Consider the following 57,671-nt stretch of genomic DNA (forward strand, 5'->3'; position numbering starts at 1 on the left):
CGCTTTTTGGCACGCCGCCATTCATCTTCAATGCACGGATTGTTGCGACAACAACAACGGCATCAGGGCTCAGTCCGGCTTTGCGGCATTTGATATTGAAAAACTTTTCAGCACCCAAATCAGCACCAAAACCAGCCTCGGTCACCACATAATCACCAAGTGCCAATGCTGTTTTCGTCGCGATAACACTGTTGCAACCATGCGCAATATTGGCAAATGGCCCGCCGTGAATAAGCACGGGATTATTTTCAATTGTCTGCACCAAATTTGGTTGCAATGCATCTTTCAGCAGCGCCGTCATAGCCCCGTCGGCCTTCAAATCTGCGGCCGTAATCGGTTGTTTATCAAGATTATAACCGACAATAATCCGCGCCAGACGTGCTTTCAGATCAGTCAGATCTTCCGCAAGGCAGAGGATCGCCATAACCTCGGAAGCAACCGAAATATCAAATCCGGTTTCGCGCGGATAACCATTGGAAGGGCCGCCGAGTGCAATGGTTATATCCCGCAAAGCGCGGTCATTCATATCAACCACGCGCCGCCAGCTGATACGACGTGTATCAAATCTTAAGCTGTTGCCCCAATGGATATGGTTGTCGATCATTGCGGCGAGCAGATTATTAGCACTGCTGATTGCGTGAAAATCGCCGGTAAAATGAAGATTAATATCTTCCATCGGAATGACTTGTGATTTTCCGCCGCCTGCCGCGCCGCCTTTCATGCCAAAATTTGGCCCGAGGCTTGGCTCACGCAGACAAATGACCGCTTTCTTGCCGATTTTGTTCAGTGCATCGCCCAGCCCCACGGAGGTTGTGGTTTTGCCTTCTCCGGCTGGTGTAGGATTGATCGAAGTGACCAGAATAAGCTTGCCCTTGCGGCCGGATTTAAGCCTGTTCACCACATTATGGGTCAGTTTTGCTTTATCATGGCCATAAGGCAGCAGATCATCAGACCCGAGATTCAGTTTCGTGGCAATTTCAATGATCGGGCGCTTTTGGGCTGCGCGGGCAATCTCAATATCAGAATACATTGAACACTCCGCCGGTAAAATAGCTTTTATTGTTCATAACTGATCCCTGTCTGTTTTTGAAAACCGCGCTCTTCCGCGTTTCTATCGCATCACAGGTTTTATGGATAGTCCCGGTTTTTCTGCAACCTTTCTCAGTTGCTGATCAGAAACAGAAAAACACTCAGCAGATTATGGAAGGGAACAGCAGGGGCGCGCAGCATATTTTTTGAACCGCGTCCCATATCAACAGCTTATGAGCGTTTTCTGCGACGGGCGATCTCCCAGCCGATTGCACCACCAATCGTCAGTATCATCATCGTTAATCCGAGAGCATTCACAGCAGGTGTAAGACCTGCACGAACTTTGGCGGCGATAAAGATGGTGAGGGGCGTTTCAGTACCGCGCACGAACAAAGTCGTGTTGTAATTCTCAAAGGATTGCAGAAACGCGATACATGACGCTGCAAGTAATGACGGGCGCAGATAGGGCAGCAGAATGCGGCGGAACACATAGGCACGGGAAGCACCGAGACTGAGCGCGGCATCTTCCATTGTGCGGTCGAAACGCTGCAACCGTGCGGCAATCATCAGCATCACAAAAGAAATAATGAAACTGGATTGTGCCAGAATGGTCAGGAAAAGACCGCCGCTGATCCCTGTTTTGCGCCAGAACAATAATGTGGCAATACCAATCACGACACCGGGTGTGAGCAGGGGCGAGACCATCAAAGCATAGAGGAAATTACGCGAACGCCCGTGCAGGCTGGTCAGAATAAGAGCGGCGGCAGTGCCGACCGGCAGGGAAATCGCAATCACACCTGCCGCAATCAGCAGGGATTTGCCCAGTGCAGTCCACATTTGCGTATCTTTGAACATGGCATCAACCCATTGAAGGGTGGTGCCAAGCCATGGCGTAATTGTGGGAAAGCTGCTGCTGTTAAATGTAGCCGCCGCAAGAATACCAAGTGGCAACATCAGATAAGTAAAAAACAACAGCATATAGAGCGCAAAACCAATGCGCGGCAACCTGTCGCTGAGGCGTTGCAGCCATGTCGGCTGATAAAAGCGCTGATTGTAACTTGCGGCCTGACCCGAAATAGACTGAACATTACTCATTTAACGGCACTCGCAAGATTGACGCGGAACAGGCGCAGCGTGCCCAGCACCACAAACATACATAAGACCAGCAAAGTGACAGCATAGGCCGCACCGCGGTTCCAGTTACCGCTTTCAAAGAACCAGTCATAGATCAGCTGGGTAAACCAACGACTACCCGGTGCGCCCAGAAGGGCCGGTGCCATATAACTGCCTGCGGAGAGCATGAAGGTGAATACACAACCTGTTGCAATACCAACCTTGGCATGGGGCAGGACAATGCGGCGATGGATGCGCCATGCACTTGCCCCCATATCATGAGCAGCATCAATCTGGGCATGGTCGAGTGTGCTGATCAAATTATACATCGGGAACAGCATAAACAGCAGATAGGCATAGGCCATACCGGCCAGCACGCCGCCGTCACCATACCAACGCACCGGCTCATCAAGCAGACCGAGGCTATGCAGGATCGCGTTCAGCGGGCCTTCAAAGGCCAGAATAATAAACCATGCCAGACCGCGCAGCACTTCATTCATCATATAAGGGATCATGAGAACAACGAGCACAAAGGCGGTTTTGCGCATGCTGGCAACCTGCGCCAGCCAATAGGCCAGCGGATAGCACAGCACAAAAGTGGTCAGGGTCACAAAAGCGCTCGACCAGATCGTCTTCAGGAAGATAGCGCTGTGGCTGCGGTGGTTCCACAAATAGAGAAAATTATCAGCGGAATAGACGTCTTTTTCTCCGCCCAGCTGTGAAGGCGGCAGGTTCGGACGCAGCGCAAAATCCAGCATGGTCAGATTAGGGATTAGCACCAGACACAGCAGCCAGAAGGTAACAATAGCGATGAAAATTGTGCCGAGTATTTTGCCGAAGCGTTGATAAATCTCAGTCATGTGCCAGCACCACTGCGTCTTGTTTGGAGAAGCCGGTTGTAAAACTGCTGCCGATTTCAGGCACCTGATGCAGTTTCTTATGCGGTATCGTGACCTGCATATTCAGAGGTGACTGCTCATGGTGCAGAACCGTGTGGGCAGTGGCAAAAGAACCTTCAAAATCAAAGCGTTTTGAGACAACGGTGAGCTTGTTATCTTCTTCAGCGGCGTCCAAAGTCAGCGCTTCAGGGCGTACATAAAGGCGCGCCTTCTGGTTGCGCTGCAAGACAGCGCCGCGACGGCCGATAAAACGGCCATGGATGCCTTCCAGCACAACAAAATCGTCAAAAGTATCGACAACAGTACCGGAGACAATATTATTCTCGCCCACAAATTCAGCAACGAATGAAGTCGCAGGCTTGGTGTAAAGGTCGATCGGTGCGCCGACCTGCTGCAACCGGCCGGCATTCATCACCGCAATGCGGTCAGACATCGCCAAGGCTTCAGACTGGTCATGGGTGATGTAAATGAAAGTCACGCCGGTACGTTTTTGTAACTCACGAAGCTCGGCACGCATATGCTGGCGCAGTTTCAGATCAAGCGCCGACAATGGCTCATCCAGCAGCAATACCTGCGGCTCAATAGCCAGAGCGCGGGCAATGGCGACACGCTGGCGCTGCCCGCCTGATAATTCATGGGGCATACGATCACCGTAGCCGGGCAGGGCAATGAGTTCCAGCAACCGGTCTGCTTCACGGCGGCGCTGCGCTTTGCTGACACCGCGCACTTCAAGACCAAAGGCGATATTTTCCCAGACCGGCATCAGCGGAAACAGCGCCAAAGACTGAAAAATCATTGCTGTCGGGCGGCGATTGGCCGGAATATGGGTCATATCCTGACCATTAATCAGGATTTTGCCTGAACTCGGCTGTAAAAACCCCGAAACCATACGCAGCAGGGTCGTTTTTCCGCAGCCGGAAGGCCCCAGAATGGAAAAAAACTCGCCGGAGCGAACATCCAGAGACATTGATTTAACAGCGGTCGTGGCTGCAAATCGCATCTCGACATTCTGAAGGCTGACTGCGTCTGTCATAGGGATTCTCATTTTTAAATGACGCCGGTTTGCAGTTTTAAGTGCAAACCGGCGTTTGGCAGAAAGGCGGGGAGGTTTTCACAGATACAAGCAAAACCGTATCTGTTGTCCGGTTTAGGCGCCGAGGAACTGATCCTGATATTCAGAGCGCAGCTCGACAAACCAGCTTTCCTGAATTGGCCACCACCACAGCTTGTCCAGTGCATCTTTAGGATAGGCAGCGGCAAAGAATGCTTTGTCAGCTTCCGGCAGCAGCGCTTCGGCACCCTTAGCAGTGGTGTTAACCTTGGCATGGCTTGCATACATCGCACCGGCTTCCGGTGTGAGCATCCAGTTCATAAAGGCATAGGCCTGATCGATATTCTCGGCGCCGACCGGCAATGAGACACCTTCCATCCATGCCAGTGCGCCTTCTTTCGGCGAGATATAGCTGACCGGCTGTCCCTGTTCTTTCAAACCGGCCGCAGTTGAATCCCATGTCTGACCGATGATGCAACCATTGGTGAGGAAAGCGCCCTGTGCTTCATTCTGGTTCGCCCAGAACTGAGCAATATTACCTTTACGGGCAATCGCTTCTTTGAGGATCACATCATAATTGGCGCGCATCGCTTCTTCGCTGGCAAAGCTTTCCAGCAGCGGGCGTGGCAGTTTGCCTTCAGCTTCCAACCACAGACCGAGACCAACAAGTGCCGAATGGCCGCGAACAGTGGCTTTACCAGCCATTTCCGGCTTCCACAGATCGCTATAAGATGCTTCACCATAAACAAGCGGCGATTTTTCCGTGTTGAAAGCAATTGCTTCCGTGCCCCAGTCTGTCGGCACCTGATAGCGCTTGCCATCAACAACTGCGCCGAGTTTTTCAGAGCTCTTCAAAGCACTGTCGATGCAACGATCCCATTCAACTTTGCTCTCATCAATCGGTGCGATGAGTGAGGCTTCAACATAATTTGGTACGCGGTCAAGCGCCGGCCAGATAACGTCAAAACCCTGACCCTGATTGACTTTCATCAGGTTGAGGATTTCATCATTGGTACCATAAGCGGTGTAGGTAGCTTTGATGCCTGTGGCTTTTTCAAAAGCAGCAAGCATTTTCGGCGAGACATAACCGGCCCAGGCAGCAATACGCAGGTTACCGGAGGAGGACAGAGCGTCACCGGCACGCATAACAAACGGCATGCTCAGGGCAGTGGCGGCTGTACCACGCAGAAATGTGCGGCGGCTGAGCGGGAATGCAGTGCGGGTGGATGTCTTATTATCAAAGGCCATCAGGCGCTCTCCTGTTCAAGATGAATTTCATCTCATCGGGTTATTTGAGCAGGCACCTAACAGCGGCAGATAACAGTTCAGTGACGGTTTCTTGTGATTTTTTTAAAACTATTTGAACATTTTATGATGCTTGGTTCCGGTGATGTTAGTTGTGTTGATTGTTTTATATGCATTAATACGCGCATGTGAACGCTCTTAACATGTGATGTTTTTCGGTAAGCACCGTGCAATTTCGTATTTATTTATATCTTTTCTCTGTTCTTATTATAAATTTTCTCGAAAGTATTTCATAAATATTCGAGTGTTAAGATTTTTTAAAGAATATCTTGGTGTATATTTTCTATCTTGGATGTAAGAGTTTGAAGATTTTCATTGGATTTTTGTTGCCTTAGCAGTTCTTTTTTTGGTTATAAGTATAGATACCCAACTTATTCGTGGCATCAAAAAATGACAGTTGTAGTCGACACTCCTTCAGGATCGGTCTAAGTTTTGGTCTGCCCCCATAGAGTGATCCGAGTTTAATGTTCGTGCATGCTGGGCCTAATCGCTAACGCCGGAGTTGATACAGGTCCGTTTTGAGGTGGCCAGACAGAGGCTTCTGGCGCCGACGATTTGTAGCCCAAGGATGAGTGCGGGCGCACGGCGTTGTAGTGTTTCTGCCCGACCCGTTTGACGTTCGCGATCCGACCCACCTGATGCAGCATCGCCGATCCATATAGGCCATATTGGGGGGGTGTGATGTCGGCGGTCAACGCCGCTTCGTCATCTGGTGTCTTTGCGACCTTACGTTGCGTAGAACGGTGCTGGCCGAGAACCAGGCAGGCCGTCGTTCGGACACGCCCAGTTTTGCGATGACATGATCAACATAAGCACGGCAACGTGCGGGGCTTAGAAGTTTCCCCTAGCGGCCTCCGTTAGGATCATCTTGTCCAACGTCAGATCGGAGACTGTCCGGCGAAGGCGAGTGTTCTCGGTCTCCAATTCTTTCAGGCGCTTCAACTGGTCGCCCTTCAGTCACCATATTCTGCGCGTCAGCGGTAATATGTGACTTCCGTTACGCCTTTCGATCGGATCGCCTCAGCTATCGGTTTTCCCTGCGTATTAAACACGTCAACCTGACAAAGCTTCGTGACGGCCTTTTCAGCCTTGTGTCTTTTCGCTGCCATTTCAATGTCCTTCTTCGGCTAATAAGCCATACTTCATAAAGGGCCACTTTCTAGGAGGTAGACCAGTTTTATAGGCGTGGATATAGACCTCTCATATTTAATCGACCGCCACAGCCGCTCAACGAAGACATTGTCGCGCTAAGCGCCCTATAAAAAGCTCCATGAAGATCACAAACTTGCGTTGTTTTGAGCTGAGTTCAATACCCCGTTCTTTGGGATGCGGATCTTTTATTGAAGTTTGTACGCTTGCAAATTGGCCAAGGAAAATTTCAGATTCTTTGATAGTTTGCACCACTGCCCTCCAGAATGTTCAACATCAGAGTTTCATATATGGCAATGCGTAAGGTTAATCGGGCCATTAAAGATTTGTACGTATTATGAAGAGCATTAAGATTACAGGTAATTAAATCGTATTAATGATGGCCTCAGAAAGAACTCTTCCATTTTTAGTGAGAGTAATTGAGTTTGAATCCATTTCAATCAGTTTTTTCTTTTCAAGATCAGTCAAAATATTTAATATATGACCATTGTCAAAGAAGGACTTTCCGTAAAATTTTTCTTTATGAATTTCATCAATAACAGGATGACAAGTGGAAAGTGCCATTTTAAAAGAAATAATTTCCTGTTTTAATGGAGATATCCCTTTAGTGGATAATATAGGGATTTTGCCATTTATGACTGCATTTTCATAATCAGAAAATTCAGTATAATTTATGGATTCTGATCCACGGCACTTTGAACTTCCTCCTACGCCAATAGCAATTTCTGGAAATTGCTTATCTTGATCTGTGATTATTCCTTTCCATTTTTCTGGCTCATTTCCTTTTTTGTAATAATACATATTTGGATGTTCATTATAATCATTGAGCAACAAATCATCGATAATTTCACGCATTTGATATTGTTCACCAAGGCTTGGAATGTTTAATTTGGAGCTATCGTTTTTTCCTTTATTTTTTTTTGCCAAACTGACGGCCGTTGCATCGACACACCGGTTCTTGTCTTCATAAAATCTTCAAGGTGTAGTTTTGTGCAAACAAGATGCTCTAAATTTAATTCGCGCGCTTTTAATATATCCTGCCGCACCAGATCGACAGTTTGGTTACGTAATCCATAAATCAAATCAACACTAATCCACTCAAAACCAGCGATTCTGGCATTATGAACCGCTTCAAAACAATCCTGACTATTATGCATTCTTCCGGATGAACGGATAACTTCATCCGAAAAAGACTGAGCCCCGAAAGAAATTTTTGTAATCCCTAAATGAGAAGCGGCCGTCAAAAAAGGCAGGGTTAAACTGCCGGGCTCACCTTCTAAACGCAAAGTCGCCTCACTGAAATTGAAATGCGTGCGATAAAAATCCAGCAACCGTTCGAGTTCTTCAACCGGCAACAAAGAGGGCGTACCACCAAACAAATTGAATTCACCAATTGGCACGTCAGCTAAATGTGGAACTGCCTTCAGCCATAATCGGGCTTCTGAAATATTTAAATCAATCACTTTGGTAAACATATCCCGTGATTTGGGATCTTTGGGATTTATAAGCACATTGGAAATTGGCAGAAATGACAGCGATAACGGCAAGTCGGAATATATGCCCACAAATGGATCGGATCATTTTGTTTTAACGCATGATTTAAATCAGCAAAAAAATCAGTCGCGGAATAGTTGTCGATATCTCCGGGAAAAACATGCGCACCAAATGGATCCCGGTACACATATTCCAGGAGATCCCGGTTCTCCTGCTTCATCAGTATATCAGCTACCGCAGGCCGCGGATAATGCGGATCAAGAATATTCAAGGATGCTAATGCTTTTTCAATATTCTTCATAGCGTTACCTATATGGAGCAATCCTTTCAGTTGCTTTAGAAAACACCGCCATTCGCAAAATAATTATGTGCACAGCCGGACTCCCGATCTTCACAAAAATAATAAACAAACTTGTGAAAATCATCAGGATTAAGTCGCAAAACCTCATCAAGACAATCAGGCAGCTCCGGAGGATACCCTATGTCTTGACCAATATATTTACGCATACGAGAGAATATCTCGTCTCTAAATTCAAAATAAAGTCGATAGGAAGGTGTTTTATACAAATGAATTGGTCTGAAGTTTAATATCCCTGACTCAATTTTTATTTCTTCAATTCGATCAATAATCCGGTTTAAAAGATCAAAGCCAAAAAAATCTATAACTTGGGGGTCATTGTAAAGTTTCGGATTTAAAAGTAAGGGGAGTATAATATTCTTTGGGACAAAATCTTTTATAGAATAATCCCATGCCAAGTCCGACTGATCATCGTTCAGGTCACCTTGAAATCCAGTATCAACACCGGTACGCACATCCTTCATGACGATGATGCCGTCCGCACCATAAGCAATTCCGTTTATAACTTCCTTCAGAAGATAGTCTACACGTCTGCTATTAATCTGCACCATAGCATGGTGGGCATAAGTGTTGCTCCCCCCATTCGCAACGATCTTGATGCCAAAATCCCAGTCATCTGATAAATGTTGTACGAAACAGCCATTCTTAATTTGATAGAAGATGTCTATTCCACCAACGGCTTCATATTTTTCCCGTTCAACAGCAAAACCTTTGCATCGGGAAATCCGCCAAAGAGCTGAAATGTGAATGCTCTGCAACGCAGTGTTTTTTCAATTTGTCGCCATAAATGTGGACGGTTGTGGAAATGCTTTTGATCGTAATAATAATTACACGTGCCCAGATCAGCGTCATCTTCTACCATCTTGCGGTAAAGTTTGTAGAGCCACTGTTTATCGACAATGCAATCCGCATCTGCAGAAAAGATATAAAATTTATCATCGACTGATTTACGTTCGTCACGTTCGCGAGAACGTATCGTAACTCAGTCCATTCCTCTTTTGCGTGCGGAAGAGACACCCTGAATGTTTTCTGAAATGCAGTAGAGATTTAAATCCGGGTGACGGGCATGAAAATTCTGAATTTTTACAATTGAGCTATCTGTAGAATTATTATCAACGATCACAATCTCATAGAGATCTCGATCAACCAAAGATATATCATTATATTGATAATACAGGGCTTCAAGAACACGAACAATCATCTCCTGCTCATTAAAAACCGGAACAACGACTGATAATCGTATTTGATCCTTCATCTCGTGCATAACATTGCCAATTATTTAAAAAAATTACAAAATTTATGTAATACTTGGTCAGATAAATACTTTTGGCCTAGTTGATGATTAAATTTTGCGTAGGCTTGCATTTTCTCCGGAGAGTTTAACAACTCGTAGACATCATCTATGAATGTCTCATCAGGCAGGCCATCCTGATATTTGGTTATCTCCATAACCGGCGCCAAATAGCCTTGATCGCCATAAACAGCATCGTAATATTCATAACGTGTGGTTAAATAGCATTTAGCCAGAGATATAGCCTCTCCAATTGGATTGCCATAACTGTCATAATCATAAGACGTCAGGAAAGAGACGGCATCCGAAGCTAAAATAATTGTTTGAACAGACAATTCATGATTATTATGCTTTTCTAAAATAAACGGAAGCCCGCCTAAAAACAATATATTTTTTGTCAGCCCGAGCTGGTCGGCCAATAATTTCAGTGCTGCCGTACAGTGCTTATTTTCATTTGTATCTCCCACAACCAACAAATATGTTTCTCTGCCTTGAGTAGCAAAACGCTGCCGCAGGTGACTGACCAGATGAATATCCCGATCTATCCGTTTTTGCGGGATTATACGCGTGGGTCTGGTAAGAACAACATCCGTACTCTTAATCTTAAGCATCGGCCTGACAAATCCAGAATTTTCGCAATACTTAAAATTATAAGTGTTTGGTAAAACGCTGAGATCAATGTCAGCACCAGCCCATTGTTTCAATTTCCAAGCCGCAGCATCATGCAATGTGACATACTGAATAAACGGAGAGAGAACCGGCTTTACAGCATTGTGATATGGCGCATTACCATATTTTTGCACTGCTGTTTCACTACTCCACATCAAATCATGGTCGCGCCAGATTACAAATTTTCCGAGATTTAACTCTCGGCCATATATATTGATTGCTTTATACAGCGCTTTCGTAAAAATAACATTTTCAGGCAGTGTGCCATTCTCGACGACAATATAAGAAATGTTTTCACGATTCCAGTATTCGCAAATATTACTGGATAGTTCATCTGAGATTTTTTCTATTCTCTTGTACAAATCTGAAAATATCAAATTTATTTTTCCGATACTATTAACTTCACGGAAAACAAAATTCAAAAAATTAATATTATAATCACATAGCGAACGGATATCAGCAGTACGCGCGAGCTCAACCCAATGGGGAAAATAACATCGTAACGCTTCATAAGGTTTGCCCAAATTGCCCTTATCCGTTTTAATGTCATAGCCAAGGTCCAAAAGGATATGAAAACCTTTTTCTTTAAGAACAGCCGCTAATTTAAGTGCTTCGGTGATGATCCCCGAGATAGCGACACCGTCAAAAGAAATTATCCAGATATTTTTCATCATAAATACCCTTAAAATTCACATGGAGCTCATCGCTATATCAAGCAGTCGCTGGATTTTTGCCGCTTGTTCAAATGATGGTTCCTGCGTGTCTCCTTTCATTACCGCATCGACAAAACACTGATAGGTCGTGCGCACGGCCGGAGCCTCTACCTGTTGCCAGTTACCGTCATCAACATCCGCGCCGGTACAAATTGCAAGGCTCGTTCCCTGATGCCAGTGCCGTAATTCCAAGCCACCTTTATCGCCATAAACGCATAGCTTTAATTCGTTGATACGCCCCGTCGCCCAGCGACTGGCATGAACAACTCCCAGTGCGCCGTTGGAAAAGCTGGTTGTCATAACAAAGCTATCATTTGCATCCAGCTCATAGCCTTCAATCCGATTTTCCGATGCTTTATCAAAAGTTTTGAGGCGGCAGGATATAGCGTCAATATCGAGATCCGAGCCGAAAGTGACAAAATCCAGTATATGAATGCCAACATCACCCAGCACACCATTTGAACCGTGTTTGGTCGATAATCTCCACAGCCATGCCGGATCGTTACGCCAATCCCCCCAGTGCTTTGACACTAACCAGCTCTGCAAATAGGAAGCTTCGACATGATGCGGCGTGCCGATTACGCTGGCACGGATCATATCCCGTGCCAGGGACAGTTCAGCTATATTGCGATAACTTAGATTAACCATCCCGATTTTGCCGCTTTGTTGTGCGGCTGTGACCATCGCCAGAGCATCAGTATAATTTGTTGCCAGTGGTTTTTCACAAAACACATGTTTATCTGCATCAAGAGCCTGCAATGTCGTAACACAATGGCTGGCATCGGGCGTGGCGTTTGCCACAGCATCAAACTCACCCCACGCAATTGCTTCCTCCAATGTGTTGAATAAACGCGGGATAGAATGGGTAAGTCCGAAAGCTTGCAGCCGAATAAGATTGGGATCGACGGCTGCAACGATTGTCACCTCTTTTATCGCGCCAAAATGCATTGCATGATTATGTGCCATAGAGCCGGTACCGAGGATTAATAAGCGCATAGCCCTGTCCTGAATGTATTATAATGCAGCAGTGCCAGCGCCGTTATCCTCACTCCGCAAGGCAAGTTGCTCTGGCGCTTCATCTGCCGGTACATTGGGGGCATTGGCAATCGCAGCCACTCTGCTTGGATTATATGCCCAGTGCACAGCATTGCGCAGAGCCTGCCCGACATGAGGATTATAATATGTAGGATAGGTTTCATGACCGGGGCGGAAATAAAATATATGACCAGCACCACGCTTATAGGTCAGGCCTGAACGAAAGACTTCACCGCCCTCAAACCATGAAATAAAAACCGTTTCCAAGGGGTCAGGAATGGTAAAAGGCTCCCCGTACATTTCCTCGCTCTCAAGCTCAAAATATTGAGGCAGTCCTTTGGCAATCGGGTGTGAAGGATTAACGACCCACAGCCGTTCTTTTTCTCCGGCCTCGCGCCATTTCAGCGAGCAAGGCGTTCCCATAAGCCGTTTAAACGGCTTGGAAAAATGCCCGGAATGCAGCACAATCAGCCCCATACCTTGCCAGACACGGTGGATTATTCGTTCCACAACTTCGTCACTGACTTGCTCATGTGCCTGATGACCCCACCAGAGCAGAACATCTGTTGTTTCCAGCCTCTCATCGCTTAAACCGTGTTGATCTTCCCACAATGTCGCAGTTGAAACGGAGAGGTCTTTATCTTCAGTCAGCAGTCTGGCAATCTGACAATGCATCCCATCAGGATAAAGCTGGCCAACTTGCCGGTTAATCTGCTCATGAACATTCTCTCCCCAGACGAGCGTTTGAATAGTCATACAGATTGTCTCCTTATGTCGCGCCGCGCCCCAGGAAATGACCGCTTGCATCGAATTTATAAAGGTATTCGCTATGTTTAACGGCGATATGCGTCGGTTTTTCAGCTTGCTGCATTGCCGGCGTGCCCGTTGCATTGTCCCGCACGATCAGAGGCTCACCCGCGCCAATATCAATATAAAGATAGGCTTCTGCGCCGAGATTTTCTCGCAAAATGACCTTGCCACTCCAGTTCGCAGGCGTGGGAGAAAGTATGAGATGTTCTGGGCGTATCCCAACCGTGTGCGCACCAAACGCGGCAGCAAAACGCCCGTTCAAAATATTCATTTTGGGTGAACCGACAAAGCCCGCAACAAACAATGAGCATGGTGCTTCATAAAGTTCTGACGGTGTGCCGACTTGCTCGACCCTTCCTTCGCGTAAGATACATATGCGGTCGGCAAGAGTCATAGCTTCAACCTGATCATGGGTGACATAGATCATAGTTGTTTGCGGCATTTTTTGTTTGAGCCTTGTTATTTCTATGCGCGTCGCAACACGAAGAGCCGCATCGAGATTGGACAAAGGCTCATCAAACAAAAATACCCGCGGATTACGTACGATAGCGCGGCCGATGGCAACACGCTGGCGCTGTCCGCCGGAAAGCTGGCGTGGCAGGGATTCAAGATAGGGTGTGATTTGTAACATCTCGGCAGCTTCACGCACGCGCCGGTCAATCTCTTTTCGGCTATGCTTGGCCAATTTAAGACCGAAAGCCATATTTCTGTAAGTAGTCATATGCGGATATAGCGCATAGGACTGAAACACCATCGCTATGCCTCGCTGTGAAGGTGCCAGCTGATTAACGACATTGCCGTCGAATAAAAGTGTGCCGTCTGTAATATCCTCAAGTCCGGAAATCATACGTAAAAGTGTCGATTTTCCACTCCCTGAAGGGCCTACGAATACCATGAACTCACCCGATGCAATCTCAAGGTCAACACCTTTGATTACTTGCAATGCGCCATAGGATTTATGAAGATTATCCAGCTGGATATGTGTCATGAGTTCTATCCTTTGACACCACCGGCTGTCAGACCGGAAATGATTTTCCGTTGAAAAATCAAAACAAGAATAATCAATGGCATCGTGACAATCGTGGATGCCGCCATAATATTACCCCACGGCACTTCATGCCCGCTCACGCCGGTTAACAATGCTATTGTCACGGGAATGGTGCGCATTTCAGAGGATGAAGTAAAAGTCAGCGCAAACAAAAATTCATTCCATGCGGCAATGAAGGCCAGTAGGCCGGTTGTCACCATAGCAGGCCACATCAGAGGTAAAAAAATGCGTGTAACTATCGTCCATGACCCGGCACCGTCAATAATCGCGGCCTCTTCAATCTCCAAAGGAAGTTCACGCATAAAAGACGTTAAAATCCAGACCGTAAAAGGGAGCGTAAAAATCATGTAAGAAAAGACGAGACCAGCAATACGGTTATACAGACCCAAAAAACGGATCGTTTCAAACAGGCCAGCGAGCACAGCAATTTGCGGAAACATAGAGATGGAAAGGATCACCATCAGGATCAAATTACGACCGCGAAACCGTATGCGGGATAAAGCGTAAGCCGCCAGCACAGAGAACAGTAGTGATAATAATACTGTTATACTCGCAACCAATATCGAGTTGAAAATATTGCGTGGGAAATTGCTCGTATTGATAACCGCGTAGTAATTCGCCAAAGACAGATTTTCAGGCCAGTAATGCACTTCAAACAGAGCCGTTCCCGTTTGCATGCTGGTCGTAATCGCATAATAAAAAGGGAAAATCGCAAGTATAATAATAATCGCAACCAGCAAGTATAATGCGCAGGTTCGTATAAAAATTGACACCATTACTGCGGCTCCTTCCGGAGGAGCGATTTGCCAAAGCTCAGCACAAAAATAGCCATCAATGCAAGGATCAGGAACAACAGCGTTGATTGCGCTGCGCCATAGGAAAACTTGTCAAAATCAATTAGATTTTCGCGAGCGAGAACAGACATAGTTTTCGTTTGCGAACTGTTGGGTGTCAAAACATAGATCAGATCAAAAATTCGCATGGCATCCAACATGCGGAAAATAATGGCCACGATCAGTGCAGGACGTAGCAATGGCAGGGTTAAGCAAAAGAACTGTTTGACTGGGTGCACACCATCCACCCGCGCCGCCTCATAAATTTCACGCGGGATCATCTGTAAACCGGCTAACAACAACAAAGCCATGAATGGAGTTGTTTTCCAGACATCTACAATGATTACCGCAATCATCGCGGTGTCAGCACTCGCTGTCCAGGCAACAGGATGCGAAATCACACCAATTCGCAAGAAAAGGTCATTTAAAATACCAAACTGATCATTGAGCATCCATCCCCAGAGTCTCGCTGAAACAATAGTAGGAATTGCCCAAGGAATAAGAATAGCAGCGCGCACCAGACCCCGCCCTCTAAATGAGCAATTCAGTACGATTGCGATAATCATGCCAAAAACTGTCTCAAAAAAAATGGAGACGAAACTGAAATAAATGGTGTTCCATACAGCCTGCCACCACACCATATCAATTAACAAGCCGGAATAGATAACCCGCCCACTTTGTAACTCACTCCATGACAGATAATTCTGCAACCCTAGCCAGCGTGCCTCATCAAGGTTGGTCAGTCTGGCATCAGTGAAGGAGAAATAGATTGTGCGAAACAATGGCCAGAACGCAACCACAGCTAAAACCAAGCCGACAGGCATAAGAAACAGTATCGCCATTCGTTGCCGGCTTAATAAAAAATCGAAGCGTTGCAATGGCTCTGCAATATATTTTGAACCGGCTTTATCTATAGTAACCATTTCATGCCTGTCTCCGGTTACCAGGTGTTTCCTTTGAGAATAGTGAGTTTTTCTTCAAGTCGAGCAAGATTGTCGGCCGCAGTGCCGTTTCCTGACAGGGTGTCATGCACAGCGCTCCAAAACAGTGAAGAAACCTCATTATATTTGGTTTTTGTTGGCGCTGACGGGCGCGCAACGGCCGTTTCGAATATCGGTTTCCATTGCGGCAACAATGGTTGCGCATCAATTATCTGTGGGTCGTCGTAGAGTGTTCTGATTGTTGGCAGCAGAGAAAGCGCAATTGCACGCTCTTTCTGCGCTTGTTTTGAAGCAAGGAATTTCGCAAGCTCAATGGCCTGTTGCGTGTGTTGCGAATATCTGGAAACTGCAATATTCCATCCGCCGAGAGCTGCTGCTGATGGTTCATCCGCATGAGCAGACGGTAAAGCTGTTACACCGACTTTGCCACGTATAGGACTGTCTGCATTATCACTCAGCGGATAAACATAAGGCCAGTTCCGCAGGAATACCGCATTACCGGTTTGCCAGACACCACGGCTTTCTTCTTCACCATAGCCTAGCACCCCCTGTGGTGCTATTGAGCCAACCCAATCATGCGCATTCTCAAGCGCTTTAATGGCGTTCTTATTATTGATGCTTATTGAGCCGTCTGCTTCTACGACTTGTCCACCGCCAAAAGATTTTATCCATTCCAGCGCAGTGCAGGTGAGGCCTTCATAGGCATTGGCTTGAAACACATAGCCATTTATACCTTTATTGCCAGACATACGTTCTTTATCTTGAATATATTGCGCTGTTTCAGTGAGCTCGTCGAAAGTTTTCGGAACTGATTTTTGGTATTTTTCCAGCAAATCTTTGCGATAAAACAGCACTGCCGCATCCGCAAACAGCGGAAGCGCAATCAGTTTACCATTCACAGTCTGACTTTGAATGACTGATGGAAAATGCGTTGCTACAATATCTTTGGCTGCACTGCTCAGATCGAGAAACTGATCAGCCAATTGCGGAGCCCAAACAATATCAGTTCGGTAAAGATCAATATCCGTATTGCCAGCTGCCAGCCATAGACGATATTGGGCAAACTGGTCGGAAGAATTGGATGGCATATCGACGATCGCGACTTTATTGCCGGTTATTTTTTCAAAATCATCCAGTTGCTTACGTAATAATGCCTGACCGTTACCAGTATCACCGGAAGCAATGGTCAAATCAGCGGCAAATACGGATTCAGATGAAAAAAATAAAACCAATAAAGCTATTATTTGATAAGAAATTTTTGAACAGCTGATAAACATGTTCATCACCACGTGAAATTATCTTGGTAAATGATAGATCGATAATTTACTCGTGAATATCCCAATTTGATGGGCTTTGGAGGTGTTAGTGCAGGGATGCGATTTCAGCTTTAATGATCGTATAGAGTTGGATGGTATAGGTTGGGTTTTGACTTGCTCCTGAACCTGCTTATGCCAATCAAACACAATTCTGATAATCGCCATAAGATCCACAAGCAAAAATACCGGATCACCAATTGGGCTCAGTATGAGGCGAGTTTACGCCAGCGCGGTAAGAGGTGGTTCGGTTCGTCTGAACAGTTTCGGGCGTTTGGCTAAGTGGATTTCCGCCGCGATTATGTTACATATTTAATCGACCGCCACAGCCACTCAAAGAAGACATTGTCGCGCCAGGCGCCCTTTCTATCCATCGAGATGGTAATTTCGGTCTTCTTCAGCATGGCAGTGAAGTCAATGGACGTGCGTGTAAACCCTGATCTGTGTTGAAGACTTCTGGCTTGCCGTAACGCGCAAGCACCTCTCCTCGACTGCTTCAATGTAGAAGTCCGCCTTCATCGTGCTCGACAACCGCCAGGATAGAACCGGGCGACTGAATCAATCCACGACGGCACACAGATAAATAAACTTACGCAAGCGCATATAGCCGCGTCCACAGTAAAGCTCCGTTCCGTGCAGAACGAATTTTTGCAACGGAGCTTATATTTCTTTGTTATAGAAAAATAATTTAAAATTGGGAGATATTTCATTAGGCGCTCATGATATTCGGATTAATGAGCGGCTATGTCACTCATGATAGACAATGCGCGGCTCGAATATATGGCTACATATACGAGGGGTGGCTCATGTGTTGTCTAAATATTGGTGAGTTTTATTTAAATAAACTTAAAATAAATTTTCATAGAATATTAAAATTTTATTCTAATTCATTGCTTGTGCATTTCTCATATCTGCTTGTTTTAGCAAATTTATTTGTTGTTTTTGAAGTAACTTCTGTCTACTCGCAGTCCATACCGACTATATCATGCACAACAAATGGTTCAATCTTCAATACAGCCTATGGCGGCAATGCGGGACCACCGGTAAGTTCAGGCAGCGATCCAAGATGGGATGTTGCGATCCGTGAAAAACCGTTTTACGGATCACCGTTGCCAAGTGATCTGAAATTTGTGAATGCACAGGTTGTGGATGCTAAGCCCTCTAGTTGGGTTCGCTCCCCTTTTAACAATGCTGGCTGGATTTCTTACACGCCCACTGCTGTGCATTCTCCAGATCGGAAATCTAACTACGATATTTTCTACCGCTATCAGTTTAACCTTGCTTCTGAAGTAGATGTTGCTGCTTTCAGGTTGGCTATGGACTTTTATTCGGACAATTCCGTTTGGGATGTTTGGGTTAATGGTCAGCCACAAGGTGTGCGCTCTAATATTATATATACCAATCCAAGTGATCCTGCACAAAATGAGTATGACAGATACAATTATCAGGGTTTCCGCGCAGGAACTCAGGCATCAGGAGAGTTGAAGGCCAGTTGGCACTCCGGTCTGAATACGATCATTGTTCACATCAAGTCTGCTCCGCCCTCGCAAGGGTTTCTTGGGCAGATGAAAGTTACTACGCTTTGCCCGAAAGTAACGATTGCCAAGACCCTGTCGGGTGAGAGCGGCACATTGGCCGGTCAGGCGGAACCGGGTGAGGAGCTGCGCTATCAGATCACGCTCACCAATCATGGCGGCTCGCCGGTCACAGATTATGCTCTGAGCGACCGCTATGACGCCAATACCGAATTTGTCCTGGCCGATCAGGGCGGTGCCGATGACGGGGCGCAGATCAACTGGAGCGCTCTGACCATTCCGGCACAGGTGGGCGGGACTGCGGGCACACTTGTGCTCAATGCCACGCTGAAGGTCAAAGACCCGCTGCCGGCGGGCACCTCTCAAGTGGCCAATGTCGCCTATCGCAGTGACGAGACCCCACCCGATTGCAGCGCAGCCCATCCGCAATGTGTGACCATCCCGACAGCCGGTGCGGTAACGATTGCCAAGACCCTGTCGGGTGAGAGCGGCACATTGGCCGGTCAGGCGGAACCGGGTGAGGAGCTGCGCTATCAGATCACGCTCACCAATAATGGCGGTTCGCCGGTCACAGACTATGATCTGAGCGACCGCTATGACGCCAATACCGGATTTGTCTTGGCCGATCAGGGCGGTCTTGATGACGGGACGCAGATCAACTGGTCCAATCTGACCATTCCGGCACAGGTGGGCGGGACTGCGGGCACACTTGTGCTCAATACCACGCTCAAGGTCAAAGACCCGCTGCCGGCGGGCACCTCTCAAGTGGCCAATGTCGCCTATCGCAGTGACGAGACCCCACCCGATTGCAGCGCAGCCCATCCGCAATGTGTGGTCACGAAAGTCGCTGAACCCTCTGATATTGTTATTACAAAACAGGCAAGCTTGCGGCAGATCCGACGCGGTGAGAAGGCTCCGTTTACCATCAAGGTGATGAATAAGAGCAATCGTCTGGTCTCTGATCTCAACGTCACGGACAAAATACCAACCGGATTCCGCTACGTGGAGGATTCCGCAGAAATAGACGGTATGGCGACAGTGCCGGTGGTGAATGGTCTGAATATTGTTTTCACTAATCTTTCCGTTGCCGCGAATTCTGAAATCGTGCTCCGCTTGCAAATGCTGGCGCTGAGTTCGGCGGCATCGGGCAGACATAGCAACCACGCTACCGTGACAGATTCTTCAGGCAACACCCTTGCCCCTGTTGCCACGGCGGAAATCGAAATTATGGTTGAGCCGGTTTTTGAATGCGGTGAAATTATTGGCAAAGTATTCGATGACCGCAACAGCAATGGCTATCAGGACGAGGGCGAACCCGGTCTGCCTGCGGTTCGTGTCGCCACGGTTAACGGCCTGCTGATAACAACGGATAAATTTGGCCGCTTTCATGTGGCCTGCGCTGCGCTGCCTGATCCTCGGATTGGCAGCAATTTTATCATGAAGCTCGACCCGCGCACCTTGCCGACAGGTTATCGCCTGACGACCGAGAACCCGCGTGTTGTGCGCCTCACCGCCGGTAAAATGACAAAGATCAATTTTGGTGCTGCGCTCGGACGTTTGGTACGGCTCAGCCTGAAAGATGATGCCTTCGTTGCCAGTGGCCTTGAGTTGAAAAAGCAATGGAATGAGGGGCTGGATCAGCTGATTGCTGTTCTGAGCCGGGAGCGCTCGACCTTGCGCATAACCTATCAGACAAAAAATCAAAAGCTTGCCGGGCAGCGAATGAAGGTGGTGCAGAAGGAGATATCCCGAAGATGGAAGGCCGGTGGAAGCGGGTATCAACTCAACATTGAAACACGCGTGGAGGCAGGCAAATGAAGCGGCAACGATTAAACTCCAGTGCATGCAAAACCGGCTCAGCCTGTTCTAATAGCCTGATGCCCTGTGCTCTCTTGACCGGCTGTGTAACGCTCGCTCTCGGTTTGAGCGCTGCCTCTGCTCAGCAGCCCAGAGAGGGCAGGCTGCCGCAGCGCAATCCGGTGTTGAATGCACAATCAACAGTCAGGGATGTGCCTATAGCGCCTAATGTGGAGCAGGACGGAAGCGCAGAGGGCGGTGATATTCCGTTTTCGATCAGTGTTGATGGCCAACCTCTTGTTGAAAGCAAACAACCGGAAAGCAATACTGGTGCAACGAAACAAACTAACGGGCAAAAACAGTCTGCCGACATGCAGCGTGAAACAGATGTCGGTATGAATGCGGTGGATATTCAGGTTAAGTTTGACGGGCTTGATGTGCAGCCAATGCTGAATATTTCTACAATACCCGTCCGGCGTGCCTATCAAGCGGGAGAGCAGATCGTATTTCACGCTACAGCCAATTATCCGGCCTTTATCGAACACTCGGAAATTCGTATTTTTGCGGAGGACGATGACAAAAAAGAAGAGCTGATTACAACAATTCCGGTGAAGATTAATGGGCAAGCAGGCTGGGTGATGCCCGCTATACAGCCGCTGACAGGCAATACGGAGCCGCGATATACTTATGTTTTGCGCGTATATGACAGTAAAGGCCGCTATGATGAAACATTACCGCGCTCTCTTGTGCGTACAAGCCGTGATCTGAAGCCGGAACAGGATGCGCCGTTTGAAGGCGTAGCGCCGGACATGGGCGATGATTTTACGGCGCTGCGTAATATTCCGGTTTGGGGTGGCGCAGTCACCGTATACGGGCGTAATGTGCCAGACGGTTATCAGGTTCGGGTACTCAACGATACTATTCCCATTGATAAAAACCGTGCATTCGTTATGCAGCGTATTCTGCCTTCAGGTGATCATGATGTTGATGTGGCGGTTATCAACGGGATTAAAGGTAGTGCGCTTGATTTCAAACGGCAGATCAATATTCCGCAGAATGACTGGTTTTATGTAGCGCTGACTGATCTGACGGTTGGTAAGCGCAGTGGCGATAAAAATATCCAGCTTGTACGCTCCGGAGAATATGACGAAGTCTATACTAAAGGGCGGCTGGCCTTTTATCTGAAAGGCAAAATTCAGGGTAAATATCTGCTGACAGCTGCCGGAGATAGCGGCGAAGACAAAATCGGGAATATGTTTCGCGGCATGGACGCCAAAGATCCGCGCCAGCTTCTGCGTCGTCTGGATCCGGATGATTTTTATCCGGTCTATGGCGATGATTCCACTATGATTGATGATGCGCCGACAAATGGCAAACTTTATGTACGGCTTGAGCGCGGCGACAGCCATGTGATGTGGGGAAATTACAAAACAATCATCAAAGGCACAGAATTTATGCGCTCCGAGCGCGCGCTTTATGGTGCAAGTGCTGTCTATCGCTCGGAGGATACAACATCTTTTGGCGAACGACGATCCGAGGTTACGCTTTATGCGGCGCAACCCGATACGCTGCCGCAACGCGACGAGTTTCTGGCCACAGGCGGTTCGGTCTATTTCATGCGCCGGCAGGATATTACCGTGGGGTCGGAAACTGTTACAATCGAGATACGCGATCCGATTACCGGTCAGGTGCAGGAGCGCCGGACACTGCGCATTGGTGACGATTATTCCTTTGATTATCTTCAGGGTTTACTGCTTTTGAAGCGGCCTTTATCCTCTTCAACCGGTACGTCTGATCCGGTGCGTGAAAGCGCATTGGGTGGCAATAAAGTCTATTTGATTGCGCAATATGAATATACGCCGCCGATCAGAGAAATTGATGGCTATGTCTATGGCGGACGCGCCCAACAATGGCTGAATGATAAAATCCGTATCGGTGTCACCGGCATGAGTGAAAATACCGGCCCTGCAAACCAGCAAGCCTATGGCGCTGATATCGCGATAAGACATTCAGAAAAAACATTTATCGAGGGCGAATTTTCCCGTTCAGAGGGACCGGGTTTTGGTATGTCGCGGTCTGCCGATGGCGGCCTGACATTGAGCGATGTTAACACCACCGGCAGGCGTGACCGCGCGGCAATGGCTTGGCGCACGAAAGCACAGCTTGATCTGGAAGATCTGACCGCAATCGGCCTGAAGGGAACAGCCGGCATTTATTATCAGGAAAAACAGGCCGGGTTTTCCACCTTGGCTGAGCAAATTGCTGCCGATCAGCGCAGCTGGGGTGCCTATGCTGATATTAATGTGACAGATAAAGTCAATCTGGATTTGATCTATGATGATTTCGCGGAAGATCAGGCCTATAGCGACATAGATAATCAACGCATCGGAGGACGAACGAAACGCAAAGGCACAGTTGCGATCAGCAAGCAACTCAATGAATACTGGAAAATGTCTTTTGGCGTTTCCTATATGGCACTGCAGAACCCGCTCACAAGCGCCTATAAATCGGGATATAATGGTTCACGTGCTGATGCGGGTGTGCGTCTCGATTATGCACCGGATGCGGATCATCTCTATTATTTGTTCGGGCAGGCGACAGTCACGCGTTCGGGTGATATTCGTCGCGGGGATCGCCTTGGAGCCGGTACAAAATTCAGGCTGACGGACAAGATTGATCTCGAGGGAGAGCTTTCCTACGGTGCTACGGGTTTGGGTGGACTTGCTGCTGTCGCTTATAATCCGACAGCAGAGGACACCTATTATTTTGGCTATCGTCTTGACCCTGATCGTGCCTTTGATGTGAACCGGAGCTATGATTTATCGGGGGCTGATCGCGGTACATTTATTTTAGGTGCGCGCCGGCAGTTTGACGATTACTGGTCAGGTTATGCTGAAAACAACTATGATCTGTTCGGATATCGCCGTTCGCTTACCAAATCCTATGGGGTGGTCTATACGCCGGATAAAGTCTGGAAATTTGATGGTGGTTTTGAAGCGGGAACCGTTGAGGACGATACAATTGATCCGGTGACAGGACACGAACGCTCCGATTTTGACCGCAAGGCTGTGTCACTGTCTGTCGCTTATAAAGATGAGGACTTTATCAGCGGGCGTATTCGCGGCGAGGCACGGTTTGAAAATTCAGATGACGGAACGCGTGATGTCAATACCTATCTTCTGGCGGCCGGTCTTGGCTGGAAAACTAGCAATGACTGGCGTTTGCTGGCGGCGGTTGATGCTGTTTTATCCGACACTACGGGCGAGAGTTCTTTTCGTGGCGGTGATTATGTTGAAACATCTTTGGGCTATGCTTATCGCCCCGTCAGCAATGACCGGCTGAATGCGTTATTCAAATATATCTGGCTCTATGATCAGCCGGGCGGTAATCAGGTCAGCGCCATAACGGGTGACGAATATGGCCCTGCGCAGCGTAGCCATATTCTGTCGGCAGATTTTACTTACGATCTTTTGCCATGGCTGTCGGTGGGTGCTAAGTATGGCTTTCGTTATGGCAAAGTGCGCTATCGCCTTCTGGGTGAGGATCGCAATAAATTCGGCCTCTGGCAAACATCATCGGCGCATCTTGGGGTTATCCGCACGGATCTGCATATTGTGAAAAACTGGGATGCTCTGCTCGAAGGACGCGTGATGGTTATGCCGGAAGCGGGAACGACGGATTATGGCGCATTAACCGCCATTTATCGCCATGTGGGCGATAATTTCAAAGTCGGAGTCGGCTATAATTTCGGCAATTTTTCGGATGATCTGCGCGATCTTTCACTCAATGATCGCGGCGTTTTCCTGAATGTTGTCGGAAAATTTTAACAAGCAATCCGCATGGTTTTAGTGCATGGATCCCAAAACAATAACTCAGGGTAACGATTGGTCGGCCTTTTAGGCAGGGTTACGTCAGCGGGTTCTGTCGCAAAATTTTCATTCCTGCTGAGGAATGCCTCCCTTTGTGTATGTAACTCGGTGAAGAGATAGGGGTTGGTTCCGGCTGGGGGCGAAATAACACTCTAAGCGGTCAATCCCACCCGTACTCCGAATACGGCTGCTGAGCCGTCGTGCATAATATTGCTTGGCGCACGTAGGGGATGGTTTCTGACGGCAGCGCGTTGACTGGCGTCCATTGAAGATCACTGTGTTTGTCGAGTTCACGCAAAGACGGGTTGCCTTCCCAAATTGTGGCCTGAAAGAAGTGTCCTAACCACGTCCGACCTTCGGTTTTGCTATGCAAAGTGTGAACATAGTGCAGGTTCTCCGGAGCGATGTTGACGCCGACTTCTTCGTAGGCTTCGCGGGCTGCGGCAGCGCGAATGGTTTCACCAGCGTCGAGCCCCCCAGCTGGAATACTGAATGAACCGTCCATCCAACCGGTCCCTTTTCGCCTGAGCATACAAATCTCGCCCTCTTTAATGAGCATGACGAAGACAGAGGCAGACAGTTGGTATCGAATTCTTTCACTCATAATGAACTCCACAGATCGACTTATTAGGATTGGTTCAAGGTTATTGACGGCTGGTCCCGGTAACGTTTTGCTATGTCAGCAACGGTATTTTTGCTGATGCCGAGATCGCGCGCGACCCAGCGGTAGCTGCGGCCCTCAGAGATCAGCGTCATGACTTTCGGCGCGAGGCGATCTGACTTTGGACGCTCACCGGTCTGACGACCAAGCATTTTCCCCCGGGCCTTTGCAGCGGCAAGGCCGGATTTGACGCGTTCACTGATGAGGTCACGTTCGAATTCGGCAATACCAGAAAGAAAAGTCGCCAACATACGGCCATGTGGCGACGACAGATCGAACGCCATTCCATTCATGGCGATGACGGAAACCTTCCAACCCTCCAGCTCACGAAGGGTATTGAGCAAGTCGACCGTGGAGCGGCCCCAGCGCGAAAGTTCGGTAACAAGCACCGCGTCAATCTTGCGAGCTTGCGCCAACGCCATAACTTTGCGTCGTTCGGCACGGTCGAGCTTCGTGCCGGAACCGGTCTCCTTGAATATCGCGGCAACCTCATATCCGGCTCGGTCAGCGAAAGCAGTCAGGTCATGCTCCTGCCGCTCGCATGACTGATCGGCGGTTGAAACGCGGCAATAAATAGCGGCGCGCTGTCCCAATTGAACCCCCGTGGATTTTGGTGCCGGAAGGCCTTGATTTGTATGGGGCGATTGTTGTCCAAAACAGACTATACTTCAATAGGGACAATCGGAATGCCGAGACGACATATTCTCACCGAGCGACAGCGCTCAGCACTGTTCGATCTACCAACCGATGAATTGTCGCTGCTTCGGCATTACACACTGGGCGACGACGATCTTGGACACATTCAGGAACGCCGCAGGCCGGAGAACAGACTTGGATTCGCCCTGCAGCTTTGCACGTTGCGATATCCAGGACGCGCGCTGGCTCCGGGCGAAGTGACCCCGAATGAGGTCCTGTCGTTCATCGGGGCTCAGCTTGGTGTCCCGGCCGACGCGCTTCTGACCTATGCCGCACGACGGCAGACGCGTCAGGAGCATATGGAGGCGTTGCGAGACATCTATGGCTACAGGACTTTCTCAGGTCGTGGTGCCCGTGATCTTCGGGACTGGCTTTACAATCAGGCCGAAGAGGCCCGTTCGAACGAGGACCTCGCGCAGCGTCTGGTTGCGCGTTGTCGTGAAACTCAGACGATCTTGCCAGCGGTATCGACAATCGAGCGACTATGTGCGGACGCGCTGGTAGCCGCCGAACGGCGAATCGAGACGAGGATCGCGGAAAAGCTCGACAATAACGCACGCGAACAGCTTGATGGGCTGCTGACCGGACTAGTCGATGCTAATGTCAGTCGGTTCATCTGGCTTCGCCAATTCGAGGTCGGTAGCAATTCCGCAGCGGCGAACCGACTGCTCGACAGGCTGGAGTTGCTGCGTGGCCTCGCTATTGATCCGCAGCTTCTCGCCGGTATCCCGCCGCACCGTGTCACACGCCTACGTAGGCAGGGCGAGCGCTACTTTAAGCAATACGCTGGCGGACGATCCATTGGCTCATGTAGGACAAGGATATCATCGCTTCCGTCGCTACGCGCCGCGCATGTTGCGGTGCCTGAAACTCAAGGCAGCATCGGTAGCCCAGCCCTTGATTGCGGCGGCGAAAGCTATCGGGCAAATGCAAGCGTTGCCATCGGCAGCCGACAGCTTCTTACGTCCGAATTCGAAATGGCACCGGCATCTTCGAGCACAAGACCAGGGCGACAACCGCCTCCGTGAGGTGGCAGTCCTGTTCCATCTCCGGGATGCTTTCCGATCCGGTGACATCTGGCTCGATCATTCGCGCCGCTATGGCGATCTCAAGCAGGTCCTGGTGCCGTTGACCACAGCGCAGACGAACACCAGGCTGGCCGTTCCCTTTGATCCACAGCTTTGGCTGACGGATCGAAAAGCTCGCCTCGCCGATGGCCTGAAGCGACTTGCACGCGCAGCGCGAGACGGAACCATCCTTCATGGCAGCATCGAGGATGGAACGTTGCGGACCGACCAACTGACGGCGGACGTTCCGGACAGCGCCGAGGAGTTGATACTCGATCTCTATCGCCGGATGCCGCTCATTCGGATCACCGACATCTTGCTTGAGGTCGATGCTGCGCTCGGATTCACCGAGGCCTTTACCCATTTGAGAACCGGGGTTCCATGCGGGGACCAGATCGGCCTTCTCAATGTGCTGCTCGCAGAAGGGCTGAACCTTGGCCTGCGGAAGATGGCGGAGGCCACGAACACGCATGATTACTGGCAACTCTCGCGCCTTGCGCGGTGGCATGTCGAGAGCGACGCAATGGACCAGGTGCTGGCGATCGTGGTTGCTGCGCAGGCAAAGCTGCCAATGTCCCGGTTCTGGGGCATGGGCACGACCGCATCGAGCGATGGTCAGTTCTTCCCTTCAGCCCGACAGAGCGAGGCCATGAACATGGTCAATGCCAAATATGGAAACGAGCCCGGCCTCAAGGCTTACACTCACGTCAATGACCAGTTCGCGCCGTTTGCGTCACAAACTATTCCCGCGACGGTCAGCGAGGCCCCATACATCCTTGATGGTCTTCTGATGAATGAAGCCGGTCGGCAGGTTGGAGAGCAATATGCCGATACGGCCGGTTTTACCGATCACCTGTTCGGAACCAGCGGCATGCTCGGATACCGCCTTATCCTTCGCATTCGCGATTTACCTTCGAAGCGTCTTTACGTTTTCAATCCCGCAGGGACACCCAAGGATTTGCGCAAACTGGTCGGTGGCAAGATCCGCGAGCAATTGATCATCACGAACTGGCCCGACCTGTTCCGTTGCGCCGCCACCATGGCTGCCGGCAAGATCAAGCCAAGCCAGTTGCTTCGCAAGCTTGCCTCATACCCGCGCCAGAACGATCTGGCAGTTGCGCTGCGCGAGGTCGGCCGCGTGGAGCGAACACTCTTTATTATAGAGTGGATCCTCGACACAGATATGCAGCGGCGTGCCCAGATCGGCCTCAATAAGGGCGAGGCCCATCATGCGCTCAAGAATGCGCTACGCGTCGGTCGCCAGGGTGAAATCCGTGACCGCACTACCGAGGGCCAACATTACCGGATCGCCGGCCTCAACCTGCTCACGGCAATCATCATCTATTGGAACACCGTCCACCTCGGCCATGCAGTTGCCGAGCGGCGAAACGCCGGGCATGATGTTCCGCCGGAACTATTGGCGCATATCTCACCGCTGGGCTGGGCACACATATTGCTGACCGGCGAATATCTCTGGCCGAAGGGAGCAACGGCTTAGAGTGTCATTTCGCCCCCAGCCGGAACCGACCCCTATCACGATAATCCGTAGACATGCGAAATTGTGCATTGAGACTGTCACCGTTAAGGTTGGAAACAGACGCCCCCATGCATCATTGAATGAACCAAATGGGTTCTGTCGCGAATTTTTTACATCTGCTGCGTTGTTGTCTCTTTGGTGTGCATAATTGAACGCGGTAACTGGGTATGGCGATCGATTTCAAAGGGTCTCATTTAACCGAGAGTGTCAACCTATACGCCGTTTTCTTTTACGTTCGCTATCCGGCTTCCTATCAAGACCTTGGGGAGATTATGGCCGAACGTGGTGTGAACGTTGACCATGCAACATTGAACTGTTGATTGTCCGTTACGCGCCACAGACTGCAGATCACGCACAGAAGCGTAAATGTCGAACGCTTGTCTCATAGCGTGTTGATGAGGCCTATTCGAAGGTCAAAGGACGATGGACTTATATGTTCCAAGCCGTAGATCGTGACGGACAAGCGCTTGATTTCATGCTCACCGAACGCCGAAATCTCGGTGCTGCACGCCGTTTCCTCAAGAGCGCAATCGTTAGCAAAGGTGTTCCAGACAAAATAGTCATTGATAAAAGCGGTGCCAATATGGCCGGAGCACAAGATGTAAACACAATCTTGAAAATCACAGGTCACAACCAAATGATTGCAATCCTGCAGGTAAAATATCTCAACAACATCCTTGAGCTAGATCATCGGTTTATTAAGAGGATTACTAAACAGATGTTGGGCTTCAAGGCATTTCATACAGCCTCAGCGACAATCGCGAGCATCGAAGTAGCACATATGATCGGCAAGAAGCGGTTCGAAAATGACAATCGCTGGCCATTTGAAGTCTTTGTGGAGCTTGCAGTATAATTGCGTCAGAAGATCAGACCGCTTTTAACCTGATGTAAAATTTGCGACACAACCACTGCTCAGCTTGTCCGTCACGATGACGCGTGACTGACCGAATTACCTGACCCATTTTGAGGAGGAACGCTTAGCAGCTTCAGGGCTACACAAGATTATCAAGAATATCGGCGTCTCCACCAATTGTCCGTCAGAGCTTCTTTCCATCGATCGTGATTAACGCAAACCTATGATAGGTCCAGACCGCATAGGTAACAATCTCACGTGGAAAACGAAAGCCCTTAAACTAGGGGAATCTGCTCGATAATTTCGTCGCGAGTTGATAACTGAAATGCAGAGATCAAACAACTTGGCAATGCCACGGCAATTAAATGCTCTGCCGCTTATCTTTATAGTTTAGTTCCATAATATATATTATCTAATTAGCATCTGTAGCCGCAAAGTTAAAATGTCCTGTTTCTGCAAAATAGAAATGTCACACTCTTCACATTTGAGGATGCGGGAGTTTGCAGATGGGATGGATTTTAATGAGCGAGTGCAGTCGCCGGACTGCCCGACTGGATACTATTGTGCATCATCTTGGATTAGCTTTGGGAGGACGTCCCGCTGCAGCCTTTGCCAAACGCCTGATGATACCCGTGAGCAACGACACGCCCATCCACACCGTGAGAAGAAGATCAGCGGTTAGACATGAAAAAATCAATGTGGACGGCGTGGATGATTGGGCATTCCGGCGCAATTACCGCTACGGTACCATCGTCTGCGCTGCAGGATATGTCCAACACACTGACAATGCTGGTCAATGCCTGTCAGGGGGATCACCGGCCGCATTGCCCGATCCTGAAACGCCTTGAAACCGATCCGGAAGATGAAGATCTGTCTATCTATCCGCGCCGCGGTGCTGTGGATCGCCGGTTACAATGAAACAAACACCGCCAATCCTGTCGGCCTCACACGGGTACAGGCTGAGACAAGTTGTGTCGGGCTGTGTTTAAATCGCCGTTCCATCGCCGCGGACAATTGCCATCTGTACGGGCAGTGGTCGATTTTTTAGCTGAGCGAATGGTGCAGAGCATGGCGCTTCGCTAGCCGCTCTACACAAGTGCCCTACTTCAAATAAGACTTCGCTTTACTCGGAAACAGATTGCCTTCCATCGGGATTTAATAACGCAGACGCTCACCGGATACGCTGTCAAAAAGCAGAACTTTTGCAGCATCAAGAGCCAGCCTGACTGTCATACCAGTCGTAAACTGCCGGTCGCCTTTGGCAATCACATGGATGTCCTGTACACCGACTTTAACCACCAGTTCCTGACTATCGCCGGTTGGCTCAACCAATGTCACCAGCCCCTCAATACCTTCATCAGCAATCTCAATATGCTGCGGGCGGATGCCATACATCATGCTAGTTTGTGATTTTAACGGAGAGACAAGCGGCAAAACAATACCGTCCTCCGTGACAGCATGATCACCCCTCGCCTCTGTTTTCAGCAAGTTGATTTCCGGAGAACCGATAAAACCCGCAACAAATATATTTGCCGGATCATTATACAGTTCCAGCGGCGGCCCATATTGTTCGATCTTCCCGCCATTCAGGACGACGATTTTATCAGCCATAGTCATCGCTTCCGTCTGGTCATGGGTGACATAGACAGTTGTTTTACCAAGGCGCTGATGCAGTTTTTTAATCTCACTGCGCATTTTTACACGCAATTTTGCGTCCAGATTGGACAACGGCTCATCAAACAGAAACGCTCTTGGCGCACGCACAATGGCACGTCCCATCGCCACACGCTGACGCTGACCACCGGAGAGCTCGCGCGGAAAACGGTCCAGCAATTTCTCAAGGCCGAGTATTTCTGCCGCTTCCTGCACACGTTTGCGGATTTCTTCTTTCGGTGTACCACTCAGCTTCAGAGAAAAGCTCATATTTTCCGCAACTTTCATATGCGGATAAAGCGCATAACTCTGAAAAACCATCGCAATATCACGCTCTTTCGCGCGCATATCATTGACGACCTTACCCCCGATGCGGATTTCACCGGAGGTAATATCTTCCAGTCCGGCAATCATGCGCAAAAGCGTTGATTTTCCGCAGCCGGACGGACCAACCAGAACCACAAATTCCCCATCACCCATATCGAGCGAAATGTCTGCAAGCACAGAGGTTTTTCCATAGCTCTTACCTACATTTCTCAGTTCGATTTCAGACATTTATGGCTCCGGTATATGTTATTGATCGTAAAATAGCGTCAGGCAGCAGCGTGAGCGGCATTGTTTGTGAGATGATCCCACATCGATGCTCTGCGCTGTTCGGACTGCCTGTCTGCTTTTTGTATTTCCATTACGGTTTGATAAAATGCATCAGCCGCCTTGTTCAGCTCAAGCTTATTGGCTGAATCCAGCAACGCCGCATCCGTATCGTCAATGACAGACGCACCATGCATAGCGCCGAGAATGGCACCGGCCATGACGCCGATGGAATCCGTGTCGCGTCCGGAGTTAATGCCGTCATGAATGGTCTTGTAGAAGTCACCGTCATTGACCACTGCAAAACCTAAGGCCAGCGGCAGTTCCTCAATCGCATTGAGGCGGGACGGACGATAGGCTTCACTGGCCACACCGGTTTTCTTCACAGAATGCGTGACATCATCACCCATCGGTGAATATTTTCCGATAATCGTCTGAAAAACTTCGGTGACTTTATCCGCGTCCTGCCCTTTGAGGCTCTTTGCAGCGGCTACAATTTCAAGAATAGCCTGTTTTGTACCATCTTTTGCTAATGCAACGGCCTCATTGACCACTTCATCAATGGTAATGTGCGGAATAAAAGCCGCTGCAATCGCTGCCGCCAACACACCTGCGGCTTCCAGACCATAGCTCTGCTGATGGCCGGAAGCGAAAGCAATCGCCTCATCATAGGCCGCTTTCGGATTGCAGGCATTCATCACCCCAACCGGCGCAATATACATCGCCGCACCGCAATTCACCATATTGCCGATGCCACCTTCACGCGGATCGCAATTGGACAACTGATGACGCTGGAAAATCCATTTTTCCGGATAGAACAGGCGCTCAATCAGCATGGCCTCACGCTGCAATTCAGGAACCCAGCGCGGTGTCCATGCAATTTCACGCACCATACCGTCCGCCATATCCCAGGCATCAATATGACGGCGCACGTCATTATAAATATTCATCAGACACAGGGTCATCAGCGTATCATCAGTCACGATACCACTGCCCCGAACACGCCAGTTACGGGCTATGCCGCTCTCCGACATGCGATGCCATTCTGTATTCAGATTGGTAACACGGCCGTAACGCTGGCGAATTTGCTCGGCTGAAAGTTTTTCAACCGGTGCCCCGATGGCGTCACCATAAGCGACGCCATAAAGAACTGCCCGAATTCGTCCTTGCAGAGACAAAGGAGCAAATGTGTCCATCATTTTAATACAGTCCTCGCATATTCAGTCAGCCGGTCACCGCCGGCAGTCTTCCACTCAGAAACAAACTGATCCCACTGATCGAAACCCGCTTGTCCGGAGATAAATTTATAAGCCCATGCCTTGTAGACATTCTGCGCCGCATCCAGATCAGGCGCATATTCATTCGGCCAGATAAATGCATTATCAGGCTTGTAGCTTTGGGTGATATTGGTCAGAAACTGCGCGGCAGCAGGGCTTCTCACGCCTTCCGGTAGTTTCCAGTTTGCGGCCGCGATAAAGCGCACATACCAGGTTGCCATTTTGTCTGTTGGCTTGATGGCCTCGCCGTCACGGGTATATTGCTCACCTTCAAAACCAAGGCGTTCCAATGCCTGACCTTCAGGGCTGGCCACAAAATCAAGAAATTTAACAACTTCTTCTTTGTGCTTCGAGAGAGCTGAAATTGCGAAACCACGTGTTTCCTTGGAAACATCAACAGCGGCCAGACCTTCGCCACCGGTACCTGCAGGCGGTGCCAACAGAACCAGTTCCGGATTAGCATCAGGATTCGCCTGTTTCATCTTACCGCGATAAACATCCACATTCTCAGCCGATGCCGAGAACACCATACCGACGCGTCCGGAATAGAACTTGTCTTCCTTGGTATCCCATTTGGTAGTGATATATTCCGGGTCCAGCAGTCCTTGCTCACGCAGCGATGCATAGAAAGTCAGCTTGGCTTTTTCCTGCTCAGAAATCTGTGAGGCAATCCAGTTGCCCTCTTTGTCTTTCAGCCAGGATGAGCTGACGCCGAATGCCTGATTAAAAATCGTATCGGCTTCATCCATGCTGCCCGGCACAGTCAGCGCATAGGATTTATCACTGCCTGCACCACCAAAATTGCCGCTCTTAATCGCCTTGAACAAAGCAACATAGTCATCAACCGTTTTCGGTGCAGCCAGTCCGGTTTTGCTCAGCCAGTCCTCACGCATAACCGGCTGCGAAATCCGCGGCGGGAATGCATAAAGCAGATACGGATAATTCTGCAGGCGAGCGGTATTGTGCGGGTAAAGCGCATCTTTCAGATAGGTTGTTTTCGGCAGCCAGTCGTTCCAGTTTTCAAGAACACCCTGCTCGGCCATTACCGTGTCACCGCCCTGAAAATAAATCAGATCGGGAATGTCGCCGGACAACATCATCGCGCCGAGCTTATCAGCATAGCCGGAAGCCGGAAGATTGACGATCTCAATCTTCAGATCTATCCCTTTTGCCTTCAGCGCCGCTTCATATTTCTCAATGAGCTTCACGTCATCCGGATTGGTGTTGAGCAGATCCTTCGCCACTACGCGTATAGTGACCGGCTCGGCCAGTGCCGGCAATGCTGCAGCAGACAGCAGTGCAACCACACTGACAGACAGAATAAGATTATTTTTCAGCATGTGTCCTTCCCCTTTATATGTGCCGGAATAATCAGCCCTTGAGCGCGCCGCTCATCGTGCCTTTAGTGAAAAATTTCAGGATTAACGGATAAATCGCCAGGATCGGTACAATCGTGAGCAGGATCATGCCTGCGCTCAGCGCCCTGATATTGATCTGGCTTGCGCCTGTGTAATTGACGGAATTTTCCAGCCCGACCATGGCAATCTTGTCGCCCTCGACCACAAACTGACGCAGCACAACCTGCAGCGGCCATTTGGACTGGTCATTGAGGTAGATCATCGGGCGGAAGAAATCGTTCCAATGGAAAACGAAATAGAACAGTGCAATCGTCGCCAATGCCGATTTTGATACCGGCAGCACAACATACCAAAATGTCTGAAAAACATTGGCACCGTCGAGTTCTGCGGCTTCCAGAATTTCATTCGGCACTTCTTCAAAGAAGCGGATCAGAATAATCAGATACCAGGCATTGACCAGTTTGAAGAGAATAACTGACCAGTAGCTGTCGATCAGACCCAGACGTTTATTGAGGAAGTAATCCGGTATAATGCCCGGATCAAAAACAATCGTCACCAGCACGAAGACCAGAAGAATACGGCGCCCCGGCAAGCCCGGACGCGACAAGCCCCATGCCATCAGCGCTGTAAAACACACACCGAGTGCAGTACTGGTCAGCGTGATAAAGACCGAATTGATCAGCCCCTGCTGCACTGCCGGATTGGTGATCAGCAGCTTCCAGACCTCTAGCGAAAAGCCTTCCGGAATGATTGTGAGGCCGCTCATTCTCGCGACTTCGGAAGGCGATGACAGGGAAACAGCCAGCAGATTAAGCAGCGGCTGAACCATCACCACCACAAGCAGCAGCAAGGTAGAGATAATGATTGCATATTCTGCCCGCTCCAGCGGAGAGCGACGGATTTTACTTGCTGCCATCACCAGATCCCCTTGCCTGTCAGCTTTTTCGAGATGAAATGCGCGCTCATAATCAGGATCATGCCGAGCCCTGCCTTAAACAGACCAGCTGCCGTGGCGAGCGAATATTGTCCGGTTTGCAAACCGATGCGATAAACATAAGTATCGAGAATATCGATCTGACTGCGCACAATATCATTGGTGAAGTTGATCACCTGATTGAGGTCAGCATTCAGGAACATACCGGCATTCAGAATGAACAATGTAGCAATCGTCGGAACGATGCCCGGAATGGTGACGTAGAAAATTTTCTGCCAGCGGTTAGCACCGTCAATTTCCGCAGCCTGATAAAGCTCCTGATCAATTGACATAATCGCTGCGAGATAAAGCAGGCTGTCCCAACCGGCCGAGCGCCAGATTTCAGAAAACACCAGAACCCAGCGGATTGTCCCCGTCTCAGTCATAAAAGAAACCGGCTGAAAACCGAAAAAGCCGGTAATTTCATTCACGGCACCGGTGCTCGGCGACAAAACAGCAATGAAAATACCTGCAATTACTACCCATGACAGGAAGTGCGGCAGATAAATTGCCGACTGAATGAATTTACGGGTACCGGTGCCGCGCACCTCATTGAGCAACAATGCCACAATGATCGGCACGGGAAACACAAAGACGATTTTCATTGCTGAAATGATCAGCGTATTGGCCAGCACCTGCCAGAAAATCGTGGACGAGAACAACAGTTCAAAATGCTTCAGCCCCACCCAGATATTCGGCGGAATGATGCGCAATTGTTCAAAAGCAATTTTAGCTTCCCACACCGGCATATAGTGGAAAATAAAAAAGAAAATCAGGGCTGGTGCCATCATCAGATAATAAGGCCACCACTGGCGGACGCTGCTTTTAAAGCGCTTCATTTTGGGAACGTTCCCAATTTGAGTGCTCACTGATGATGCAGAACTATGACTCATTGTCTGAATTACCCCTTTGCAGCCAGCCGCGCAGTTGCCATCTCTGACAGATCAGCGAGTGAGCCGCGCTCCAAAAGACGGCACGGCACATAAATGCGCTCATGTTCTGCTCGTCCGGCAATTTCTGCATATAAAGCAGTGACTGCCGTGGAGCCGATACGGCGACCGTCTTTTTCAATTGTCGTCAATCCGGGCCAGGAAAAAGCACCGGAAGGAATACCGTCAAAACCGAGAATTGACACATCCTGCGGGCAGGACAGCCCTGCATCACGGATTGCCAGAATACCACCAAGCGCCATCAGATCATTCGCACAAAAAACTGCCAGATGCTGACCATTCTGATGCGCTTGCAACAGCCGTTTCATAGCAGAACGACCACCTTCAACGGTATAGTCACTGTCTTCCGTGATGAGTATTGAGGGGTCAACATCCCGCTCAATGCAATGCTCATGTACCGCGCGCAGAAAACGCGCACGCGCCAATCGGGATTTAGGCCCGAGGATTAATGCCGGCTGCACATGCCCCTGCGCGAGCAGCACATCCAGCCCGAGACGAACACCCTGCACGATATCTGACCCGACACTGCTCGTATCGGGAAAGCGCTCGGCACTCGAACCGATCAGCACAAAAGGCATGCCGAAACGGTCGAGATCAGCAAGATTATCAGCGACAGGATTGATGATCGCGCCATCTACGCGTGCCTGACATAAGGCGCGAAGATGTGCCGCTTCCTTATCCGCATCCCAGTCTGAAGAAAATACCAGCAGCGAAACACCCTGCCTTGCAGCCTGATCCTGCGCACCGCGCGCCACTTCCGCCCAAAACGGATTGGTAATATCCGGAATAACCAGACCAAGCAACCCGCTGCGCCCTGAGCGCATGCCGACTGCCAGATGATTGCGCTCATAACCGGTTGCCAGTACTGCGGCCTGTACGCGCTCGGCAGCATCCTGCGATATATTGGAGGAACCAGCCAGAACACGGGCTACTGTGCTCTTGGACAAGCCAGCTTTTTTCGCAACATCGACGATCGTCGCACGACGCCCTGTATCCTTATTCAAGCTGACACTCCTCCCAAGCGACCGGCCTTTTAACCAATCTTTGTGGGAACGTTACCATTCTTGAAAAACTTTGACAAGAGCCCCTGTCAAACTACACAAGAAATCAATATATGCTGTTGATGGCAAATGCTTTCTTTATGTTAGAGAATATAAAATACCTGCTATAATTCAGCAATACGCAGCATATTCGTGCTGCCCGGTATGCCAAAAGGCACGCCTGCAGAAATGATAATACTATCTCCCTGCCCGCCGAAACCTTCCGCTTCCACAATGGCACAGGCACGTTTCACAGTTTCATCTATATCTGCGGTGTCATCCGTGGTGACACAATAAAGACCCCAGACCAGAGACAGCCGTCGCGCGGTTTGCACAACAGGCGAAAGCGCAATAATCGGCACCGGAGGGCGCTCCCGCGCGGCACGCAGACCTGTCGTACCCGACGAGGTGTAACAAACAATGGCAGCAAGCCCTAGCGTGACTGCGATCTGGTGTGCCGCCAGAGAAATTGCATCAGCACCGGTTGCCTCAGGCGAAGCGCCCTGCTTGTTAATAATGCCCGCATAAAGCGGATCAAGCTCCACATTGCGGGCGATTGACGCCATTGTTGCAACAGCCTCAACGGGATAATCACCTGAAGCGGATTCAGCAGAAAGCATGATGGCGTCTGCGCCTTCGAAAACCGCAGTTGCCACATCCGAAACTTCTGCACGCGTTGGCACCGGAGCGCTAATCATAGATTCCAGCATTTGCGTGGCAATCACCACGGGTTTGCCTGCGCGTCTGCACGCCCGTGTCAGTTGTTTTTGCAATCCGGGAACAGATTCAAGCGGCATTTCCACGCCCAAATCTCCGCGGGCCACCATCAGTGCATCCGAAAGCCTGATGATCTCGTCAATATGATCCAGAGCCTGAGGCTTCTCGATCTTGGACATCAGTCCTACGCGATCACCGGCAATCTTACGCACTTCAATCAAGTCTTCCGGTCTCTGCACGAAAGACAAAGCAACCCAGTCAATTTCGCCGGTTGCAAGTAGCGCATCAAGATCTGCCCGATCTTTGTTGGTCAAAACACCCACGGCCAATAATGTATCCGGCAGACTGACACCCTTGCGGTCAGAGATTTTTGTGCCGGCCACAACAGTGGTGATCATGCTCTCATTGTCAGCTTTTTCCACGCGCAGATGCAGTTTTCCATCATCGATCAGCAGACGGTGCCCCGCCTTCACCGCTGCAAATATCTCCGGATGCGGAAGAAAAACACGACTATTGTCACCCGGCTCATCCCTGTTGTCCAACGTAAAACTCTGCCCGACTCTCAGTTCCACGGTGCCTTGTGCAAATCTGCCAATACGCAGTTTTGGCCCCTGTAAATCAGCAAGAATGCCGATAGGACGGCCACTTTGTAATTCAACAGCGCGAATATGCCGGATTAATTGGCGCATCATGTCATGGCTGGCATGACTCATATTAATCCGGAACAGATCGGCACCTGCCGCGTGCAACTGCCGGATAATATGCTCTTCGGAAGAAGCCGGTCCGAGTGTCGCGAGTATCTTAACTTTTTTATATTGTTTCATTTGTCGGCATAATCCTGCACTACAAAGCCTGCACAATGTGATAGCGAAAGTGTCAAAGGCGCACTGTTGTTCCCGCGCCCTCGCAACCCATAGCCCGTAGAATACCAGCCGGAATTTCCAGCATGGTTTCACGGCCGGAAGAGAGCAAAAATGATGCTGTCTGCGGTTCGCTATAGGCAAGCATCACTTCAGAAGATGCTTTTGTATAAATACCGCGCAGCGCCCGCAGGCATCCGCTATGTGTTACCACAACATGTGTTGTTTGCTTTTCCAGCGTTGCCAGCCATGTCTGCATCCGTTGTTTCAGATCATTGCGGCTTTCCCCCTCCGGCATCGTATAATCCCAAGGATCAGTTTGCTGTGCCCGATATTGATCAGACAAATCCCGTTTGATTTCATCGGATGTTTGTCCCTCCCACACACCGAATGACCGCTCCATAAGAAGCGGAGCCTGCGTGAATTTCTCAAAAGGAACAGTCCAGATACCGGCAAGGATGGATGCAGTTTGCAAAGCACGGGGCAGCGGGCTGCTCCAGAATTTCAAACTTTGATGAGAGGCGATTGTATCGGCCAAACGCACACCGACAGCCTTTGCCTGCCGCACACCATTATTGGTTAAAGGCGTGTCTTTCCGGCCCTGCAATCGTCCGGCAACATTCCACTGGGTTTCACCATGGCGGATAACAATGAGATCAGGCAGTTCCTGCATTATATACTCAATTAATAGCTGGGGTAATCGGTTATGGTCGTGTTCGGGGAGCATCCGCCGGTTATCAACCGGCGGATGTCACTATCACTCTGTCAGCCAGAGTGCTGCAGAAGGCTGCAAACCAAGCACTGTTGCAGTTCCCGGTTCCAGCAATGTGTCACCGGTATAAAACGGCACATCAATCAGCACCGTCGCAGTGCCAACCTGAACACCATAGCGGATGATTGCACCGAGGAATTCACGATGCGCGATGGTGCCTTCAAGCGCAACCGCACCCTCTTCTGTATGACCGATGGTTGCATATTGCGGGCGGAATACCAGCTTAGCCCCTTGCGCAACCTTCGTACCATCTGGGACAGGAATAGAGCCCGCCCCTTCCACCACGAAGACGCGACCGTCCGGTGTATCCTCCACATGACCGTCGAGAATATTGGCAGTGCCGAGAAAGCTGGCGACAAACAGATTAGCTGGCTTTTCATACAGGCTCATCGGTGTCCCGACCTGCTGAATACGCCCTTCATTGAAGACTGCGATACGGTCACAAACCGTATTGGCCTCTTCCTGATCGTGGGTCACAAAAATGGTCGTCAGCTTCAGACGTTGCTGCAAGTCACGCAATTCACGGCGAACCTCGACACGCATTTTTGCATCCAGATTTGACAGCGGTTCATCGAGAAGCAGAACTTTAGGCTCGATGGCAATTGTGCGGGCGAGCGCCACACGTTGCTGCTGTCCGCCGGAAAGCTGGGCAGGACGACGATCCGCAAGATGGGTCAGCCCCACCAGTTCCAGTGCTGCCTTAACCCGCTTATCAACTTCTTTGCGCGGCAGTTTGCGCTCTTCCAGACCAAAAGCAACATTGCGAGCAACGGTCATATGCGGCCATAGCGCATAAGACTGGAACACCATGCCAACGTCACGTTTCCACGGCGGCATGTCGAGCACGTCCGCACCGCCAATTTCTACTTTGCCCTGTTGTGCAACATTAAATCCGGCGATCAGGCGCAGCAATGTTGTCTTGCCGCAACCGGACGGCCCCAAAAAGGCGAAGAATTCGCCGGGTTTAATATCCAGACAAATATCCTTCAGCACATGAACCGCACCATAAGACAGGTTCACATCGCGGATACTGATTGCTTTTGCCGGTGTTGTTGGCAAGGCGGCGCTGTTTGTATCTAATGTCATATTTTTTCTCCCCAATCTTACTTGGCCGCCCCAAGCGTCTTTTGCCGGCGTTCAATAACGTAATGTGATAAAAACGTGCAAAGCCCGACCAGTATCACTGCGATAACCCCGAGTGCAGCACCTGGCCCGCGTCCGGCAGGTGATTGCATGAAGACATAAAGCCCATAGGCAATCGGCGCGTCAGAATTGCTTTGGATGAGCATCAGCGTTGCGGAAAGCTCGACCGCCGCCGTTGCAAAACTGGTGACAAATCCGGCAAGCAGACCGCCTGTCATCAATGGCAATACAATACGGCGGATTGTTCTCTGCTTTGTTGCCCCAAGATTTTCCGCGGCCTCTTCAAGCGAGATAGACACCTGCTGAAGTGCGGCATAGCAAGCCCGCAGTGCATAAGGCAGGCGACGGATAGCAAGTGCCAGCACCAGCATAACCCAAAGCGTTGCTAGCGGTGTGCCGTCCGGCAGCGGAATGTTGTAGAAGGTGCGCAGGTAACCAATCCCGAGCACAACACCGGGAATGGCAAGTGCCGAGGTTGCTGCCCAATCCAGCCAGCGACGCCCGATCAGTTTTGTACGCAACACGAGATAGGCAATGGCACTGCCCACGATGACATCAATCAAACCGGCAAGGCTGACATAAATCAGCGTGTTTTTAATATAGAGCGAGCTTTCACCGAACACGCGGGTGTAATGCGCCACTGTATAACCGTCTGGCAGCGGGCTGTAAGACCAGACCGTAGCAAAAGACAGTAACAGCAAGCCAATATGCGGTGAGAGAACCAGCAGCAGGATGAAACCGACCGTGGCATAAGCCACAAGGTTTTCGCGTCTGGTGAGTTTGCGCTTTGTCAGCCCGCCACCGCCGCGTTGTACCGTGGAATAATCTTTGCCGCGCATGGCGACTGCGGACAGCCACATGGCAAAAATAGACACAACAATCAGAATAACCGCGATCACATAACCCATCGGATCGGTCAGACCGACCGAAGTCACGCGCAGATAAGCCTGCGGCGCCAGCATATCCTTGACATTGAGAAGCAACGGTGTCGCCAGATCATCAAAAACTTTGACGAAAACAAGCGAGGCACCGGCAAGATAACCCGGCATTGCCAGCGGAAAAACAATACGCCGGAACAGGCGGAAACCCGACGAGCCAAGATTTTGCGCGGCTTCTTCCATCGAACGGTCGATATTACGCAGGCTCGCGGAAAGATTGATGAGAATGAATGGGAAATAATGCAGCGACTGCACAAAAATAACGCCGTTCAGCCCCTCCATGAAGGGAATACGGAAACCGAACCAGTCATTCAGCAGGAGATTGACCGTACCATTGCGGCCAAACAACAGCTGCATCGCCACCGCGCCGACAAAGGGCGGCATGATGAGCGGAATAAAGCCGAGTGTCTGGATAATCATGGACCCGCGAAAATCAAAGCGGGTGGTCAGAACGGCCAGCGGCAATGCAATGACCGTCGCCCAGACGACCGACATGCCTGCAACATAGGCCGAATTGAAGAATGAGCGACGGAACAGCTCGGTGTTAAAAAAATCAATAAAATTGATGGCTGTAAGTGCGCCGGTGCCCTTTTCCGTAAACGCCGTATAGATAACCGTTCCGGTGGGAATGAGCAGGAAAACGGCAAGAAACAGGGCAATAATCAGCGCTGTTACGATCTGGCCGGGGCTGGCCGAGATGCGTTTTCTTGGAATGGATAATGTGAAAGCCATTGCGGCAGTCTCCGGTATGAAGTCGGCTGTTCCGGCAAGCCACAGGGCGCCAGAGCAAACGAAAGCGGATAATCGGATGGAGCCGCCTGCTTTCGCAGGCGGTCTGTCATGCGCCGGAGCATCACACGGTCAAACCGGATAGCCTGACCGTGAGAAGCTCAGACTTTAGTTGACAAGCGCAAGTGCCTCTTCAGCCTTTGCTTTTGCGGCTGAATATTTTTCCTTGGCAAAAGCAGCCCATTGCTGTTCAAGCTCGGCCTGACGGGCTGTCTTTTCTTTGCCACCGGAAAAAGCATCGCGAAGCTGCTGGCTCACGGCCTCATCAGCACTGACCGGCATAGCGGCAACCAGTGCACGGGCTTCATTCACGAGCGCGCGTGCCGGTGCCTGTTCATTGGCAGCAAGCGCTTTTTCTGCTGCGTGAATGGCGCGAGTAGCCGCTTTCAGATTATCAAGCTGAAACGAAATCAGCTGATCATATAATGCATCAACGGCATCGGTGCGGTTCTTGGAAGTTTCAGAGTCAAAGACAAGCATGGTCTGAAAACGGGCATCCTTGAACGGATTTGGGAATCCTTCCGGTGCATTCGCATAACTGGCCGGATTGATCGGAAGACGGCGGATTGCCGGTTCAAGCAAGACGGCCTGCCCTTTTTCTGAAAGCAAGTAATTAACAAAGGCTTCCGCGCCCGCCTGATTAGGTGCATTGGCTACAACACCAATATTGGCAGGTACAACAGTTGTTACTGAAGGATAAGAGAAGCTGACCGGAAAACCGCTTGCCTGTGCCGAGAAAGCAAAGAAGTCAATGACAATGCCAATCCCTGTCTGGCCGGAATTCACCGCATCAGGAACGCCGTAAGAGCGTTCTGTCACCTGCTGAAGATTGCCGCCAATATTCTTGAGTGTTGCCCAGCCCTGATCCCAGCCCTCACCCTGCAAAATAGTTTCAATGGTCAGATGAGTGGTACCGGAACGTGACGGAGCCGCAATAGCGACATGATCATAATATTCCGGCTTGGCCAGATCAGACCATTCGACAGGTTTTGTCAGATTATTTGCTTCCAGATAGCGGTCATTGGACATAATGCCATAACCGGATGCCGCAAAACCGAAATAATAAGAATCCGGATCATTCACCGGATAGGATCCGACCTTATCCGGCAGGCCTGTCACAGACGGGGTAAATTTGCTCAGCAGATTACGGCCTTTGAGCACTTCAAAAGCATCCGGTGCGGAAGCCCAGAACAGATCAACCTGATTGTTGGATTTTGTTTCATCAACATATTTCACGCCGGAACTGGTGCTCTTGTTTTGAACATCAAGCGTGAAGCCCGGATTATTGGCTTCAAAACCGGCCTTAAACGGATCTGTCACGTCTTTTGAGAATGACGTAACGACAGTTACTTTTCCGCCATTTTGCGCAGAAGCAGTGATAATCATAGCCGCTGACATCAGCATGGTGGTTGCAATCGATTTCAACATAGAACTCTCCTCCCTAGAGTATCGCCTGAGATCAGACGATACCTTTAAAGAAGCAAGTACCATGCCAAATTCAAAAACGCCGGAAATGCGGGCTTTCACAAACACAAATGGGTCATAAAGGTAACATGACCTGCCTGCGAGCGGGTCATAAGGGTATCATTCCTCATCTTCATTTTGTGCGGCGATGTCGAATTTGCGCATTTTCAGATAAAGTGTTTTGCGGGAAATTCCCAAGGCGGTCGCCGAAGCACCAATGCGCCCGTCATGATTGGACAAGGTATCCAGCAGGATAGCGCGCTCCAGCCGGTCCATCTGTGCTTCCAGCGTTTGCGTTTTGTCTAAAGACAGGTCGGCCAGCGCATTATTCTCCAGCCCCAGCACATAGCGTTCCGCCACATTGCGCAATTCGCGAACATTGCCGGGCCAGCTTCGGCTATCAAGATCGGCAATAAATGTTGCATCCACACGCGGAGCTGCACGTCCCTGCCTTTTGGCGGCAAGATCAAGAAACAGCTTGAACAGTAATCCGACATCGCCTTTGCGGGCTGACAACGGCGGAATTTCAACGCGGGCTATATCAAGCCGGTACGCAAGATCTTCACGAAAACTACCCTGTACGACCAGCTTGTGCAAATCTGTTTTACTGGCCGCAATCACCTGAATATCCACCTTGAGTTCGGTGTTTGAGCCAAGGCGCTCTATTTTGCGCTCCTGCAAAACCCGCAAAAGCCGCACCTGCGCACTCAGCGGCATGGATTCTATTTCATCAAGGAACAGCGTTCCATTATTGGCATATTCTATTTTACCGATGCGCTTTTCCCGCGCACCGGTAAAGGCGCCGGCTTCATGGCCAAAAAGTTCAGATTCCAGCATTGTTTCAGGGATTGCACCGCAATTCACGGCCACGAAACGCCCTTTTCGGTTGCTGAAATCATGCAATGCGCGGGCAGTGACTTCCTTGCCGGTGCCGGTTTTGCCGATGAGCAAAATATCTGTAGCAACACCGCAAATACGTTTCAAACGCTCGCGCAATTGTACAATCGGTGCTGAATGGCCGATCAGACGGGCCTCCCAACCGTCAGCCGCTACGGCCTGCCGTAACCGGCGATTTTCAAGCAGAAGCTGACGGTGATTGCGTGCACGGCGGATGGTTTCAATCAGGATCAGCGGATCGGCCGGTTTTTCCAGAAAGTCCCACGCGCCGTCACGCATAGCGCGAAGCGCCATTGGAATATCGCCATGACCGGACATCAGCACGATCGGTATTTCCGCATCAATGGACTGCACAGCTTTAAGAAGATCAAACCCGTCATGTTCCGGCATGCGCACATCAGAAACGACAATCGCACCGCTATCAACGCGCATATCACGCAGCGCAGATGCAACCGAGCTATGCGCCGCAACCCTATAATCTTCAAGCTCCAGCACTTCACGGCATGCCTCAAGCACGCTGGCATCATCGTCAATAAGAATAACATCCGGTTGCAAGGTCATTCCGGCCCTTTCAGCAAAACTATAAACCGCGTTCCATGCGGTCCTGTATCCAGCACCGCAATGCTGGCACCGAAGTCTTTGACAATATTATAAGAAATCGAAAGGCCAAGCCCTAATCCCGATCCGACCGGTTTGGTCGTGAAAAACGGATCAAACACTGCTTTCAGATGATCGCTCTCAATCCCAGTTCCGGTATCTGCAATAATCAGACTTGCACCATTTTCAGTCGCCTCAACAGTAACGGAGACCTGCCGGACAGGCTGATCTTTGACCGCATCCAGAGCATTGGCAATGAGATTGACAATCACCTGTTCCAGACGCACCGGTTCAGCCATAACAAGCGGACAGTCCGATACCGGCAGTTCGAGTTTCAGGCGCACATCATCATCTTCAAAACGGTGCTCCAGAAGACTGAGCGCTTCACGCACACTCTTGCACAGATCAACGGCTTGTTGCTTCACATCCGGTCGCCGTGCAAAACGCCGGATATGACTGATCTGATCGGCCATTCGTGTGGTCAGTTGACGGATCTTGTCAAAATTGACCAGAGCCTGCTCGCCTTTACCACGCGTAATCAAGGTGGAGCCGCTGTGTATATGCGCACGAATTGCTGCAAGCGGCTGATTGAGCTCATGCCCGATACCCGCCGCCATTTGCCCGAGCGCCGCAAGTTTTGCCGACTGAATAAGCTCGTCGCGCGTCTGGCGGAAGAGTAATAATGCCCCCGCCAGATCAGCAAGCTCGTCCGTGCCTTTTGCCGGTATCTCTATCTCCGGTCGCCCCGCACTGATTGCACTGGCTGCCGTTGCCAGTTGCCGGATGCGGAACAGCAGGTTTTTATGAACATAAAGCACGCCAATGGCAGTGGCCAAAACCACAGAAAGCAGAGCAATGACTGCCAGCAATTTTCTGCCGGTGCTAATCGCTGATGCTGCGCGTTCGGCCGCTGCTGCCGCACTTGCTTCGATTGCCACAACCTCCGTCTCAATATTACGGCCAAGATCACTGACGAGCTGGCCGTTCATAACAGCCAGTTCCCCGAGGCGCACAGTTTCGCGCATTTGCGAGCGCTTGCGGTTTGGCGTGCCGGTTGCCTGATCAGATTTTTGCAAAATGCGTTTGGCCAGCTGGCGCACAGTTATACTGTCCGGCCAGCTATTGAGTGTTCCAAGATGGTTTGCCAGCTCATCAGCACTATCACCGAGAAAGGCATTCGCCTCCTGAATTTCTTCCGATGTTGAAGCATTGGCAAGACGGGCGATCAGACCTGTTGAAAGACTCGCCTGTGCAACAAGTGTCAGCAATGCCTCACTCTTGCGCTGCTCACTGAGCGCCGCCGCATTACGGCCGTTGCGCATTTCGGTTTCAATATTAAAGCGGGTATCATCAACCAAGGGTGCGGCTTCATCGATCAGATCAGCCTGCACCCAGCGCAGTTCATCAATATCTGCATGTATTGCTTCCAGTAAGGTGAAGCGCTTGCCCGATGTCAGATCAATCTGCTGCAAATTGCGTTCAATAGCGCGCGCCAGCGGCAAGATCGTATTCACCGTCGCGCTGAGATCGCTTTTTTCCAGCAAGGTTTCCAATGCCGTAAGCCGTGCGGCATAAATACGCCGCATTGCAGTATATTCGCTGCGGCTTTCAGCCCCTGCCAATGCGGCTGTCAGTGAACCTATATCGGCACCGGCTTTTGACAGGCGGGACGCAAAAGCCAGTCGCGGCATTTGCTGTTCAGCAATATGTGACAATTCACCGGACAGCCGGTAATAGGATAGCCAGCCGACAATACAGGCACCGACTGCCAGACCGACAATCACCACAAATGCAGCGCCGAGCCGCGCACCGATACCAATGCGCCATTGGGTTATTGGCGTAGCAATTCTTCTCATAAATCCTGCCATCAAATTACCGGTACCATCTCTTGTCATTGGTGACAGGAGACACTGATGAAAGCAGGGTCTCAATCATTGCCAGATTGTGTTCAACGATGCGGCGGATTTCACCGGAGAATTGCTCCTGCTCCGCTGTGCGTGCCACACTTCGCGGCCATTCTGTTTTCAGATCTTCACTCAAAATATTGGCTTCATGTGCCGACAAGGGCGGTGTGCTGAGCAACTGCCGTGCGCGCACCAGAGTGCTCAGAGTTTCTGTATTTTCAAATTTAGCCGCTTCCAGCTCATTCACTTTCCGCCAAAGCCGGCCAAGTGTTGCTCTGCGGCGGATAATGAAATTATCAAAGATGAGATTGACCAAACCATATCTCTCAGCAGACAAATGCGGGTCAAATTCTGCCGTATTCATCAGACCGCGTCTGTCCGGCGCCGGTAACAGGTCTTTATTCAGCTTACTCAGCACAGGAATGCGGTTAATGCCGGGATAGCGCAAGATTTTCTGCCCTTGTTCTGAAAGCAGAAAATCCACAAAACGTTCAGCATTGGTGATGTTTTTAGCACCCCGCAAAATAGCAATATTGGCTGGCGTATAAATCGCATCGGGCGGCATGATGAAAACATTATCCGTATGCGCATCGTCGAGAGGCTGCGCCAGAAAATCAATCGTAATGCCGATGCCGAAACGCTTCTGCGCTACACCGGACGCAACACCAAAACTGCGTGCTGTTACTGTTGACAAGTTGCCGCCAAGTTTGGAGAGCATCGCCCAACCTTTATCCCAGCCATAGGTTTGCAGAAAAACTTCCACAATCAGATGCGTGGTGCCGGAGCGCGAAGGCGAAGTAATGCCGATATGTCCCGAATAGACCGGCTTTAACAAATCATCCCAATTACGCGGGATCGGCAGGTTGTGTTGCAGCAGATAGGACGGGCTGTACACAATGCCGTAACCCGACAGAGCAAAGCCTAGATAATATCCTTCAGGATCATTCACCGGATAGCCAAGAACATATTGCGGTGCTCCGGTCGGCCTGCTTCGGATCGGGCGTAACGCATTTTTACGCTTTAATAATTCAAAAGCATCTGCGGCGGACGCCCAGAAAACATCCGGCGTGATATCCGGTTTCTCCATGATGAAACGGTTCGCACTCGCCGTATTTCTTTGGGCGATAGACACACGGACTTCAGGATATTGCTTTTCAAATGCGAGGCGAAACGGCTCAAAAAACGATGGCGGATATGACGTGATAATCGATAATTCGCCCTGCTCTGAAGAACGCACAGGAACAACAGACAGCACCATTGAAAAGGCGAAAAACACCAACATATTGAGAATGTTAACGGTGCTTATTTTGACCATGTCTTCCCGTTCATACGAAACGCTCCTCCCCAGGCGCAGTCGAAGAAGTTACTATCATGGCATCAAGGATAAGTCATGTATAGGGCTGGCCTGCCTCCTGGCCTGAAATCTGACATCTGAGTTTGAGCATATCCTGTCATTTTTAAAAATCAGCCGAGATAGGCGGAGGAAAAATGCACAAGCTCCTGACCGCCGATGATCTCATTGGCAGACAGAGGAATTTGCTTAATCTCCGGCACTTTAGGCTGCAGCGCTTTGATTAATTTCGCCAGATGCTCATCTTCATTCTTTGCACGCTGATCGAGCAATGCACTTTCGCCCCGCGGTGAACGACGGTTCACAATAAGACCGCCGACAGATACCTGTAAATCATGCAAACGCTGACAAAGCTCTATTGTTTCGAGAACCGGCAACCGCTCAGCGGTCAGAACAATCATGAAGGCCGTTGTTTCACTATCTGTCAGGATTTCACGCAACTTACGAAAACGATCCTGCCGTCGCATCAAAACCGCCCGCATTTCATGATCGCGGGTTGGTTCATCCTCAAAAAGGTTACTGGCAACATCATTATCGGCATCAACGGCTTTAAACTGGCCAAGCGCACGAGTGAAATTGCCCGAGCGTTCGCGGTTTTTGAGCAGCCCGTCCGTCCATGCCGCCATCAGCTCCGGCAATTCGAGAAGTCTGGTCGTATGTCCGGTTGGCGCGGTGTCAAAAATAACTGTGTCATAATGAGCAAGCCCTGTTTCCAAAGTCACGGCAATCCGCTCCAGCAATGCCGCCTCAACCATGCCTGGTGCTTCACGCGCCTGCTCCAGATGCCGTTTGACTTCCTTATGCAACCTTTCCGGCATCAGTTTTCGCAGTGAATTTTCGACTGTTTTAAGATGCTCATCGACAGTGCTGCCTGGATCAAGTTCAATACCATCCAGACCGGCCATCAGCGAAACCGGCTTGGCACCAATCTCACGTTCCCACAAATGACCGAGATTATGTGCAGGATCGGTCGAAACCACCAATATGCGGCGTCCTTGCTGAGCAAGTCCTGCGGCTGTTGCACTGGCCAGCGTCGTCTTCCCGACCCCGCCCTTGCCCCCGAAGAACAGAACCCTGCGATTTTTCAAAATATTCAGCAGCATCGGAAACCATCAAGCGGTGAGTGTTCCATACCCATTCTGACGTGCCAGTCGTGAAAACGGTCATAGAGCTCGGGCATCAGTTCCAGAGTGTAATAGGTAGCGGGATTAGGGATACCCAGACTTTCCGAAAAAACGAGCATCATGAAAAGATCGTCCTCCTCACGTCTGGCTTTTGCAAAAGTGCGTCTGTAGGGCGCGGCATAGAACTCCCCCAGACCTTGAGAGACGGCGCTGAACAGCGCCGCCAGTTTTTCTTTATTCAACCGTCTGGACATCAGGTCAATCCGCCAGTCCGGCAGCCGCTTGCGCGCTATATTCCCTGCGCATTGTCCGGATTGCTTCCAGTGCAACAAAGAGCGCTGCACCAAGCACAACCAGTCCCAGCCCGAACAGCAACCATTGTTTATTCGCAAAGAATGTTCCGAGCTGTATGAAAAGCGCAAGGATCGCCATGACCAGCACAAAGGCCAGCGGGATCAGAACCGGCAGAACCGGACGCTTCATACGCAGCAACATCACTGCAACAATCGCAAGTGTCAGTCCGGCGAGCAACTGGTTTGTGGTTCCAAACAGCGGCCAGATCAGCATACCGCCGCTGCCGCCTGTACCTGCACCGAAAGCAAGAGCAAGACAGCTTGCAAGCGCGACCAGAGTCGCAACTGTACCGCCCTGCAATGGTTTGATATTGGTGATTTCGCCAACTTCCTGAATAACATAGCGCTGCAGACGCAAACCTGTATCCATCGTTGTTCCGGCGAACAATGCGGCCATAACGGTCAGGATGGTTGCGGCAATACCGACACCAAGCCCCGTGCCTGCTGACAAGATATTTGCACCACCTTCAACAAAGGCTTTCACACCACCGGCAGAGAACTGCGTATATACGCCCTGCCAGGCTTCATAAGATGCAAAACCAGCCGTACAGGCGATAATCGCAGCGAGCGCAAGCATGCCCTCACCGACAGCGCCGAAATAACCGACGAAACGGGCATCAGTTTCCTTGTCGAGCTGTTTGGACGATGTGCCCGACGAGACAAGCCCATGGAAACCGGAAATGGCACCGCAGGCGATGGTCACGAACAACAGTGGCACAATGCTCGGCGTGCCTGCCGGAACATCCGGATTGAATGCCGGTACCACGATCTGCGGCTGCGCAATCAGAGTTGCACCATAGAGCAGCAACAACCCGACAAAGAGCTGAAGTCCGTTAATATAATCGCGCGGCTGAAGAAGAACCCAGACCGGCAATTGCGATGCAATACCTGCATAGATGAAGAGATAGAGAATCCACTGCACCATCGGGCTCATGCCAAGAAAGGATTCCGGCAAAGTAATCGGATAAGCCTGTCCGACAAAGATCAGAGCGTAAAGTACGATCACGCCAATCACGGACGGCCACAGCAGCCCGACGCCATGACGATAAATCAACTGACCGATAACGATTGCCACAGCAATTGCGCCCCAGATCGGGATCACCGATGTCGGGAAATTAATCAGCAGGCCTGCAATGACCACTGCGAAAACGGCGTTGACCATCAACAGCAGCAGGAAAATAACAGTCATGAAAATGGAGCGGGCACGGGTGCCAAGAACATTCTCCGTGAGTGCACCGATTGAACGGCCGCGGTTGCGGACACTTGCCCATAGCGCACCGAAATCATGAACACCTGCAAAGAAAACAGTACCGAGTACAACCCAGATAAAGGCCGGTGCCCAACCCCAGATCACCGCAATGGCAGGACCAACGATAGGTGCCGCGCCGGCGACAGAAGTAAAGTGATGCCCCCACAGCACAAACTTGTTGGTTGGCACATAATCTACGCCATCTTTCATGGCATGAGCGGGTGTTTTATATTCCGGATCAAGTGCATAGATGCGTTCAGCAATGTATTTCGAATAAACGAAATAGCCCCCTGCAAATGCGGCAAGGCCGACAAGTATAAGTATCATCGCGCTCAAACCATTTCCTCCCATAGCAAGCCGATTTATATTGAATTATGATGCTGTTTTTCTGTTGCACTCCAAGTTGCAGTCAAACTAAAGTCTAATAAAGTATATTGTCGTTTATTATAAAAATACTCAGCAAAATGTATGCGTTTTCTGTCATAGATAAATTTCATGATGCGATACGGCAACAAGATATACAGATTGCGAATGTCAAATTATTAATGAAATATTTTCCATGTGCAAGCGCCATTCTGTGCATCTCAACGCATTGGAGATTAGAGCTTAGCCAAACCTGCACAAGCAGCTATTAAGGTTTACGGGCAAGTACAGCGCATTTTTATGTAACGCATTGTTATTATTGTTAATGCTTTGCGAGCAATAACATTGTGTCGAGACCTGTCTGAACCAGCTTTATGGACACACACAGAACTTCATCGCACGCGCGATGTTCTCAGTTTTTCACACAAGCGCATATTCACTGACGCGAAATGATTCTGCTGAAGCGCAATATGTTCAGCGCATCTCAGCCCTGTTGCGGCATAAGTTCTGCTACAACACCGGCGATGATGGATGAGAGTTTTTCCATGAGTTCACCGGAATTACTTGATCTGCGCCAGTAAAGACCAATATTTCTCTGAAACCCATCGGCCTCAAGCGGTAAAAAAGCGATGTGATTTTGCGCATTGGCTCCGATACAAGCCAGTTGCGGCAATAAAGTAAGCCCCATACCCGCCACAACCATCTGCCGTAAAGTCTCGAGGCTGGTACCGCGAAAACCGTCATATTCATGTGCACCATAGCGCCGGCACAATGTAAGCGCCTGATCGCGCAGACAATGCCCCTCTTCGAGCAGCATCAGACGCTGACCGGAGAGTGCATCCGCCGATAAGCGGTCTTGCCCCGCCAGAACATGTCCGGAAGGCACGGCCAGATGGAAAGGCTCACAGAATAGTTTTTGTCCGGTGACCTGCGGATCTTCAACCGGCAATGCCAGCAATGCGGCATCAATCTGCCCGTCAATCAGTCGCTGCAATAAGATGGTGCTTTTTTCTTCCGTCAGTAAAATTTCCATGGACGGAAAATGACGCATAAATTGCGGCACAATATGCGGCAAAAGATAGGGACCGAGTGTCGGGAATACACCCAGATGCAAGCGCCGTGTACCATCGGCACAATGTCCGGCAGCTTCATCGCGCAATTGCGTCACTTCATGAAGAATTATGCGTGCGCGTCTGACCGCCGCTTCACCAGCCTGTGTCAGAATAAGTCCGCGTGATGAGCGCTCAAATAATGTGACGCTCAGCTCTTCTTCCAGCTTGCGGATCTGCGCAGAAAGGGTCGGCTGGCTGGCATTGCAGACTTCAGCTGCACGATGAAAGTTGCGCTGTTCAGCCAGCGCAACCAGATATTCGAGCTCGCGGAGGTTCATGCGAAACCACGCATTAAGCTGCCTGCTCCTCAGCGGGTAGACGGATCAGATAGTCAAAAGCTGCAAGCGATGCCCGTGCTCCTTCGCCCATTGCAATCACAATCTGCTTATAAGGTGCAGTTGTACAATCACCTGCCGCAAACACACCCGGAACCGAGGTTGCACCGTATAGATCCGTGGTGATTTCACCGCGGGCATTCAGCGACACTGTATCCTTCAGCCATTCAGTATTCGGCACAAGGCCGATCTGCACAAAAATGCCTTCCAGTGTGAGCGAACGGGTTTCACCGCTGATCCGGTCTTCATAGGTAAGACCGGTGACACGCTTGCCGTCGCCGGTCACTTCTGTGGTTTTGGCCGAGGTGAGAACAGTCACATTCGGCAGGCTTTTCAGTTTGCGCTGCAACACCTCATCAGCGCGAAGTGCCTTGTCAAACTCGATAAGCGTTACGTGACTGACCAGACCAGCCAAATCAATTGCGGCTTCCACACCGGAGTTCCCGCCGCCGATCACGGCGATACGCTTGCCTTTGAACAGCGGGCCATCGCAATGCGGGCAGAAAGCAACGCCCTTATTGATATATTGCTGCTCACCCGGCACGCCCATTTTGCGCCAGCGTGCACCGGTCGACAATACAACAGAAGTACTGGTAAGGGATGCGCCCGAAGCCAGCGTCACCTTGAAGCCTTCAGAAATCCGCTCCAGTTTAACGGCCTGCTGACCATTGATGATCTCGGCATCATAATCACGCACATGCGCTTCCAGAGCGCGGGCAAGTTTTGGCCCTTCTGTATGCGTCACCGAAATGAAATTCTCAATCGACATTGTATCCAGCACCTGACCGCCAAAACGGTCAGCAACAACACCGGTACGGATGCCTTTGCGCGCGGCATAAACCGCCGCCGCTGCACCGGCAGGACCACCGCCAACAACCAGTACATCAAAAGGTGCCTGTGCGTTAATCGCCTCGGCAGCACGTTCACCTGCGCCGGTGTCGATCTTCGCCAGAATTTCCTCTGCGCCCATACGGCCGGAACCGAAAGCCTCGCCGTTCAGGAAGATGGACGGGACGGACATAACCTGACGCTCGGCAACTTCATCCTGAAACAGCGCACCGTCGATAGCGATATGTTCAATACAAGGATTAAGTACAGCCATCAGATTCAGCGCCTGCACAACATCAGGGCAGTTCTGGCAGGAAAGTGAGTAATATGTTTCGAAACGGAAATTACCCTTGATGCCACGAATTTGGTCGATGAGCGCCTGCTCAACCTTTGGCGGGTAACCACCGGCCTGCAAAAGAGCCAGCACCAGAGAGGTAAATTCATGACCAAGCGGAAGACCGGCAAAAACCAGATGAATATCTTCACCCGGTGAGGTCAGTGCGAAGGACGGCACACGCGCACCGGCCACATCGCCATGCTTAATCGTAATCTTGTCCGACTGTTCGCGGATTTGTTCAAGAAGTTGCAGCAGTTCGCGCGATTTAGCATCATCTCCGGCATAGGCGATGATTTCAACCGGCCGCACCAGACGTTCCAGATAGCCCTTCAGCTGGGTTTTCAAGTTCGTATCGAGCATACTGTGTTCCTCTTGCTAAAATGTCACGAATAATCGGGCAGCTACGGAAACAGCCACCCGTTTTATTATTTACGGCGCGTCAGATTTTGCCGACGAGATCGAGCGAAGGAGCAAGGGTCGCTTCGCCTTCCTGCCATTTTGCAGGGCAAACTTCACCCGGATGCGAACGCACATACTGGGCAGCTTTGATCTTGCGTACGAGATCAGAAGCATCACGGCCAATGCCTTCAGCAGTGATTTCCATGGCCTGAATGATACCGTCCGGATCGACGATGAAAGTTGCACGGTCTGCAAGACCCTGACCTTCGCGCATAACGCCGAAATTATTGGTTACAACACCACTCGGATCGCCGAGCATGGTGTAGTTGATCTTGCCGATTGTGTCGGATGAATCGTGCCAGGCTTTGTGTGTGAAATGCGTATCGGTAGAAACCGAATAAACCTCAACACCCATTTTCTGCAGTTCTTCGTAATGATCTGCAAGGTCACCCAATTCGGTCGGGCATACGAAGGTAAAGTCAGCAGGATAGAAGAAAAATACGGCCCATTTGCCCAATACATCTTCTTCAGTCACGGAGATGAATTTACCCTGACGGTAAGCCTGCGCGATAAAAGGTTTGATTTGTGTGTTTACGGTTGCCATTGTGCACTCCTGTCAGAATGTTGTCTTGGCTCCGTATAGAGGCTAAGGCGCAATTTATAAAGTCAATTAATCATATAAAATTGATAGGTTTTAACTATCGCCACATAAAATTTCTATAAATATAATTAAAACAATAAGTTAGATAGAAATTTTGCCGGCTTTCCAATGCCTGTCATTTTTGCATAGCAGCTATGCAATATCGTCAACGCACTGCATTCTGTGGAAATCTCTGCTCTCACAGCAGTGAACTGAGCTATGCATTACGCCTTGTCACTGTCCGGCTTCTTTTAAAAAAACACCGCCATCCCTGTCTGGCAAATGGACTTTGACTTTGTTTGCCAAGATTAATTAGAATATGCGCATTCTAGAGCGCCGCGTGCCAGACTTGGCACACAAAAGACGCTCTAACACTTTAAAATTAGAGCATAATTTTACCTTAAACTGATCCAGGTTTAAGGAATTATGCTCTAAAGTCTCAGTAGTAAGATTTGCGGTATGAATTCAAAGCCAGTCCAGTTTGATATGTTTGACACGAAAACCAGCCATCCGGTTGACGTGACGCCTGTTGCCAACACCCGCAAATCTGTGCCGGATAATGAAGAGGCTTTAGCGCAACAACTGGAAGAAACAGGACGGTTCCGCATTCTGCGCAAGCTGACACCACGCCCGATTGTCAGGCGGGAGGACAGTCCGTTTGAGCGGCTTGCTGTTCTTATTGATACGGAAACAACCGGACTGAGCCATGTGACCGACCAGATCATCGAGGTTGGTGCCGTTGCCTTTACCTATAATGATGAAGGTGCTTTTGGTGATGTGGTTGGCGTCTTCAGCGGAATGCAGCAGCCAACAATTCCAATTCCGGCGGAGATTACACGGCTGACCGGTATTACTGATGCAATGGTGCAGGGTCAGACACTTGACCTCCGGTCGCTGGAAGCGATGATCGAACCTGCCGATCTCATCATTGCTCATAATGCCGGATTTGACAGACCGTTCTGTGAGAAATTGTCCCCATTATTCGCGTCCAAAGCATGGGCATGTTCCGTTGCGGAAGTGCAGTGGTCAGGGTTTGGTTTTGAAGGCAGCAAACTGGGCTATCTGGTTGGCCAGAGCGGGCTATTTCATAACGGGCATCGCGCGACAGATGATTGCCACGCATTACTGGAAGTATTGATCCGGCCCGCAGGGGCGGACGCAACTGTTCCTTTCACTGAGCTGCTAAAATCCAGCCGCAAAGCCCGTGTCAGAATTTACGCGGAAAACAGCCCCTTTGACATGAAAGATCATCTGAAAAAACGGGGCTACCGGTGGTCAGACGGTAATGACGGTCGCCCCAAAGCGTGGTGGGTTGAAGTTGACGAAGACAACTATGCCGACGAGTTGCACTATCTTCAAACGGAAATCTATCGCTGGAAAGATGCTGAACCGCTATCCATCAGGCTGACAGCACAGGATCGCTTTAAAAGCCGTTAGTCGCTCTCTTGCCTGTTATTGCGTTCGAGATTTTACTAAATGAACGAATAATTAATACATTCTAATATTAATTAACTGCTTAAATTTACATGGCGAACAAGTATTCACATAAAATTCAGGAGATAAACATTTCATACGAGCTTTGCAAAACTTTTCATAATCCTGTTTTTACTATAAAAGATATCTCAGAACGTAAAAATTTTTCCGTTTTGAGGATTCTCTATGAGTACGCAGCTTCAGCTAAAATCTTTGCAGCAAGGTCGTGGTTTGGCTGCGATGGCTGTTGTTGCTTTCCATCTGTCTCTGCTGCTCGGTAGTTCCCGCTACCTTAATGATGCGGTTTTTTTAAATTTTACGCATCGCGGAAATTTAGGCGTAGATTTCTTCTTCGTGCTTTCGGGCTTTATTATTGTTTTTGCACATCACAAAGACATTAATCAGCCGGAGCGTGCCCCGGAATATCTGCTGAAACGCTTCACACGACTTTTTCCCGTCTATTGGCTGTATACAGCGATTTTCTGCGGTTTGGTGGCGCTGGGATTTGGCAGCGCAAGCATTGTGCCGGAAAGTTTCAGCAATTGGATATCGACAATATTTTTAATTCGCCTCGATAGTTTCGAACTACCGATCACACCCGCATGGACGCTCATTCACGAACTTGCATTTTACCTGATTTTTGCAACACTTATTCTGAACAGAACATTCGGTATAATTATCTTGGCTGCATGGCTGATGACCGGTGGCATAGTGTTTCAATATGCCGAAGAAGGCTCAAGATCGGCTTTAACCACTTATTTTTCCCCGCTAAACTTTAATTTCCTGATCGGCATGGCAGCTTTTTATGCCTTTCATCGTTTCACGAATATCAATCTGAAACCGGCTTTTCTGACCGGTCTTGCCTTGTTTATTCTCGTCTATATTCTGGAAAGCCGCGGTATCAGCTATCAGTATCTCCAGATCATTTATGCTGTCAGCTTCGGTCTGCTCATTTTAGGTGCAATGTCCTATGAGAGAAGCGGGTTCGGGACTGCGAGATTTAAAATTCTTAGCCTCATCGGTGATGCTTCCTACACGATTTACCTGACGCATCTGGCATTTCTCGGCCTGATCGCTAAAGTGATGATTAAAATATCTGCATATATCCCATTGAGCCC

Annotated in this window: 42 protein-coding genes and 8 pseudogenes (2 of these 50 only partly in view); 9 read left to right on the plus strand and 41 right to left on the minus strand. The window is 49.9% G+C overall.

Annotated elements, in window-relative coordinates; genetic code table 11:
• The 18 genes and pseudogenes from LDL70_RS17720 to LDL70_RS17795 all read right to left on the minus strand — a co-directional run.
• Positions 1-1,030, minus strand: partial view of a formate--tetrahydrofolate ligase gene (locus LDL70_RS17720; RefSeq protein WP_225688796.1) — the 5' portion only. The gene continues 641 nt to the left of window position 1, outside the view; only the first 1,030 of its 1,671 coding nucleotides appear in the window; it begins with the start codon at positions 1,028-1,030; its stop codon lies off the left edge, out of view.
• Positions 1,031-1,260: 230 nt separating this feature from the next.
• On the minus strand, positions 1,261-2,007 hold the full coding sequence (locus tag LDL70_RS17725) for an ABC transporter permease (protein ID WP_225689274.1): 747 nt from the start codon (positions 2,005-2,007) through the stop codon (positions 1,261-1,263).
• 113 nt (positions 2,008-2,120) lie between these two features.
• On the minus strand, positions 2,121-3,002 hold the full coding sequence (locus LDL70_RS17730; RefSeq protein ID WP_225688797.1) for an ABC transporter permease: 882 nt from the start codon (positions 3,000-3,002) through the stop codon (positions 2,121-2,123).
• Positions 2,995-4,074: an ABC transporter ATP-binding protein gene (locus tag LDL70_RS17735; RefSeq protein WP_225688798.1), complete on the minus strand. Its 1,080-nt coding sequence runs from the start codon at positions 4,072-4,074 to the stop codon at positions 2,995-2,997. Before LDL70_RS17735 ends, LDL70_RS17730 begins: the two co-directional genes overlap by 8 nt.
• Positions 4,075-4,188: 114 nt before the next feature.
• Positions 4,189-5,340 carry an extracellular solute-binding protein gene (locus LDL70_RS17740; protein WP_225688800.1) on the minus strand — a complete coding sequence of 384 codons (1,152 nt, stop codon included), beginning with the start codon at positions 5,338-5,340 and terminating at the stop codon, positions 4,189-4,191.
• 662 nt (positions 5,341-6,002) lie between these two features.
• Positions 6,003-6,506 (minus strand): annotated as a pseudogene (locus LDL70_RS17745) (transposase); the annotation flags it as partial.
• 403 nt (positions 6,507-6,909) lie between these two features.
• On the minus strand, positions 6,910-7,473 hold the full coding sequence (locus LDL70_RS18100; protein ID WP_370637850.1) for a hypothetical protein: 564 nt from the start codon (positions 7,471-7,473) through the stop codon (positions 6,910-6,912).
• The gene (locus LDL70_RS18105; RefSeq protein ID WP_370637851.1) at positions 7,431-8,021 is read right to left on the minus strand and encodes a radical SAM protein; all 591 of its coding nucleotides are present in this window, start codon (positions 8,019-8,021) and stop codon (positions 7,431-7,433) included. The genes LDL70_RS18100 and LDL70_RS18105 overlap by 43 nt, the downstream gene beginning before the upstream one ends.
• A gap of 26 nt (positions 8,022-8,047) precedes the next feature.
• Positions 8,048-8,341, minus strand: a complete 294-nt coding sequence (locus tag LDL70_RS18110; RefSeq protein ID WP_370637852.1) for a hypothetical protein — start codon at positions 8,339-8,341, stop codon at positions 8,048-8,050.
• Positions 8,342-8,376: 35 nt separating this feature from the next.
• Positions 8,377-9,156 carry a hypothetical protein gene (locus LDL70_RS17755; protein ID WP_225688802.1) on the minus strand — a complete coding sequence of 260 codons (780 nt, stop codon included), beginning with the start codon at positions 9,154-9,156 and terminating at the stop codon, positions 8,377-8,379.
• Positions 9,063-9,662 (minus strand): annotated as a pseudogene (locus tag LDL70_RS17760) (glycosyltransferase family 2 protein). Before LDL70_RS17760 ends, LDL70_RS17755 begins: the two are co-directional and overlap by 94 nt.
• An 11-nt stretch (positions 9,663-9,673) precedes the next feature.
• Positions 9,674-11,032 carry a glycosyltransferase gene (locus LDL70_RS17765; protein WP_225688804.1) on the minus strand — a complete coding sequence of 453 codons (1,359 nt, stop codon included), beginning with the start codon at positions 11,030-11,032 and terminating at the stop codon, positions 9,674-9,676.
• A 15-nt stretch (positions 11,033-11,047) separates the two neighbouring features.
• Positions 11,048-12,067 carry a Gfo/Idh/MocA family protein gene (locus tag LDL70_RS17770; RefSeq protein ID WP_225688806.1) on the minus strand — a complete coding sequence of 340 codons (1,020 nt, stop codon included), beginning with the start codon at positions 12,065-12,067 and terminating at the stop codon, positions 11,048-11,050.
• Positions 12,068-12,085: 18 nt separating this feature from the next.
• Positions 12,086-12,862: a ThuA domain-containing protein gene (locus LDL70_RS17775; RefSeq protein ID WP_225688808.1), complete on the minus strand. Its 777-nt coding sequence runs from the start codon at positions 12,860-12,862 to the stop codon at positions 12,086-12,088.
• Positions 12,863-12,875: 13 nt separating this feature from the next.
• The gene (locus LDL70_RS17780) at positions 12,876-13,904 is read right to left on the minus strand and encodes an ABC transporter ATP-binding protein (RefSeq protein ID WP_225688810.1); all 1,029 of its coding nucleotides are present in this window, start codon (positions 13,902-13,904) and stop codon (positions 12,876-12,878) included.
• A gap of 5 nt (positions 13,905-13,909) precedes the next feature.
• Positions 13,910-14,740: a carbohydrate ABC transporter permease gene (locus LDL70_RS17785; protein WP_075656679.1), complete on the minus strand. Its 831-nt coding sequence runs from the start codon at positions 14,738-14,740 to the stop codon at positions 13,910-13,912.
• Complete coding sequence (locus LDL70_RS17790) at positions 14,740-15,720, minus strand: carbohydrate ABC transporter permease (RefSeq protein ID WP_370637853.1); 981 nt, start codon at positions 15,718-15,720, stop codon at positions 14,740-14,742. The genes LDL70_RS17785 and LDL70_RS17790 overlap by 1 nt, the downstream gene beginning before the upstream one ends.
• Before the next feature lie 17 nt (positions 15,721-15,737).
• A complete protein-coding gene (locus LDL70_RS17795; RefSeq protein ID WP_370637866.1) occupies positions 15,738-17,021 on the minus strand; it encodes an ABC transporter substrate-binding protein in 1,284 nt (427 codons plus the stop codon).
• A gap of 165 nt (positions 17,022-17,186) precedes the next feature.
• On the opposite strand from LDL70_RS17795, the pseudogene LDL70_RS17800 reads away from it, so the two are divergent.
• Positions 17,187-17,288 (plus strand): annotated as a pseudogene (locus tag LDL70_RS17800) (IS5/IS1182 family transposase); the annotation flags it as partial.
• 71 nt (positions 17,289-17,359) lie between these two features.
• Here the strand turns inward: LDL70_RS17800 and LDL70_RS17805 are convergent.
• Positions 17,360-17,645 (minus strand): annotated as a pseudogene (locus tag LDL70_RS17805) (DDE-type integrase/transposase/recombinase); the annotation flags it as partial.
• A gap of 971 nt (positions 17,646-18,616) precedes the next feature.
• Here LDL70_RS17805 and LDL70_RS17810 point away from each other — a divergent pair.
• Together LDL70_RS17810 and LDL70_RS17815 are read left to right on the plus strand one after the other, a co-directional pair.
• The gene (locus LDL70_RS17810; RefSeq protein WP_225688812.1) at positions 18,617-20,404 is read left to right on the plus strand and encodes a DUF11 domain-containing protein; all 1,788 of its coding nucleotides are present in this window, start codon (positions 18,617-18,619) and stop codon (positions 20,402-20,404) included.
• A gap of 74 nt (positions 20,405-20,478) precedes the next feature.
• Positions 20,479-24,210 (plus strand): TonB-dependent receptor, encoded by a 3,732-nt coding sequence (locus LDL70_RS17815; protein ID WP_225688814.1) that lies wholly within the window; start codon positions 20,479-20,481, stop codon positions 24,208-24,210.
• Positions 24,211-24,412: 202 nt separating this feature from the next.
• Here the strand turns inward: LDL70_RS17815 and LDL70_RS17820 are convergent, their stop codons facing one another.
• On the minus strand, positions 24,413-24,856 hold the full coding sequence (locus LDL70_RS17820) for an NUDIX domain-containing protein (RefSeq protein WP_225688816.1): 444 nt from the start codon (positions 24,854-24,856) through the stop codon (positions 24,413-24,415).
• Between the two features lie 23 nt (positions 24,857-24,879).
• Positions 24,880-25,506 carry a recombinase family protein gene (locus LDL70_RS17825; RefSeq protein WP_225688818.1) on the minus strand — a complete coding sequence of 209 codons (627 nt, stop codon included), beginning with the start codon at positions 25,504-25,506 and terminating at the stop codon, positions 24,880-24,882.
• A 93-nt stretch (positions 25,507-25,599) separates the two neighbouring features.
• On the opposite strand from LDL70_RS17825, the pseudogene LDL70_RS17830 reads away from it, so the two are divergent.
• From LDL70_RS17830 to LDL70_RS17845, 4 pseudogenes are all read left to right on the plus strand, one after another.
• Positions 25,600-28,174, plus strand: a pseudogene (locus LDL70_RS17830) (Tn3 family transposase).
• 206 nt (positions 28,175-28,380) lie between these two features.
• Positions 28,381-29,066 (plus strand): annotated as a pseudogene (locus tag LDL70_RS17835) (IS6 family transposase).
• Positions 29,067-29,584: 518 nt separating this feature from the next.
• Positions 29,585-29,824, plus strand: a pseudogene (locus LDL70_RS17840) (ISL3 family transposase); the annotation flags it as partial.
• A gap of 1 nt (position 29,825) precedes the next feature.
• Positions 29,826-29,984: pseudogene (locus LDL70_RS17845) on the plus strand (Cu(I)-responsive transcriptional regulator); the annotation flags it as partial.
• Positions 29,985-30,221: 237 nt separating this feature from the next.
• Here LDL70_RS17845 and LDL70_RS17850 read toward each other — a convergent pair.
• From LDL70_RS17850 to ahpC, 20 genes are all read right to left on the minus strand, one after another.
• Positions 30,222-31,274, minus strand: coding sequence for an ABC transporter ATP-binding protein (locus LDL70_RS17850; RefSeq protein ID WP_225688820.1), 1,053 nt, complete (start codon positions 31,272-31,274; stop codon positions 30,222-30,224).
• A gap of 38 nt (positions 31,275-31,312) precedes the next feature.
• Positions 31,313-32,509: an ADP-ribosylglycohydrolase family protein gene (locus LDL70_RS17855; protein WP_225688822.1), complete on the minus strand. Its 1,197-nt coding sequence runs from the start codon at positions 32,507-32,509 to the stop codon at positions 31,313-31,315.
• Positions 32,506-33,927: an extracellular solute-binding protein gene (locus tag LDL70_RS17860; protein WP_225688833.1), complete on the minus strand. Its 1,422-nt coding sequence runs from the start codon at positions 33,925-33,927 to the stop codon at positions 32,506-32,508. The genes LDL70_RS17855 and LDL70_RS17860 overlap by 4 nt, the downstream gene beginning before the upstream one ends.
• 31 nt (positions 33,928-33,958) lie before the next feature.
• Complete coding sequence (locus LDL70_RS17865) at positions 33,959-34,861, minus strand: carbohydrate ABC transporter permease (protein WP_225688835.1); 903 nt, start codon at positions 34,859-34,861, stop codon at positions 33,959-33,961.
• Positions 34,861-35,757, minus strand: coding sequence for a sugar ABC transporter permease (locus LDL70_RS17870; protein WP_213906443.1), 897 nt, complete (start codon positions 35,755-35,757; stop codon positions 34,861-34,863). The genes LDL70_RS17865 and LDL70_RS17870 overlap by 1 nt, the downstream gene beginning before the upstream one ends.
• Positions 35,758-35,819: 62 nt before the next feature.
• Positions 35,820-36,872: a LacI family DNA-binding transcriptional regulator gene (locus tag LDL70_RS17875; RefSeq protein WP_225688838.1), complete on the minus strand. Its 1,053-nt coding sequence runs from the start codon at positions 36,870-36,872 to the stop codon at positions 35,820-35,822.
• 161 nt (positions 36,873-37,033) lie between these two features.
• Positions 37,034-38,449 carry a pyruvate kinase gene (pyk, locus tag LDL70_RS17880; RefSeq protein ID WP_225688840.1) on the minus strand — a complete coding sequence of 472 codons (1,416 nt, stop codon included), beginning with the start codon at positions 38,447-38,449 and terminating at the stop codon, positions 37,034-37,036.
• 52 nt (positions 38,450-38,501) lie between these two features.
• On the minus strand, positions 38,502-39,158 hold the full coding sequence (locus LDL70_RS17885; RefSeq protein WP_225688842.1) for a histidine phosphatase family protein: 657 nt from the start codon (positions 39,156-39,158) through the stop codon (positions 38,502-38,504).
• An 84-nt stretch (positions 39,159-39,242) separates the two neighbouring features.
• Positions 39,243-40,343: an ABC transporter ATP-binding protein gene (locus tag LDL70_RS17890; protein WP_225688844.1), complete on the minus strand. Its 1,101-nt coding sequence runs from the start codon at positions 40,341-40,343 to the stop codon at positions 39,243-39,245.
• 17 nt (positions 40,344-40,360) lie between these two features.
• Positions 40,361-42,070: an iron ABC transporter permease gene (locus tag LDL70_RS17895; RefSeq protein WP_225688846.1), complete on the minus strand. Its 1,710-nt coding sequence runs from the start codon at positions 42,068-42,070 to the stop codon at positions 40,361-40,363.
• 165 nt (positions 42,071-42,235) lie between these two features.
• A complete protein-coding gene (locus LDL70_RS17900) occupies positions 42,236-43,555 on the minus strand; it encodes an ABC transporter substrate-binding protein (protein ID WP_225688848.1) in 1,320 nt (439 codons plus the stop codon).
• A gap of 156 nt (positions 43,556-43,711) precedes the next feature.
• Positions 43,712-45,049: a sigma-54 dependent transcriptional regulator gene (locus LDL70_RS17905; protein WP_225688850.1), complete on the minus strand. Its 1,338-nt coding sequence runs from the start codon at positions 45,047-45,049 to the stop codon at positions 43,712-43,714.
• Complete coding sequence (locus LDL70_RS17910) at positions 45,046-46,941, minus strand: ATP-binding protein (RefSeq protein WP_225688852.1); 1,896 nt, start codon at positions 46,939-46,941, stop codon at positions 45,046-45,048. The genes LDL70_RS17905 and LDL70_RS17910 overlap by 4 nt, the downstream gene beginning before the upstream one ends.
• Before the next feature lie 16 nt (positions 46,942-46,957).
• Positions 46,958-48,304, minus strand: coding sequence for an ABC transporter substrate-binding protein (locus LDL70_RS17915; RefSeq protein ID WP_225688854.1), 1,347 nt, complete (start codon positions 48,302-48,304; stop codon positions 46,958-46,960).
• 149 nt (positions 48,305-48,453) lie between these two features.
• A complete protein-coding gene (locus LDL70_RS17920) occupies positions 48,454-49,443 on the minus strand; it encodes an ArsA family ATPase (protein ID WP_225688856.1) in 990 nt (329 codons plus the stop codon).
• Positions 49,434-49,718 (minus strand): cory-CC-star protein, encoded by a 285-nt coding sequence (locus LDL70_RS17925; protein ID WP_022709548.1) that lies wholly within the window; start codon positions 49,716-49,718, stop codon positions 49,434-49,436. The genes LDL70_RS17920 and LDL70_RS17925 overlap by 10 nt, the downstream gene beginning before the upstream one ends.
• A 4-nt stretch (positions 49,719-49,722) precedes the next feature.
• Positions 49,723-51,402 carry a carbon starvation protein A gene (locus LDL70_RS17930; RefSeq protein WP_075656713.1) on the minus strand — a complete coding sequence of 560 codons (1,680 nt, stop codon included), beginning with the start codon at positions 51,400-51,402 and terminating at the stop codon, positions 49,723-49,725.
• Positions 51,403-51,913: 511 nt separating this feature from the next.
• Positions 51,914-52,819 (minus strand): LysR substrate-binding domain-containing protein, encoded by a 906-nt coding sequence (locus LDL70_RS17935; protein ID WP_225688858.1) that lies wholly within the window; start codon positions 52,817-52,819, stop codon positions 51,914-51,916.
• 13 nt (positions 52,820-52,832) lie between these two features.
• Positions 52,833-54,401: an alkyl hydroperoxide reductase subunit F gene (ahpF, locus tag LDL70_RS17940; protein ID WP_225688860.1), complete on the minus strand. Its 1,569-nt coding sequence runs from the start codon at positions 54,399-54,401 to the stop codon at positions 52,833-52,835.
• A 79-nt stretch (positions 54,402-54,480) separates the two neighbouring features.
• Positions 54,481-55,044, minus strand: coding sequence for an alkyl hydroperoxide reductase subunit C (gene ahpC, locus LDL70_RS17945; RefSeq protein WP_022709552.1), 564 nt, complete (start codon positions 55,042-55,044; stop codon positions 54,481-54,483).
• A 495-nt stretch (positions 55,045-55,539) separates the two neighbouring features.
• Here ahpC and LDL70_RS17950 point away from each other — a divergent pair, with 495 nt between their 5' ends.
• Entirely contained in the window at positions 55,540-56,517 is a 978-nt protein-coding gene (locus tag LDL70_RS17950) for a 3'-5' exonuclease (RefSeq protein WP_225688862.1), read from the plus strand.
• Positions 56,518-56,739: 222 nt separating this feature from the next.
• On the plus strand, positions 56,740-57,671 hold the 5' portion of the coding sequence (locus LDL70_RS17955) for an acyltransferase (RefSeq protein WP_225688864.1). The gene runs 145 nt beyond the window's last position; the window shows 932 of its 1,077 coding nt (coding positions 1-932); its start codon is at positions 56,740-56,742; its stop codon lies beyond the right edge, outside the window.

This window comes from Pseudochrobactrum sp. XF203, from assembly GCF_020341615.1.
GTDB lineage: Bacteria > Pseudomonadota > Alphaproteobacteria > Rhizobiales > Rhizobiaceae > Pseudochrobactrum > Pseudochrobactrum saccharolyticum.

Excerpts from the sequence above, each read along its gene's own strand:
- LDL70_RS17725 (WP_225689274.1), bottom strand. The coding sequence starts at position 2,007 with ATGCTGTTGTTTTTTACTTATCTGATGTTGCCACTTGGTATTCTTGCG.
- LDL70_RS17730 (WP_225688797.1), bottom strand. The coding sequence starts at position 3,002 with ATGACTGAGATTTATCAACGCTTCGGCAAAATACTCGGCACAATTTTC.
- LDL70_RS17735 (WP_225688798.1), bottom strand. The coding sequence starts at position 4,074 with ATGACAGACGCAGTCAGCCTTCAGAATGTCGAGATGCGATTTGCAGCC.
- LDL70_RS17740 (WP_225688800.1), bottom strand. The coding sequence starts at position 5,340 with ATGGCCTTTGATAATAAGACATCCACCCGCACTGCATTCCCGCTCAGC.
- LDL70_RS18105 (WP_370637851.1), bottom strand. The coding sequence starts at position 8,021 with ATGTTTACCAAAGTGATTGATTTAAATATTTCAGAAGCCCGATTATGG.
- LDL70_RS18110 (WP_370637852.1), bottom strand. The coding sequence starts at position 8,341 with ATGAAGAATATTGAAAAAGCATTAGCATCCTTGAATATTCTTGATCCG.
- LDL70_RS17765 (WP_225688804.1), bottom strand. The coding sequence starts at position 11,032 with ATGATGAAAAATATCTGGATAATTTCTTTTGACGGTGTCGCTATCTCG.
- LDL70_RS17770 (WP_225688806.1), bottom strand. The coding sequence starts at position 12,067 with ATGCGCTTATTAATCCTCGGTACCGGCTCTATGGCACATAATCATGCA.
- LDL70_RS17775 (WP_225688808.1), bottom strand. The coding sequence starts at position 12,862 with ATGACTATTCAAACGCTCGTCTGGGGAGAGAATGTTCATGAGCAGATT.
- LDL70_RS17780 (WP_225688810.1), bottom strand. The coding sequence starts at position 13,904 with ATGACACATATCCAGCTGGATAATCTTCATAAATCCTATGGCGCATTG.
- LDL70_RS17785 (WP_075656679.1), bottom strand. The coding sequence starts at position 14,740 with ATGGTGTCAATTTTTATACGAACCTGCGCATTATACTTGCTGGTTGCG.
- LDL70_RS17790 (WP_370637853.1), bottom strand. The coding sequence starts at position 15,720 with ATGGTTACTATAGATAAAGCCGGTTCAAAATATATTGCAGAGCCATTG.
- LDL70_RS17795 (WP_370637866.1), bottom strand. The coding sequence starts at position 17,021 with ATGAACATGTTTATCAGCTGTTCAAAAATTTCTTATCAAATAATAGCT.
- LDL70_RS17810 (WP_225688812.1), top strand. The coding sequence starts at position 18,617 with ATGAAAGTTACTACGCTTTGCCCGAAAGTAACGATTGCCAAGACCCTG.
- LDL70_RS17820 (WP_225688816.1), bottom strand. The coding sequence starts at position 24,856 with ATGAGTGAAAGAATTCGATACCAACTGTCTGCCTCTGTCTTCGTCATG.
- LDL70_RS17850 (WP_225688820.1), bottom strand. The coding sequence starts at position 31,274 with ATGTCTGAAATCGAACTGAGAAATGTAGGTAAGAGCTATGGAAAAACC.
- LDL70_RS17855 (WP_225688822.1), bottom strand. The coding sequence starts at position 32,509 with ATGATGGACACATTTGCTCCTTTGTCTCTGCAAGGACGAATTCGGGCA.
- LDL70_RS17860 (WP_225688833.1), bottom strand. The coding sequence starts at position 33,927 with ATGCTGAAAAATAATCTTATTCTGTCTGTCAGTGTGGTTGCACTGCTG.
- LDL70_RS17865 (WP_225688835.1), bottom strand. The coding sequence starts at position 34,861 with ATGGCAGCAAGTAAAATCCGTCGCTCTCCGCTGGAGCGGGCAGAATAT.
- LDL70_RS17870 (WP_213906443.1), bottom strand. The coding sequence starts at position 35,757 with ATGAAGCGCTTTAAAAGCAGCGTCCGCCAGTGGTGGCCTTATTATCTG.
- pyk (WP_225688840.1), bottom strand. The coding sequence starts at position 38,449 with ATGAAACAATATAAAAAAGTTAAGATACTCGCGACACTCGGACCGGCT.
- LDL70_RS17885 (WP_225688842.1), bottom strand. The coding sequence starts at position 39,158 with ATGCAGGAACTGCCTGATCTCATTGTTATCCGCCATGGTGAAACCCAG.
- LDL70_RS17890 (WP_225688844.1), bottom strand. The coding sequence starts at position 40,343 with ATGACATTAGATACAAACAGCGCCGCCTTGCCAACAACACCGGCAAAA.
- LDL70_RS17895 (WP_225688846.1), bottom strand. The coding sequence starts at position 42,070 with ATGGCTTTCACATTATCCATTCCAAGAAAACGCATCTCGGCCAGCCCC.
- LDL70_RS17900 (WP_225688848.1), bottom strand. The coding sequence starts at position 43,555 with ATGTTGAAATCGATTGCAACCACCATGCTGATGTCAGCGGCTATGATT.
- LDL70_RS17905 (WP_225688850.1), bottom strand. The coding sequence starts at position 45,049 with ATGACCTTGCAACCGGATGTTATTCTTATTGACGATGATGCCAGCGTG.
- LDL70_RS17910 (WP_225688852.1), bottom strand. The coding sequence starts at position 46,941 with ATGAGAAGAATTGCTACGCCAATAACCCAATGGCGCATTGGTATCGGT.
- LDL70_RS17915 (WP_225688854.1), bottom strand. The coding sequence starts at position 48,304 with ATGGTCAAAATAAGCACCGTTAACATTCTCAATATGTTGGTGTTTTTC.
- LDL70_RS17920 (WP_225688856.1), bottom strand. The coding sequence starts at position 49,443 with ATGCTGCTGAATATTTTGAAAAATCGCAGGGTTCTGTTCTTCGGGGGC.
- LDL70_RS17925 (WP_022709548.1), bottom strand. The coding sequence starts at position 49,718 with ATGTCCAGACGGTTGAATAAAGAAAAACTGGCGGCGCTGTTCAGCGCC.
- LDL70_RS17935 (WP_225688858.1), bottom strand. The coding sequence starts at position 52,819 with ATGAACCTCCGCGAGCTCGAATATCTGGTTGCGCTGGCTGAACAGCGC.
- ahpF (WP_225688860.1), bottom strand. The coding sequence starts at position 54,401 with ATGCTCGATACGAACTTGAAAACCCAGCTGAAGGGCTATCTGGAACGT.
- ahpC (WP_022709552.1), bottom strand. The coding sequence starts at position 55,044 with ATGGCAACCGTAAACACACAAATCAAACCTTTTATCGCGCAGGCTTAC.
- LDL70_RS17950 (WP_225688862.1), top strand. The coding sequence starts at position 55,540 with ATGAATTCAAAGCCAGTCCAGTTTGATATGTTTGACACGAAAACCAGC.